A 57671-nucleotide genomic window follows, 5' to 3' on the forward strand; every position below is an offset into this window, starting at 1 on the left:
CCGTTCGAGATCTTCCAAACGCCTCGTGTAATTCTCCATCATCTCACGGCGCGCGCCCGGGCGCGCGCCCGACAAGGCGTCGGCCGCGTCGACTAGCGGCGCTAAAATTGTCTCGGCTTTTACGTCTTCATGATGCGCCGCAATCGCATTGACGATTTTCGGCGACTCGCCGTACTTGCGCGCCAGCTCGGCGCCGATGATGGCGTGCGAGCCTTCGACCTCATGATCAACAGCTTTGCCAATGTCGTGCAGCAGCGCAGCGCGGCGCGCCTGCTTCTCGTTCAACCCCAACTCCGCCGCCATCGAGCCGCAGATAAACGCCGCTTCAATCGAATGCAGTAACACGTTCTGCGCATAGCTGTAGCGATATTTGAGCCGCCCCAAAAGTTTTACAATTTCAGGATGCACTCCAGCGACGCCGACGTCGAAGATCGCCTTCTGCCCGGCCTCCTTGATCGCGTCTTCCAACTCCTGTTCCGATTTGCGCACGACTTCTTCGATACGGCCAGGGTGGATACGCCCGTCCGACACCAACTTCTCAAGAGATAAGCGCGCGACCTCACGGCGGATCGGATTATGCCCCGAAATCACCACGGTTTCCGGCGTGTCGTCGACAATCAGGTCGATGCCTGTTGCCGCTTCCAGTGCGCGAATGTTGCGTCCCTCGCGACCGATGATTTTACCTTTCAATTCATCGTTCGGCAGCGGAAACACGGTCACCGAACGCTCGGCGACAAAGTCGCCGGCGAGCCGTTCGATCGCCAACGCGACGATCTTCTGGCTTCGGCGCACCGCATCTTCTTTGGCCTCCTCTTCGATCACGCGAATGCGTTTGGCCGACTCATGCTTGGCCTCTTCAACCATCTGATCGATCAGGCTCTTTCTTGCCTCCTCACGAGTCAAACCCGCAACCTGTTCCAGCTGTTTGCGCGCTTCGTCGATCTGCCGATCGCACTCGGCTGCTTTGTCGTCGACGTTTTTCTCCCGCGCCTTGAGCGACTGCTCGCGGCGCCCGAGCTCGGCTTCGCGCTTGTCAACCGATTCAATGCGTTTGTCGATGCCCTCTTCTTTGGTAATCAGCCGCTTTTCTTGATTCTGCAGCTCGCGTTTGGTCTCGCGCACCTCGTTTTCAAAGTTTCCTTTCTCCTTGAGCACACTATCCTTGGCCTGAATCTCGGCTTCCTTCTTGATCGCGCTCGCGTCCTTCTTCGCTTCATCAATGATACGCGCCGCAGCGCCTTGAGCGGATTGTACTTGGCCGCTCTGTTGTTTGCCGCGGAACCAGTTAAGTCCCAGCGCGATGATGATGCCGCCGACTAGGCCGGCAATGGTCATGATTAGTTCTTGACCCAATGAAAACACCCCCCTTCACAATAATTATCTTACACATTCTGCACAGACTGCGTCGCTATGCTCGCGCAGTCGATGGTTCTCCTTTCGGTAACAATTAAATGAACTCTTTGATCCCAGCTCTCGCACGGGACCGTTTCAACAACCTGAAAGTCGTATGCCAGCGCAACGAAAGTCGCGCCGGGCGAAAGCTCCTTTATCAATCGATCGTAATAACCCTTGCCATGCCCCAGACGATTGCCACGCTCATCGAACGCGATCCCCGGCACGAAAACCACCAACCCCCTGGCCTGGCCCGTTTCCAGCCGCTGCTCACCCTTGGGTTCAAGAATCCCCAATGGCCCGGCTTTGAAATCCAAAACGGACGACACCCGAATCAAGCTGAGGGTTCTGCCGGGCTCAATACGCGGAAAATAGACTGACTTTCCCGCTCTCTGGGCATTGTCAAAGACCTCTCGAGTCGAGACTTCGTTGTTGATCGAGCTATAAAGCGCCACCGCACCGGCGGCTCGGTATTGCGCGAGCTCTACGGCCCGGCGTTGAATCAGCCGGCTCCAATCGCCTGCGTCGGTCGCACTGAGCCCTTGACGCTGTGACAGGATAGCGCTGCGGATCGCTTGCTTGCTCGTCGCTTGAAAGGCCCCCCGCATTGTCGTTTTGCATCGGGGGAGAGATGAAGAGAAAATCCTTGGCCGGAAAAACTCTGCTCTATAGATCGGATCTACGTATCGACGAAGTCGGTCCCCTCGACAGCCGCCCGCCGCTTAGCATCACCGCCGGCGCAAATGTCCGGACAGCAGACGGGATTGCGACCCGCATTGACCAGCCCTTGGCAAAAGGCTGCCGAGCTCCCAACGGAATAAATAACGCGATCACCCAGTAGATCAGATCCATTAGTATTGCTTTTCCCCGTTCCCTCATCTTTCCACACCGCCTCGTTTAAGGCTTCTCCAGATGTTGCTCCGCGTTTCACGCGATGCACCGGAGAAATGGATCACCTTAAAGTCGTTAACCCTCCTCAGACAAAGTCGTTGACAGTTTTTCTGACAATTGATTCAGCCGGTGCAACACCGCTTCGTGAGCATCTTTCAATCTATGATACTCGTCAGCAATGTTTAGCGCCGCGAGCATGGCCACATTGGCCTTTGCCACCGGCTTGGGCGCTTGCACTAGCTCCTGCATCTTGCCGTCGACATAGCCGGCCACCTTCAGCATGTAACCCTCTTCGGCATCACTGCTGATGGTGAATTTCTGGCCAAGTATCTCGACGTCTAGTGCGCGCTTGGTCATTGTACTGCTTTATTCGGGCAGATCTAGCGCAGCGAACTGGTTTAAAATCTTGTCCAATTTTTCCCTTAACTCGCCCCGCTCACGCTCGTATTGCCGGATTTGCCCCTTGAGATCGTGCCACTCGTTCTCTTTTCCCTGCAGTTGTCTTTCAATCGATTGCTTCTCTTTTTTAACGCGCTCGTGCTGCTCAATTAGGCGATTGATTTTGATTTCTAACTGTTCAAGGTTTTCCAGCGGCATACGATCCTGCTCATAGGATAATTCATCTTTGAGATTAGTTTCAAGTACTTGCGATGTCAAGCTTATTTACATTCTTAACTCCGGCGATCATGGTTTGGCAGCCCCTTTGAGCAGTTCGCGAACATCGGCGAGGATAGTTTTCGGCTCCGGTGCAGTGCCGTGGTAGGCAAATTTCATCACGCCAGCCCGGTCGACAACGGCGGTCAGCGCAGTGTGGTCGACCAAGCCGCGCGCCTTGCGAGTGGCTTTGACGCCAAAGCTTTGCCAAACAGGCTTGAGCAGCGCCTCATTGCCGGTGAGAAAACTCCAATGGGTCAAATCGACTGCATAGCGCTTAGCGTAGCCCGCGAGCACCTGCGGGTTATCGATCTCTGGGTCAGTCGTGATCGTAACGAAGTAAACGTCGCTTTTCTCAGAAGAGCTAAGACCATCCTGCACATGGCGCATCGCCGCGGTAATCAGTGGGCAAACATCGGGGCAGGTCGTGTAACCGAAGCCGACGACGACAATCTTTCCTTTGAGCTTTGCGGATTCGAAAGGCTGCCCACGCTGGTCGGTCAGCGTGAAGTTCTTGATCGCCTGATTGCTGACACTTCGCTGCAGCTTGGCGGGGCGCGGCGGCTCCGGATGCGCTGCCGCTTGAGGAACTAGTGCAAACACCAGCACAAGCACAAGCAAAGGGATCACGGCTTCTTCGCCTCCGGCGGATCGTCCACGCCCAGCACCGCCTCCCACGGCACACTGCAATGCGCCGCCACTAGCGTATCGTACTTCTCCCACCATTGAAGATCGCGCCCTTCACGGCTCAAAAAGCGCACCATCTGCAGCATGTCGTTGATCTCCGACGGCTTCAACGCCGGCTCAAACGCAGGCATCGTGCCGCGGCCGTGCGCGATGATTCTTCGGATCTGTGCGTTGCTTTTGGTCTCGACTGTTTGACGAAAGTCCGGCGGCTTTACCGGCAGCGACGCTGCAATCGGCCCATCGCCCTGCCCGCTTGGCCCATGGCAATTGATACAGCGCTGCGCATAAAGCGCATCCATGCGCGGGTTACGACCGCAGCCGGCGAGCAACAGGCATGAGAGTAGCATAGCTGCCAAAATCGGGGACATTTCTATTGAACATACCACTCGGAAACCCTCGGTGAAATCTACAGCAAATGAAACGACCGAGTTTTCATGATGAGAAACACCGGGCTTTGCTCGGCAAGCCCGAGGCGCGTCACCGCCGATCCGGTTAAGCGCACATAGAATTCTTCGCCGGCGAGCACCGTAATGACGACTTCGCCGTCGAGCGCTTCAACGCGCTGAATCACGCCCGCCACGATGTTACCCGCGGAGATGCCCTCGGGTTTCTGCGTGCCCAGCAAAATATCGTCGGCGCTGATGCGAACCTGCAGAGCTTGGATGGTTGGCCGTTCCATATAAGGAATGAACAGTTCCTGGCCCGAAGGAGTTCTGACGCGCGCGCGACCGCTCGCTTTGTCCGAGTCGACGAAGGCGACGGTCAAAACGTTGTCAAAATCATCATCGGCCGCCTGCGCAACTGAAAGCGACGAACGGAGAACTTCTTTGGGCGCGCCCTGAGCGAGCAATTGCCCGCGCTGAATCATCAGCACCCAGTCCGCCAGTGTGAGAACTTCCGTTAGATTGTGCGTGACGTAGATCATTGGAATCGCAAATTCGTCGCGCACCCGCGCCAGGTAAGGCAAGATGCGCTCTTTCAACCCGACATCGAGCGCCGCCAGCGGCTCGTCGAGCAGCAGCAGTCGCGGCCGCGAAAGAATCGCACGCGCCAGCGCGACCCGCTGCGCTTCACCGCCGGAGAGTTTCGCCACTGGGCGTTCGAGCAAGCTGCCAATCTCCAGTACCTCGGTCACATGTTCCAGCGTCATCCCTTTGGCATCGTTGACCGAATCCTTGCGCACCGAGCCGAAAAGGATGTTGTTCCACACCGATAGATGCGGAAACAACGCGGCTTCCTGCGGCACATAGCCGATGCCGCGCTGCTGCGGCGCGAGATTGATGCCGCGCGCCGAGGAATATAGCGTCTTGCCGCCAATCTCGATCTCCCCCGAACTAATCGCGCGCAATCCGGCGATGGCGTCGAGCAGGGTTGTCTTTCCTGATCCCGACGGACCGAAGATCGACGTCAGCCGCGCCTCGAAGCTGGCGTTGATGTTCAATTCAAATTCCGCCAGCGGTATGCGGCAAGTAATTTTCATTTCACGCTACCCGCCGTGAACGCAGCAGCCACTCGGAGGACCAAACAAAAATAAAAGCAAGGGCGACGGTGATCGCGAGCAACACGTACGCTTCGTCATCTTTGCCCGACTGCACGAACCCAAAAATCGCCAGCGACAAGGTTTGGGTCTTGCCGGGGATATTCCCCGCGAGGAGAATCGTCGCGCCAAACTCACCCAAGGCGCGTGAGAAAGCCAACAAAGCGCCGGCGACAATACCTTTGTAGGCGAGCGGAATCGTCACCGTAAAAAAAATCCGCAAACGCGAAGCGCCAAGCGTTGCGGCGATCTGCTCCAATCGGGGATTCACTTCGGCAAACGCCGTCCGCGCCGAGCGAAAGAACAGCGGAAACGACATCACCGCCATGGCGATCAGCACGCCTTTCCAATTGAAGACGATCTCAACGCCGCGATCGTAAAGCCAACTACCCACAGGACTGCGGCGGCCGAAAGTTTTGAGTAAAATCAAACCTGTGGACACCGGCGGCAGCACCAGCGGCAACAGCAGGACGGTCTCCAACGCGCTTTTGAAAGGCCACTCTTTGCGCGCAAACCACCAAGCGAGCACGATCGCAAAGGGTAGGATCGCCAACGTGCTCGCTAACCCAACGCCAAGCGAAAACAGCGTGATTTGCCAAGTCTCGGGAGAAAAAATCACAGGAGTGACGCGCGCGACTTATTCCAGAACGACAAAGCCATATTGCTTGATCAGACTTTTCGCCGCCGGCGTTGTTAGAAAGCTCAGGAAATCCCGCGCTGCCGCCTTCTTTTTGGAGTCTTTTACGACGGCGACGGGATAAACGATCTTCGGAGCTTTTTCCACCGGCACCGCGAATGCGACTTTGACTTTCGCCGAAATCGCCGAGTCGGTTTTATAAACGATTCCCGCGTCGACATTGCCAGCCTCCACCGCTGCCAAGGTAGCGCGCGCATCGAGCACCGGAACAATCTTGGCGGCAACACCGCTCCACAACTTTTCATCGGTCAGATACCGCTTCGCGTAAACGCCCACCGGCACGCCCGAAGGGTCCGCCAAAGCGATCCTTTTTATTTCCGGCTTAAGCAGATCCGCGGCTGAAGAAATTTTCAACTTGGAATCGGCCGGCACCACGATCACGAGCTGATTGGACAGAAAGCTCCGCCGTGTGCCCGGCTCAAGACGATTATTCTTTTCGAGGCTGTCCATCTGCGCCAGATCCGCGGAAAAAAACACATCCGCCGGCGCCCCCTCGTCAATTTGCCGCGCGAGAAAATTCGACGGCCCCAAAGTCAGAAACAGTTTGTTTTGGCTCTTTGCCTGATAGGCTTTGCCGACATCTTTCAGCACGTCGGTGAGGCTAGCGGCTGCCGACACCAAGATCTCTTCGGCACGGGCGTTAATCTGATTCACCGCCAAAGCCAACACGAACACGACTATCCTTGTGAACACTCGCCAAGTTTTCTTGAAGCCATGCACGGTCAAGGCATTGTTTCGATTGCGGACCGGCGAACCGAGTGTCCCATCAGTGAAAAAACGCACCCGGCGAAGACGTCCACTACTCACATGTCCACCGCTTCATTGGAATCGTCGAAACCGCCCTTCACATAGCATCTGGCAAATTCTTGCTTTACAACCGACCCAGCATCCATGTTTGCCAATTGCCGAGTTGCATGAAAAACGGCTATCGAATTCCGAATATGCCGTAAACTCATAGGTTTTAGAGAGACTCCGGCGCACTAACGATCCGACTCGTTTGTCCTTTGTGACCAAAAAACCGATCGTCCGACCAAGCGTCAACGACAAACGACAGCACAGCACCGCCCAATCCCATGCTTGCCACCGATTCCAGTCCGGGTCTCGATCAGCCTTCCTCAACACCAGCGGATCGTTGACACAAAATTAGCATACGTGTTACGAGCCAATGAGAGTAACACGCCCATGCACCACCTATCGCGATTTGGCGTTTCGCTGGAAGACGACCTGCTCGAAGCTTTCGACAAAAGCATCGGCGGGCAGGGTTATCAAAACCGTTCGGAGGCGATTCGCGATCTGATCCGGGATCATTTAATTCAGAAAAAGATCAATCACGGCAACAGCGATGTGATCGGCGTGGTGACGCTAGTCTATGACCATAGGGTGCACCGCCTGAGCGATGTTTTGGCGGACATGCAGCACAAAGCCGAGGTCAATGTGAATGCTAGCCTGCACATTCACCTCGACGAGCATAACTGCCTGGAGGTCATCGTCATTCGCGGCCGGGCCGACAAAGTTCACGAGATCTCCGGCAAGTTGATCGCAACCAAAGGAGTGCAAAACGGCAAACTAGTAACCACTACGCCGGAGCTAAAGCACTAAAAAATTTTTCTCCATGGTAACACGAATTTGTAAAGCTTGCTATTCTAGAATAGCACACGACCATGAGCCGCGCTGAACACACCCACGACATCGACACGTCAGCCGCCCACGCCCAAGGTTCGGGCTCGGCGCTCACGCTGATCAGCGTCGCCCACGGCATCAACCACGCCCAGTCGGCGCTCAAGCCCCTGGTCTTTCCTTTAGTCCTCCGTGATTTGAATTTCGGCTATAGCGAGCTCGGCATCATGCTCGGGGTTGCCAGCGCGGTGGGCGGACTCTTGCAGCTCGCCGCCGGCTCCCTTGGCCGAATCTTTCCGCGCCACATGATCCTCGGCGTCGGCAATGCGTCTGTCGGCGTTTGCTTCGTGCTGGTCGGTTTGGCGCAGAGTTATTTTCAATTTTTTCTCTGGACCGTCATGTCGCGGGTTGGCGGCGCAGCGCAGCACCCGGTCGGCAGCTCGCTCTTATCGCATCATTTCAAGAAGAAAAATCTGGGCACTGCGCTCGCCACTCATTTCACTGCCGGCAACGTCGGCACCGCGGTAATTCCGCTCTGCGCCGCGCTCTTGATCGGGTTCTGGGGCTGGCGTTGGACGACGATCCTTTTCGCCGTGCCGGCGATCCTCGTCGGCGCCGCCATGTGCATCTGGCTAAAAGAACCCGGCGGCGCACAGCGTGAAGCCGTCAGTGACCGTGCTTCGTTTTGGCAGGATAGCGCGGAGGCGATTCGAAATAAGAATCTACGCTGGATTCTGGTCGCCGCGATCGTCGCCGCCGGCGGCTCGGGCCACGGCATCATTTCCAGCTTCATGCCGCTCTACCTTAGTCATAATCTCGGCATGGAAGCGGCGGCTGTCGGTTTTATCTTCACACTGATGAACGTGGGCAGCGTCGTCGGCCCCATGCTCGGCGGCAACCTTGCCGATCGTTTTCATCCGCAGCAAATTTTACTCATCAGTTACCTGTCCTCTGCCGCGATTACGCTCGCGATCCCATGGTTGGGTGCCAGCTTCATCGCTGTATCGTTGGCGGCGTTCGCGCTCGGCGTCACTGCGTTTGGCACCCATCCGATTCTGCAAACCCTGGTCACCCACACCACTTCAGAACGAATTCGTGACACGGGATTTGCCTGGTTTTATACAGCGACTTTCATCGCTGGCGCCATCTGGTCGCCGCTGGTCGGCTACCTGAGCCAATGGCTCGGACTCAAGGCTGCCTTCGGTGCCATGGCGGCGTCGTTTGTCCTCGCCATTTCCTGCATTCTGCTCGGTAAGCTGCGCCAAATCGAGGTCACCCCGACCGCCCACGCGATTGGCGATCACCATCACTCGAATTAAGGCACGCGGCCCCATGCGGGAAAGAACTCTGCGGTATCTTTGCACTCGCGCTAGGTCGAGGATGGTGTTAATTTTATTTGCCCTATCGCTGTCGGCACGGCGCCCGTTACACGCTCACCCCTTCACTCATTTTAGATCTCGCGGCCGGCCGTAGCCTGCGCTCCTCTGGTGCCAGGTTCTAAGGTAACTTTGGCATGACCTGGACGGTCGACGTTCTGAACGCCTTTCGGCGCTGAGCGGCGGCGGATTCGACGAAGGAGCTTTGAAGGCCGTTAAACCATCGCGCCTCGGGCCGGCGCAGCGCGACGGCCAAAACATGCCGGCAGAGTTTACGGACGTTTGCAAGTTTCGCTTGCAGCGTCCGACCCGCTAGTTGCCTATTGGGTCGGCCTGTTGATATTATCTTTTGATTGGGGAGATCAAGAAATGCGCGCAAGTGACGGTCATCATCATCTATCTGCCGGCAACGTTATTTCATTCGATAAGCTTTCATTGCTCTTTGGCGGCACGGACGACGCCGGCGTCGTCCGTGGCAGCGAAGTGGTCGGGGATCGCTACCACGATCTGCTGCAGGAAATCGCCGCTATTACCGAGTACCAATGGCGCTCAAGCAGCACCCGCGGTTTGGTGAAAGGGTTTTTGCTCAGCGGCCCTCCGGGCACAGGGAAAACAACCTTGGCCAAGCGTTTGGCCTACGAGCTCGGCCGCAGATTCGATAACGACAACGATCCACCGGTCGCTCTGGCCTTTATCGACGGCGGCGAGATTTCGCGCTCGCGTTATGGCGAAAGCGAAGAGCGCATCCGCGATATTTTTCTCCATGCCAAATCGGGCTTCACCGCCCAGGGGCAGCGCTCGGTGCTCTTGTTCGACGACGTCGAGTCGATTTTCATGGCGCGTGGCAGTCAGCATGCCAAAGAGTGGCACTTTTCTCAGGACAGCGTTTTCTTTCATTCCATCGATGACATCGACACCTCGCGCTCGACGATCATCTTGACCAGCAACCGTCCGGATCTGATCGACGAGGCGATTCGCGATCGCTTTCTCAGCTATGTCGTCGACTATCCTGACCTCGAAACGCTGCTAAAAATGGTCGAGCAGATACCGGCGCTGCAGGAACTCTCCGGCACGCAGCAAGCGGAATTGAGAAAAGATCTGCTGGCGGCAGTAAACGACGGCACCGTGCGCAGCATGCGCGACGGTCAGCGTTTTGCCATGCGCCACTTTGTCGCCAAGCTGCTGAAAAAGGAATCGCTGGCAGAAAGACCCGCCGACTAATTTTTCGAACACTAAACAAGGGGACTTAAAATGGCAAAGAACTTCTATGAACAATGGCTGGAAACACCGAACCGACTCCAAGACGAGCTTGAACAGAGCCGGCTGGTCGCGGTCGACAAAGATATCCCATGGGTCTCAACCCCGCACGACGCCAAAGTGAAGCTGATGGTGGCCAGTCACCTAGGTTACGCCACCATGGGCAGCAACGTGCTCAAGTCCGAGATCCCGGTGGGTTGGCACACCGGCAAGCATCGCCATGGCGAAGAGTCGATGCATATCCTCGAAGGCGAGGGCTTCAGCATTATCAACGGCCAGCGTTTTAATTGGCACACTAGCAGCACCTTGCAGATTCCGTTTTGGGCGGAGCATCAACATTTTAACACCGGCAAAGTTCCGGTCACCATTCTGCACGGCATGTGTTTCGATCTCGAAGCCTTCCTGCGGGTTGCGCGCATCGAGCAGATCGAGACCTGCGGCCCCAACGATCCGACGATGGTCGCCGCCATGCCCGAGGAAACCTCGCAATATTATCCCGACGGCAGCCGCGCGATTATCCACCTTGAGCAGGCGCCGACCAACAAAGAAAAATTACCTCCCGGAGAGAGTTACAACCCGCAGGGCGCCATCGCCGCGACCAAAAACCAACATGATTTTTCTAACTATTTGGTCGTGCCCAAAAACGGCTTTCGTGCGGTCAGCGTTGCGATCACCAATCGCTGGATTGAGCCGGCCTTCCATGAAAGCGGCCGGCACAAACATTTAGAGGCCGTGGTTTACGCGATCGAAGGCGAAGGTTTCACCGACATGCAGGGGAAGCGCATTCCCTGGAGCGCCGGCGACGTCCTCTACGTGCCGCCGGCGATGTGGGAACACCAGCACATTAATGAAAACCCGAACTCGATTACCCAGATTCGTATTGGTTTCAATATTCGCCAGTGGATTACCTCAATCTGGCCGCAGGGTTTTACCAGCACGCGCATCTATGACGACGAAGGCAACCCGATCGAGGCTGGGCGTATCACGCGCAAACGTGAGCGTTCCTACTAGTCAAGTTGCGAATAGGCGCAGAGTCACCACAGGCGACCTCCGCTGTGTCATTCTGAGCGACAGTGAAGAATCTGCCCGTAGCGCCAAACCAACCAGCAGATGCTTTGCTTCGCTCAGCATGACACCTCACCGCTCCCCGTACCCCTTTCCGAAAACAGCTTCTGCGCAAAAAACTTGTCCGGAGTAAACGATGGCTCAATCTACCTCACCATCGAAATACCGCCCCGACCATCACGATTGGGACTCGTCCGATTACGTCGCTCATTGGGCTGCAGGCCAAGACCCCAAGGAGGCCCTACGCCAGAAGCCGTTTGCCGTGCTCGCCGACACTATTCCGCATCAGCAGAACGCCGCGATAAAAATTCTCGATATCGGCGCCGGCTACGGTGCGCTGACGCAATTTCTTTTGCAGCGCTTCCCCAACGCCGAAGCAGTCTGCCAGGATGGCTCCAGCGAAATGGCCCAGCTCGGCAGCGAGCGCATGAAACATCTCGCCGGCAGATTCAACTACGCCATTTGTGATTTCAGCCGACCAAAGTGGGTCAAAGACATTCCCGGCAACTATGCCGCCGCGGTTTCATCCATCGCCATTCACAACGTGCGCGACCCGAAAATTATGCAGCGCGTTTACGGCGAGCTTTTTCCCTTGGTCAAACCCGGCGGCTGTTTTTTGAACTTCGACCGGCCGCGGCCGCCCTGGGAAGATCAACTCAAGTGGCTCAGCGAAGCGGGATTCCACGATACGCAAATATTCTGGCGCGGCGAAAACCGCGCCGTCTATGGCGGCTTTCGGAGTACCTAACGTGGCTCGAATTTATTCTTTACGCCCGGTGCGGTTAATTTTCTGCCTACTCTTGATCGCCTGCGCCTGCAGCCGTAAAGAAGAAACCGCCAAACCCGCCGCAGCGCCGCAAAAGTTCAAAGTCGTCACGACGGTTGCGCCGATCACCAGCATCGTCGAAAACGTCGCCGGCGACAAAGTCACAATCACCGGCATCGTTCCCGAAGGCGTCAACTCGCACACCTTCGAGCCGGTACCATCGGATAGCAAGCTCCTAGCCGAGGCCGATCTGGTGATTCTCAACGGCCTCGATCTGGAAACGCCGACGTTAAAACTTGCCCAAGCCAATCTGAAAAAAGGCGCGGCGATTTTTTCCCTCGGCGACAAAACGATCGAGCAGGCCGACTATGTTTTCGATTTCAGTTTTCCCAAAGACAAAGGTCATCCCAATCCCCATCTTTGGTTGAACCCTGAATATGCCATGCGCTTTGCCACGCTAGTGCGCGACGAGTTGGCGCGCCTCGATCCGCCCAACAAAGCGGCCTACGAAGCCAACACCGCGCAGTTTCTCAAAAAGCTCGAGGCCCTCGACCAGGCGATCAAAGCAGCGGCGGCAACCGTCCCGGCGCAAAATCGCCGGCTGCTCACGTATCACGACTCCTGGCCCTACTTTGCCCGCCGTTACGGCTTCACCGTCATCGGCGCGGCGCAGCCGTCGGACTTTGCCGACCCCAGCCCCAAAGAAGTTATTCGTTTGATCGAACAGATTCGCCAAGAAAAAGTCCCCGCCGTTTTTGGCTCGGAAGTTTTTCCCAGCCGCGTCCTCGAACAGATCGCCCGCGAGAGCAAAAGCCGTTACGTCGACAAACTGCGCGACGATGAATTGCCCGGTAAGCCGAGCGATCCCAACCATTCGTACATCGGCATGATGGTTGAGAACATTACGATCATGTTCGAAGCCCTCGGCGGCTCCGCCGACGCCTTGAAAAAAGTCGATCCTGCGCCCGTGGCTGGCAGCCACGCGGACTATCGGCGCAGGAATTAATATTCCTCCCATGGCTCACTCACATGATCACGACCACCGGCCCGGCGATCCGCACACGCTCCATCCGCCGGGCATCGAAGAATCTGCCGAGCTGCAAAAGCACGTCACGCCGCTTGTCGAGTTGACCGATGTCAGCATCTCCTACGGCGCCACCAGCGCGCTGCAAAACGTCTCGCTGAAAATCTGGCCGCGCCAATTCATGGCGATTGTCGGCCCCAACGGCGGTGGCAAAACCACGCTGCTGCGCACTGTGCTCGGCATGATTCCAATGACGAGCGGGCACATTCACCTGCGCGGCAAGGCGCTGCGCCGCGGCGCCCTCGACCGCGTCGGCTACGTGCCGCAGCTGGAAGCCATCGATTGGAATTTTCCAATCACGGTCGAGGAAGTCATCGCCATGGGCTTTTTCGTCAGGAACCGCTGGTTCGGCGGCATCGGCGCAAACGAAAAAAAGAAATTACACGAGATCATGGAACGGCTAAATCTTGCCGGCCTCGGCCAACGCCATATTCGCGAGCTTTCCGGCGGTCAGCAGCAAGCGGTGTTCATCGGCCGCGCACTACTTGGCGACCCCGAATTGATCTTTCTCGACGAGCCGGCCTCGGGCCTCGACATCCGCTCGCGCGACGACGTCATTCACTTTTTGCACGAGATCAATCACCAAGGCGTCGCCATCGTCCTGACCGCGCATGATCTGAATTGGGTCGCCGCCCACCTGCCCTGGGTGGTGTGTTTGAATCGCCGCTTGATCGCCGAAGGCAAACCCTATCAGGTTTTCAACCCGGAGGTGCTCAAGGAGACCTACAGCGGTGAGCTCTTAGTAATGCGCCAGGACGGCATGGTGATGATCGGCGAACGGCCCCATGCGCCGCATTCTTAACGGCTTAAACCAAAAAGATGTTCGTTCCTTTTGAGTATGAGTTTTTCCGCCATGGCCTGATCGCCGCCGTCCTGGTTGGCGCGCTCTGCGGCTATATCGGCGTCTACGTCGTCTTGCGCCGCATGAGCTACATCGGCCACGGGCTTTCGCACGCGATCTTTGGCGGCGCGGTCTTGAGCTATGTGTGGAATCTGAACTTTTATTTGGGCGCGGGCGTTTGGGCGCTACTCGCGAGCGGCTTGATTCACGTGATCAGCCACCGCCGCTGGGTCGGCGCCGATGCGGCGATCGGCGTCGTCACCACGTCGAGCTTCGCCCTGGGTGTCGCGCTGATCTCCACCCACCGCCAATTCACCCGCAACATCGAAGCCGCGCTGTTCGGAAACATTCTCGGCATTACTCGCAGCGATCTTTGGGTGATAGTTGTCATCTCGATCCTAGTTGTCACCGCGCTGTCGATCATGCGCCGCCAACTGTTGTTTGCGACCTTCGATCCGGAAGTGGCGGCAGCCTACGGCGTCGCCACCGGAAAGACTGACTTTCTTTTCGTCGTGCTGCTCGCCGTCACGGTGCTCGGCGCCACCCAAATTCTCGGCGTGACTCTGGTCGCGGCGGCGATGGTCATCCCGCCGGTGATCGCGCGTTATTTGACGCGCAGGTTTCATACCCTACTCTTGGTCTCGCCGCTGCTCGGCGCCTTTTGCGGCGCGACCGGTATGTTCCTGAGCTTTTACCTCGACATATCTTCGGCCGCGACCATCGTGTTGACTGCGGCGGCAATCTTCATATTGGTCGAATTGCGCTTGGTCGGCCGCAGCGGCGCAACCCTCAGTCATACTCAAAACCACACGCACTGACCCGCGAGAAGGCGTTTTGACATTTCCCACGCGCCCTACTAGCTTGAGCGCAGTTTTCTACTGAGTAGCGGCGGACGCTCACGACAAGGCACCCAGTTTATAAAGGATCGATCAATGAAACTCACTTTAGAAAAAGCCAACATCATCGCCGACAAAACCCTCGCCAAAGCACGCGACGCTAAGTATCGCCCCATGTGCGTCGCGGTGTTAGACGACGGCGGCTGCTTGAAAGTACTCAAGCGCGAAGACAACGCCAGCATCCTGCGCCCCGACATCGCCATCGGCAAAGCCTGGGGCGCCGTCGGCATGGGTGAATCGAGCCGCTCGCTAAGCGAACGACTGAAAGAACGCCCGGCGTTCCTCGGCGCGCTGTCGACGATGTCGCAAGGCAAAGTCGTGCCCGTGCCGGGCGGCGTGTTGATCATGGACGGCAATGAAATCGTCGGCGCGGTCGGTGTCAGCGGCGGCACCGCCGAAGAAGATGAGGCCTGCGCCATCGAAGGCATCAAGGCGGCGGGCTTTGTCGCGAAATCGTAGAAGGGCTAACGCACCACGAAGACGCGAAGAGCAAGAAGTATCACAAGACAGAAATTCTAATTATCAGTTTCCAGTTGAAGCCGAAACTCGAAACAGCGCTTTGCGCTATTTGCAGATTCCCGGTTGATTTGACACTAATGATGAAAGCCTTATAGGAGGGACGATCATGGGAACTAAGTTTAGGGAGATCAACACGCTGTCCTTCATCGGCAACGTCGGCCCAAAGACCGAGCGCGTCTGGAAAGAGGTCGATGAGGGAGAAGACATCATCGCCGGCAAAGATAAGCCGGAACGGGCCTGTGTGCACCTATCGCCGCTCAAATTGCTCGCCATGGATATACCAGGCGACGGCGATACCAAGCAGCTGCCGATCTTTGTCAACGATGACGTGCGCCTGGAGCTCCAATACTGCCGCGGCGCCAATGGCACCAACGGCCGCCGCCCCAATGGTTTTTCGGAAGCCCAGATTCAGGTGCAAAACAAACGTGTGACAAAAACTTCCGAGGGCGATTTCGAACTGGACATTGGCGACCTGCTGGTGGTACCGCCGAGCATCCATCACGAAAGCGCCGGCAACGGTGCCTGCACGCGCCTGATCGTTTACACACGCAACCCGCTGCAGATCGGCCATACCTATCCCGTCAAACAAAGCGTTGTCCCCAACAAGCAATGCACTTTTCTCAAGCCCAGCACTGTGCTCGACAAAATCGACGAAGGCGCCGCATCGGGCGGCAAGCATTTCGAATTGGTGGAAAATGCCGACATCATGATTGAAACAACCCATCGCTCCGATGCGCAAAAGATTTATCACCGCGGCTTTGGCCAGGACGAGATTGCCTTTCAACTCTCCGGCCAGCGTGCCACACGCACCAACCAAGGCGATTACATGCTCGACACAGCCGATTTTCTGTTAATCCCGCCCGGCACCTCGCACCGCAACATCGGCGACATGGCAACTATCCGGGTGATCCTCTACACCCGCAACTCCGTGCGGCTGGCCGACGAATACGTCGCGCGGGCGAAACAAGCGGGAATAAAAATCTACTAAGGAGTAAAAAGTAAGGAGCGAGGAGTCCGTAGCGAGGAGAGTGCATTCCGAGTCTCCTTACTCCTTGCTACTCACTCCTTACTACCCGATTCATGCTGACAATTGCGCTGATCGTAGTCGCTTACGTTACACTGATTTTTGCGCCCGCCACAGCCCGCGCTGCTGCCGCTCCGGAAAACGTCAAAGTCTCCTACGCCGTGTTGAGCATGGCCTATATGGACCATGTGCTCGCCATGGACAAAGGCTATTTTCGCTTTCGACTTCCTCGTTCTCTGAAGACTGTGTCACAATGGAGAAAATCAGCGGTCTTGTCATCCTGCAGAATGACAATTGCGACACAATCTCCTCTGGGAGAGGATTGAGGTGAGGGGGCGCACGGTGGCACGATCTGCGACACTTCGAACCGGCCCTCACCCCGGTCGAAGGACTCCGAAAACGTTTGAGGAAATATTTCATGCGTCTAGAACTCGGCGAAGTCACCGTCAAAGATGTACGGTTCGGTCCACGCACGGCGCTTGAAGACGGCGTGCTGACGATCGATCGCGCCGAGCTGATCGCGCTGCTGCAACAGGAATCGCTCTTTGAGAAGGTCGCAGTCGACCTCGCCCACCCCGGTGAGTCTTGTCGCATCATTCGCGTGCTTGATGTTCTCCAGCCGCGCTATCGGCTCAACGGCCCCAACTTCCCCGGGGCTCTCGACGGCGTCGGCCTGGTCGGCGACGGTCACACGCGCGTGCTCAAGAACGTCGCCGTCGTCGAAATCAGCCAGTCGGAAACCCACGACCGCGACATCATCGACATGAGCGGCCCGGCCGCCGAGCTCACGCCCCTTGGGAAAACCCACAACGTTGCCTTCACGCCCACAGCGAAAGCCAACGCCGACAAGGATGCCTACCGCTTGGCCATCAAGAAAGCCGGTTTGAAAGCCGCCACTTATCTAGCAGAAGCGGCAAAACAAGTGGCGCCTGGCGAGACGCAGGTCTACGAATTACCGCCGGTGGCCTGCAATCAAGGTCCCAAAGAGCTACCGCGCATCGCTTATATATTTCCAATCCATTCGCACCAGCATCCAACGCAGCAGAGCGAAACGGTTTTCTACGGCAGCAACATTCAAGGCTTCATGCCGACGATTGTCCATCCCAACGAGATACTCGATGGCGCTCTGATGTTCTCCTATTCGGCTTTCACCTGGTTCGCGCAAAACCATCCGGTGATTTTGGAACTCTACCGCCGCCACGGCCAAGACCTCTGGTTCGCCGGCGTGGTCGCTACCCTCGCGCCGAAGACGATCGCGGAGAAGGAAAGATATGCCTATCTCAACGCCCGGCTGGCCAAGGAAACCCTCGGCGCCGACGGCATCTTAGCGACCAAGATCGGCGGCGGCGCCGTGGACACAGATCTAATGTTGACCTACACCCGCGCCGAAGAAATGGGCATGAAGGCGACGCTGATCATCATGGAACGCTATCCGGACACGGGCATCACTTTTGTGCCGGAGAATGTCAACGCACTGGTAACGCCCGGCTTAACCCGCGATCCGATCGATCTTCCCGCGGTCGCGCGCGTCATCGGCGGCGAGACGATCCCGCTGGACAATTCCAATCCGGACAACACCAACCCCGATGTGCCTTTGATACCGGCGACGCAAGCCATGCGCGTTTCGCATGGCGACATCGTCGGCGCGATCAGCCAGGTGGGCGGCTCGCGCTTGACCACCTACATGGGTTGAGGAAAAACTTATGAGCGAGAAAGTTCGCGTCATCCATTATTTGAATCAGTTCTTCGCCCAGATCGGCGGCGAAGACAAAGCCGATGTAGCGCCTGGAGCAAAAGACGGTCCGTTCGGCCCCGGTCTCGCGCTCCAAAAGGCCCTCGGCGAGAATGCTGAAGTCGTCGCGACAATTCTCTGCGGCGACAATTACTTTGCCGAGCATGAAGCTCAGGCCATCGAAACACTGTGCGGCCACATCGCCCAGCGCAACGCCGACCTGCTGGTCGCCGGCCCGGCCTTCGAAAGCGGCCGCTACGGCGTTGCCTGCGGCGCCATTTGCCAAGCGGCGCAGGAGCGCCTCGGCATTCAAGTGGTTGCCGGCATGGACCGGGAAAATGCCGGCGCCGATCTTTATCGCAAGAGCATCTACATCGTCGACTCCGGTGCATCCATCGCCAAGACCGCCGCGGTGCTGCAACAGATGGCGGCACTCGGGCTCAAGCTCGTGCGCCACGAAACCATCGGCAGGCCGAATCTCGAAGGCTATCTCTCGCGCGGCGTCAAGCGCAACGAAATCGCCGCCAAGCCGCCGGCCGAGCGCGCCGTCGACATGCTGCTCGCCAAGCTCCGCGGCGCGCCGTTCCAGTCGGAGATCGCCGCGCCGAAGTTCGCCGCCAACAAACCGGCGGCGCCGTTGCGCGATCTCAAGGCCGCGACAATTGCCCTGGTAACGGACGGCGGATTGGTGATTGAAGGCAACCCAGAAAAAATCGAACCGGGCCGGCCAACGCGCTACACCAGCATTCCCATCCAAGGCGTCGAGTCGCTCGCCGCCGACCGTTACGATGCGGTGCATTCTGGCTACGACACGGCGCTGGCCAATCAAGATCCGAATCGCCTGGTGCCCCTCGATACCCTGCGCGAGCTGGAACGTGAGCATGCGATTGCCAAAGTGCATGAATTCATCCACAGCACCGGCGGCGCCCATGCCGCCGTCGAGAACGCGACGATCATCGGCCAAAGCATCGCCGAAAAATTGCAGGCCGCCGGCGTCACCGGCGTGATCCTCACCTCGACGTGAGGATCGAGCACTCGCTGCGGCGCAGCGATCAGCAAAGAAATCGAAAAGCTCGGCATCCCAGTGACGCAAATCTGCACCATGATTCCAGTCGCCAAAGAAGTCGGCTCGCTCCGCGCCATCGCCGCGGGCGGCATCGTCAGCCCGACGGGCAATGCGGATCTGGCGCCGGAAAAAGAAAAAGAGTATCGCCGCGAGCTAGTCATGCGCGCGCTAAAAACTTTGCAAGAAGAGGTCTAACTTACCGCGATCAAAATCCGAGTTCCCTTGCCCTTTGGGAAAGGGTTAGGGTGAGGGCGCATTAGACTAACGCGACGGCATCGCGGCGCCGTTGACTGGCCGCGAGAATATTTAAGCTGTCTCGATATTTGCTCACCGTGCGCCGCGCCAGCTCGATACCATGATCGTCGCCTAGGCGCTTGACGATTTCATCATCAGTAAGCGCATTGCACGGGTCCTCCGCCGCGATCAGCGCTTCGATTTTCGCCTTCACGCTTTCAACCGTGAGCGCTGGCCCGCGGGTGCGCGCCACCCCGTCCTGAAAGAAAAATCGCAGGGGTAAAATGCCGTGTGGCGTGCGCGCGAACTTGTCCGCCACGGCGCGGCTGACAGTGGACTCGGTGCGACCTATCTCTTCACCGATTTCTTTCATCATCATGGGCCGGACCCAACAACGCCCACGATTAAGAAAATCTTCCTGGCGCTTGAACATGGCAGTTGCCACTTTGAGCAGCGTCTGGTGCCGGTCTTGAACCGCACGAAAAAGCTGCTTCGCGTAGTCCAAATGCTCTTTCAAACTTTCTTTCAGCTCCTTTTGCTCGCCGCTCAGCTGCGTAAGCTGCCATTGGAAACGACGTTTGTTGACGCGAAAACGTGGCAAATTACTGTCCGCAAGCTGAACCCGCCACTCACCTTGGACGCCCTCGACAGTCACTTCCGGAATGGCGACACGGATCTGCTCACAGTCGAACTCACGCGCCGGTTTCGGCTCCAAAAACAAGATCCGCTTACGGGCGAGCTCGACTTCGCTAACTTCGACTCTAAGCTCCTCGGCGATCTTGCGGTAGCGGCGCGCCCCCAGATCCTCCAGATGAGTAGCGACAATGCGCGCCGCCAAACCATCGCCTTCACCTACATGTTCTAGCTGCACCAACAAGCATTCGCTCAGGCTGCGCGCCGCCACGCCCACCGGATCGAAGTTTTGAATGCGCTGGAGCACAGCCTCCACCAGCGACGCTGGCGCCCCGCTCTCTGCAGCGAGCTCGTCGAGGGTAACCTCGAGGTAGCCGCGGTCATCAAGATTGCCGATAATATGCTCACCGATCACCCTCTTCTCTCGGGTCAAGCGCGACTCACAGAGTTGCCGCGTCAGGTGTTCGATAAGGGAAGGTTTGTTTGCCAACGTTTGCTGCGCCTCATCTATAAAGTAGTCCTCTCGCATGCCGCGCAGCGCGAAGTCCCGGGCGGGACGTTGGTTCAAATATTCATCCCACGCCTCGATCTTGATGAAGGGGTTCTCCATCGACTCTTCGTGAATCATTTCCTCCAGCTTCGCCTGTGGCACAGTCAGCACGTAGAGCGAGTGCTGCTGCTTGAAGGTCAATATCGGCTTAAGAATTGGCCGCAGCTCTCGACTGATTGTCATCGACATCGGCATTGTTGTTACTCCTGTTCCGTGGAGAGTTTTCACTGTACAGCAGAGCAAGTGCGATGCCACAAGACCAATTAGGGAATTTGCTAGTATTTTCGCGCCTCTGTAGCTCGCTGGGCCATTTCGACTGTGACTTAAAGTACACGCCCGCTGTAAACGAAGTATTACGCTTAGCAACGAAGTGGCAGCACGATTTTAATGCGCAAAAAAAAGGCGGGCCATTGCCCGCCTTTTTCCCCAGCTATTTTCGACGCCGATCAGCGCGCCGGCAAATCCTCGTCTTTCAAATTAAAAAACTTCATCGCATTCTCGCCCAGCACATGGCGCAGCTTGTCGTCGGTCATACCTTTGATCTTCTTCACTTCCTTCACGGAGTCGGGAAATTCCGAATCCCAGTTCCGCTGACGAGCCCGAGCTGTTTCGCCAGGCCGCGACCTATGTCGACAAGATATTGAAAGGCGCCAAACCGGCCGACCTGCCGGTTGGCGAGCCGGATAATTTTGAGTTCGCGATAAACCGCGAGACCGCCGCGGCACTCCGCCTTGCCATTCCGCACTCGCTACTGCAGCGGGCTAATAAAATTATCCGCTAAGCACGGTGCGCAGCTATTTCTGGTGGCGCTCGGTCAGTTCCAAAACGTAGCCGTCGGGATCTTTGATGAAGGCATAAATGTCTTTGCTGCCCGGACGATTGGGGCCGGGGCCGCTAACGAACTCCACGCCATTGACTTTCAACTGTTCGCTGAGCTTGTAGCAATCCGACACATAGAGCGCGACGTGACCGGTCCAGCGCGGCAGCGAAGTTTTGCCGCGGCTGTCGGCGGACTCGATCAGCTCCAGCGCCGGCCCGGCGTCTTCGTCGTCGCCATAGCCAAGATAGCGCACCCGCTCGCCCTTTTCCGGAACGTCGCGCACGCGCTGCACGTCCATACCCAAAAGGCGCGTATAAAAATCGAGCGTCCGCTCCATGTTGCTAACCGGCAGCATAACGTGGCGAATTTTGAAGGTGATCCCATTGGCAGTTTTTTGCGGCAGCATGTACGGGGTCTCGCTTTCTTTAAGTCAGTGTGAAAATGAGCTGTATCGCAGGAGACCGCGACGGGTCAAGCCAGCATCGCTCCCCACTGCGACTACTGGCTTATTCACCGCTCGTCGACTAAAAATAGAGGCGCAATGACCGGCACGCTTTATATCGTCGCCACGCCCATCGGCAATCTCGAAGACGTCACGCTGCGCGCGCTGCGCATCTTAAAGGAAGTCAATCTGATCGCCGCCGAGGACACCCGCCACACCCAGACTCTCTTGCGCCACTACGATATCCGCACACCGCTGGTCAGTTACCACGAGCACAACGAAAGAGCCAAAGCGCAAGAGCTCGTCGCCGACCTGCTCGCTGGCAAGAATGTCGCATTGGTTTCTGATGCCGGGACGCCGGCAGTTTCCGATCCCGGTTATCGCTTGGTCGTCGCTGCCGTCGCAGCCAAAGTCAACGTCGTGCCGATACCCGGCGCGTCGGCATCCGTGCTGGCGTTGAGCGCCAGTGGCCTGCCAACCGATCGCTTTGCTTTCGAAGGTTTTCTTCCCGCCAAAACGCGCGAACGCCGCTCGCTGTTACAGGCCCTGCGCGTTGAGAGCCGCACGCTGCTGTTCTACGAAGCACCGCACCGGCTCGCCGACTCACTGCGCGACCTGCAGGAAATTCTCGGCGACCGCGAAATCGTAATCGCGCGTGAGTTGACCAAACTCCACGAAGAGTTCCTGCGCGGGCGCGTCAGCGAAGTCCTGGCGGCCTTGGGCGATCAGGCGATCCGCGGTGAAATTACCCTGGTCGTGAGGGGCGCCTCCGAGCCGGGCGATATCTCCAAAGAAATAATCCAAGCAGAAATCGCCAAGCTCAAAGCTGACGGCGTGCGCGTCAAAGAGATCGCCGAGATCATCGGCGAAAAATACGGGCTCGCCAAACGAGAAGTCTATCGCTTGGCGCTCGATATCGGGTCTCGTTAGATCGCGCGCCTTGACAGGTTTCGCGCCGTGCCATAAACCAAAATCTACAACGGCATGCCGCCGTGCTGCCACCGACAAAAACGCCGCGCCAGTAGCGCACAGCCCAGGAGGTTTTATGCGTATCGATGTCGATGCCCACGTAGACGAAACGGATGCAACTTGGGAATATCTCAGCGAGAGCGACAAACGCTTTAAACCGGTGACCCTCGATCCCGGTGCGGCGACGGCCCATGGCGATAACCGGCCGCATCGTTTGTGGATGATCGACGGCACGATTTTGCTGCGCCGCTGGCGCGACGACAAGCGCACTGGCACGGTGAAAGAAACCCGTGAGCTGCTCGACGTCGGCAAGCGCATCCGTCACATGGACGAACTCCACGTCGACGTCCAGGTGCTCTACCCGACCATGTTTTTGCACTCGTACACGGCCAAGCCGGAGATCGAGCTGGCGCTGTGCAAGGCTTATAATCGCTGGATCGCCGCGTCGACAGAAAAAAGCAAAGGGCGGCTCCGTTGGGTGGCGATGATGCCCTACTTGTCGATGGACGAGGCGGTCAAAGAGGTCCAGTGGGCCAAAGATCACGGCGCCTGCGGGGTCTTCAAAAAAGGCATTGAGTGCGACGACCGGGCGGCGAGCGATCCCTATTATTTTCCGATTTATGAAGAAGCCGGCCGCTTGGACCTGCCGATCTGCATTCACAACGCCACCAGCCACATTCAATCGCTGACCGTGCCCGGCAACGGCATCGGCGGCGGCATGATCGCCATCACAGCGTTTAGCGCGCTGGCCGAGGCCGGCGTGCCGGATAAATTTCCCAAACTGCGCATCGGCTTCATCGAAACCGGCGCGTCGTGGATTCCCTTTCTCCACGCCGACCTGATGGCAAAAATGCTGCGCCGCACGTTTTTACCGATCGAAGTAAAAGAAGATCTGTTCCGCAAGTACCGCATTTACGTCGCCTGCCACACCAACGACGATCTGCCGTATATTTTGAAATACGGCACCGAGGACAGCCTAATGATCGGCACCGACTACAGCCACGCCGATCAATCGGCGGAGATCGAAGCCCTCGATGTCATCGAGCAGCGCGGCAAGACCGGAGATATTTCCGCGGAGGTGGCGCGCAAAATTATTTCGGACAATCCGCGGCGGTTCTACGCGCTGTAGCTCTGCGTTGGCGGCTCTCGTTTAGTCTGCTAAAAAAATGCGCTTCATTATGTCTTCTTCCTTCCCCCTTTGAAAAAAGGGGGATCGAGGGGGCTTTTCTTCTCACGCAAGTTCCAAATCCCCCCTACCCCCCTTTTTCAAAGGGGGGATGCATCGAAGTCACTCGGGAATTGTTCAGAAAATCGTTTAATGCAGGACGGTAGTGCAAGCACTGCCTTGAGTCTCCCCACCCCCCTTTTGGCTTGCATGCTTCACGGGTAAGATTATCCGGGTCATGAAATGACGCGGCGGGTCAATCGTCTAAAACGATGGTCCGCCACGCAGTGACGTGACCCCCGGCACATGACTTATCTGAATCGTTTGTTGAGCTGGCTCAAACGCTTGCACGAACGCCTCGCGGTTTATTTCCGCGGCGTGCTCGATCCGGCGCGCAGTTGGCGTGAGAAAGCATTCTCCGCGGCCAAAGGCTTTGGCCTCATCGCCGCGGGGATCACCACGCTGTTTTTTATTTACGCTCTGATTCTGCTGCCGTTCACACCGAGCATCGCCGACCTGCGCAAAGCCAAGGTCGACCAACCGAGCATTCTTGTTTCGGCGGACGGCAAGCGGTTGGCCGCGTTCAAGCCGATGAATCGCGAGTGGGTCGGCTTAAATCGCATTGCAGCGCCGGTGATTAATGCATTGATCGCCACCGAAGACCATCGTTTTTACCAACACCGCGGCATCGACTGGCGCCGCACCATCGGCGGCGCGCTGCGGATTTTCATCGGCGACCCGCAGGGCGGCTCGACACTGACGCAACAGTTGGCGCGCAATCTCTACCCCGACTCCATCGGCCGTGCGCGCTCCATCACGCGCAAGATCCGAGAGACCATCACCGCGCTAAAAATTGAGTACGCTTACACCAAGAAAGAAATCCTCGAGACCTATTTGAACAGCATGCCGTTTCTCTACAACGCCTTTGGCATCGAGATGGCGGCGCGCACCTATTTCGACAAATCGGCGCAGAAGCTGACGGTGCTGGAGAGCGCGACCTTGATCGCCATGTTGAAGGGCACGAGCTACTACAACCCGGTGCTCAACCCCGAGCGCGCGCTGCGCCGCCGCAACGTTGTCCTATCGCAGATGGTCAAGCGCGCGGTGTTGAATCAAGCGGATTTCGATCGCTTGAAGGCGCAGCCGATCCGCCTCAATTTCGCGCGCCAGCCTGAGCCGCTCGGACCCGCGCCGCACCTGGCGGTGCAGGTTCGCAGGTGGCTCGTCGACTGGGCCGACCGCAATGACCGCGACATTTACGCCGACGATTTGCGCATCCACACGACGATCGATTCGCGCGTCCAGGCGTTGGCCAATCGCGCGGTGGCGCGGCAGATGGAGCTCTTGCAAGCGGTGGCCGATGTCGAGTGGGGCCGTAGCTCCGGCGCGCTGCTTTCGGGCGATGCGCGCGAATACGTCCAAGCGCGCCGGCAGGTGGCGCCCTTCGCGCATTTTTGGAAAACCAAGTCTGACATCGTCGATCAGTTCGTGCGCGAAACCGCCGCGTATCAAAATGCGGTAAAAGCCGGTACCACTCCCGAAGACGCTCTGGCCGAATTCAAAAACAAGCAGGAATTCATGGCCAAGCTGCGCGCCGAGAAGACGCGGCTGCAAGCAGGCTTTGTCGCCATCGACCCGTTTACCGGACACGTCAAAGCCTGGGTCGGCAGCCGCGATTTCAAAACCGATGAGTTCGATCATGTCGCGCAGGCGCGGCGCCAACCAGGATCGACTTTCAAACCCTTCGTCTACGGCGCGGCCCTCGAACAAGGCATGTCGCCCGACAAACGCTTTACCGATCGCGCGGTGGAAATTCCCATGCCCGACGGCACGGTATGGCGGCCGACGGATCAGTCGCAACCGAGCGGCGAGCGCATGTCGGCGCGCGACGGCTTGATCCATTCGAAAAACACCATCACGGCGCAGGTGATGCAGGAGGTCGGCGCGCGCAAGACCGCCGAGTTCGCGCGCCGCTTGGGTGTCAATCAGAGCAAGCTGGAACAAGTGCCGTCCTTGGCGTTAGGGACCAGCCCAGTAACGCTCTTGGAAATGGTCGGTGCTTACAGCTCCATCGCGGCCATCGGTGATTATCACCGGCCGGTTTACGTGACCCACATCACCGACAAGTACGGCAACGTGCTGGCCCGTTTTTCCACCGGCGGTGAGCGTGTGCTGTCGGAGAGGACCGTTGGTCACCTGATCAACATGCTGCGCGGCGTGGTCGACAAGGGCACGGGACAAACGATCCGCAGTGCCTTCGGCCTGCGCGCCGACTTAGCGGGCAAAACCGGCACCACGCAAAAAAACACCGACGGCTGGTTTATCATGATGCATCCGCGCTTGGTCGCCGGCGCGTGGGTCGGCTTCAATGACGCGCGCGTAACCATGCGCAGCAACTATTGGGGTGAAGGCGCCCACAACGCGCTGCCGATCGTCGGTGATTTTTTTCAGCAGACCCTTGCGTCGCGGTTAGTCGACAGCCATGCCGAGTTCCCATTCGCGCGGCCCACCGAATCGATTTTCGACCCGCTGGTCGACGCGGTCAAGGATTGGTTTGGCGGCCTGTTGGAGGGCGTTTTGGGTGGCCCCGCCAGTCGACGGGCGCCGCGCTGATGCGGGCTTAGGCTGCCATCGAGTTGACAGTGAAAATCGGAAGTTATAACCGTAAAAATGAGTCGAAAGATTTAGTTTGAATCGGGAGGAGCCATCATGCCAATAGTCGATGCCGACACTCATGTCGACGAAAGTGAAGATACCTGGAAGAAGCTCGAAGGGACCAAGTACGCGCAGTATATTCCTGTGACCGTGGAGATTTCCGCGGACGAAGCCAAGCGGGCCGGTTACAACGCGACGACGCGGCGCTGCTGGGTCGTCGAGAGCCGGCTGCAAAACCGCGCCATTCGCGACGAGATCAATCATCCGTTGCGCGTCTATCGCGAGCTGGAAGATGTGCCGGGCCGGTTGGCGCACATGGACAAAATGGGTGTCGATGTCCAGGTGATTTTTCCGACTTTTTTTATTCGCTACAACACCAGGAACGCTGAGGCCGAGTGGGCTTTGACGACTACTTACAATCGCTGGCTGGAAGAAAAATGCCGCAACACCAACGGCCGTCTGCGTTGGGCCGCCATACTGCCGTTCCTGTCGCCTGACAAAGCAGTCGAAGAGCTGCGCTGGGCCAAGGACCACGGCGCGGTGGGCATTTTTAAGCGCGGCTTTGACCTCGACCGCTACGTTAACGACCCGCACTTTTTCCCGGTCTATCAAGTGGCCAACGATCTCGATATGCCGCTCTGTATTCACACCGGTCATCCCCTGCCGGGACACGAGTGGGATCGCGGCTTTCCGATCATGTATTCGTTCTACAACGTCATCAGCTCAGACCTCGCCAAGAAATTTCCTAAGCTGCGCTTCGGCTTCATCGAATCGGGCGCGTCGTGGATTCCTTACATGATCTCGCAAATCGGCGCGCTAAAACGCGTCGGCCTGCGCGGCAAGAGCAATCGCTCGCCCAATCTCTACGAGCTCGACCCTGAGATTTTTCGCAGCAATCGCTGCTTTGTCACCATCGATCCCATCGACGACATCGAAGCGCTGCTGAAATTTGGCACGGAAGATCACTTCATGATCGGCACCGATTATAGCCACACCGATATTTCGGCCAACTTGAGCGGCCTCGACGAAGTGCGCTGCTGGGCCGACGAAGGCAAAATCACCAAGTCTCAATCGAAGAAGATTCTCGAAACCAACTCGGTGGCATTCTACGGTCTGTAATTTTTTCACTCGCTGGCGCCTGAGCCCTGGGTAGGGTTCAGGCGCCTTTGCGCGAGCTCGGTCATTTCCTGCTTAAGATCAGGGTGGGCGTTCAGCATGCGCCGAAAATCGGCAGCATCGAGCGTCAGCAGCAGGCAGTCGGAGACCGCCGTCACCGTGGCGTTGCGCACCGTGTCGTTCAAGAGCGCGAGTTCGCCGAAATACTGCCCGCGGCGCAGGCGCAGCGGCACAGGTTGAATGTCGACCTCGACTTCGCCTTCCAAGATGAAATACATCGAGTCGGCCGTCTCACCGCGGCGCACCACCACGTATTGAGCCGGTACGACTTGTCTTTTTAACAAGCCGGCGATTTCGGCAATCCGGCCGGCGTCCAGGTGAGCGAACAGCGGCAGCTTGGCGACCATCTGCCAAGTAACGACGAAATCGCGCTTGCGAATTTCCGCGGCAAACCCGGTGGCGAGAATACCTGCCGGCACGGCGAACATGGCGATGCCAAACAGCATGACGAAGCCGCCGAAGACTCTGCCAGCGGCAGTGACCGGAATTATGTCGCCATATCCGACCGTCGCCATAGTCACCATGCACCACCACATGGCGTGCGGGATGCTCGAAAAGCTCGTCGGTTGCGCGTCGTGCTCCAGTGCATACATCGCGGCCGAGTTGATCAGCAACAGCACCAGCATCACCATCAACGCCGCAAGCAACGGACGCCTTTCGGCACGCAGCACGGCGGCAAACAAGCCGATCGCGGGCACGTAGCGCGCCAACTTGAGCACGCGCAACAGGCGCAGGACGCGCAGCCAATCGGCGTCCATAGGCAGAACCAGACCGAGCAGAAACGGCACGATCGCGACGAGATCGATAACGCCGTAAACCGAGCAAAGATAGGCCCAGCGGGCTTTGCTAGGCTGGAGCAGTCCGTCCGGCATCAACTCCGGGGCCACCCAGAGACGCAGCAGCAGTTCCAAGACGAACAGAACCCCCGCCAGGTATTCGACGGCTTGCAGCTGTGTCCCATGTGTCCGCCCGGAAACCGTGGTTTCGCAAACGATGGCGGTGATGCTGATCAGGATGAACGCGACTAGCGCGAGCTTCGTCAATCGATGAGCGGTTGAGAAGGACTCTCCCTCTTCCAGCAGGGAGGCGGCGATGATGCGCGGCAATGGCATAAAACTGGGCCATTCTAACGGCGCCGCGATTCACTTGTCGAGCCCGGTCATGCTGAGACCGTGGCTTTTTGGCAAGAGGAGGCGAAAATGGCACGGAATTGCGAGTATCTTCCCGAGTTATCATCGCGTTTCTGCCAGCGCTCGCAATTGCACTAAGCTTTCCGTTGCCGCTGCCGATCTAAGGGATAGTAGCGCGAGGGGACGGATGTTGAGAGGGGTGGTCTCGTGCCCAAGGAGGCTGATCATGGGTCCCTACGAATTTGCCATGTTTGCTGAGTCCACCGCACCGATGCAAAAAAGCCAAGAGGCATTGCCGATGACCGTCGGCGAAATCATGACTCGCGAGGTGGTCACGGTGTCGCCCCATCAAAGTCTCGCGGATGCCATGGCGCTCATGTCCATCCACCGCTTTCATCATTTGTTGGTCACCAACGCCGATGGCAAGCTGCTCGGCGTGCTTTCCGATCGCGACTTGCTCGGTGCGCTGCCCGGTAAGCCCGATTGGGAAACTTATGAAGTCAGCCAACTGATGACCAAGAATCCAGTCACGGCCAACCCTGAAGATCCGCTGGCGACCGCCGCAGCAAAAATGCTCAGCCTGCGCATTCACAGCCTGCCCGTCGCCACCGCCGACGGCGCGGTGCTCGGCATCATCACGTCCACCGACATGATGCGTCACTATCAACGCCTGGTGGAGACGATGCAGAGCAAGCTCAAACAAGTGGGCTTCATCGAGTTCTCTTTGTAATCCAGAAAAGACCGAAGAGCTCGATTCCTCACCCTGGCGACTTCCGGTTTATTGACCGGCGGGCCCGAGCCACGAACCCGAGTCACGATTCATATTCCCGCTTTATTCGGTTTGTGTTAGCGTGACCTATGGACGCACGCCGCGCTAATCGTTTGATCCACGAAACCAGTCCCTATCTTTTGCAGCATGCCCATAACCCGGTGGATTGGTACCCCTGGGGCGAAGCAGCTTTTCAAAAAGCCGTCAGCGAGAACAAACCGATCCTGCTGAGTATCGGCTACTCTGCCTGTCACTGGTGCCATGTGATGGAGCGCGAGTCGTTCGAGAACGAAAAAATCGCCGTGCTGATGAACGAGCTGTTCGTCAACATCAAGGTCGATCGCGAGGAGCGGCCCGATCTCGATGAAATCTACATGAGCGCGGTGCAGATGCTCACCGGCCGCGGCGGCTGGCCGATGACGATGTTTTTGACGCCGGATCGCAAGCCGTTTTATGGCGGCACTTACTTTCCGCCCGAAGACCGCGGCAGCATGTCGGGATTCCCGCGGGTGCTGATGGGCGTGGCGCAAGCCTATCGCGACAAACCGCAGGACGTCGCCAAGAGCGTCGAGCAGATTCTTGATAATTTACAGCGGATGTCGCAGTCGCCCGGCGGCGACCGACCGTTTTCGCCGGACATTATCTCCGACAGCGTCAGCGCCATCGCCCGCGCCTACGATTCTGAGCACGGCGGCTTGGGCCAAGCGCCGAAATTCCCCAATCCCGGGGCGTACGAGTTGTTTCTGCGTGACTATCATCACACGAAGAATCAGCGTTCGCTCGAGATGGCGACCTACACGCTCACCAAGATGGCCCAGGGCGGCATCTACGACCACCTCGGCGGCGGCTTTCATCGCTATTCGACCGACGCCAAGTGGCTGGTGCCGCATTTCGAAAAAATGCTCTACGACAATGCCCAGCTCGTGCGCTGCTACGCGCAAGCCTATCAAGCGACCAGCGATCCACTGTTCAAGAAAGTCGTCGAAGCAAGCGTCGAATATTTGCTGCGCGAAATGCTCCACAGCGAAGGCGGTTTCTATTCGACCCAGGACGCCGACAGCGAAGGCGTCGAAGGCAAGTTCTTCGTCTGGACACCGGCCGAGGTTAACGCGCTGGTCGGCGAGGACGACGGCGAAGTTTTCAACCGCATGTACGACGTCACCGAAGAAGGTAACTTCGAAGAGCAAAACATTCTGCACCCGATCTTGACCGTCGAGCAGGCGAGCAAATTCTTCCGCAAAAGCCAAAGTGAAATTGACGAGCTGGTGGCGCGTGTAAAGCAAAAGCTTTTCGCTGAGCGCGAAAGGAGAATCAAACCCTTTCGCGACGAAAAAATCATCACGGCCTGGAACGGCTTGATGCTGTCAGGCCTCGCCGAGGCAATCAAAATCGCGCCGAGGCAGGAGTATATCGACGCCGCCAATCGCACCGTCGAGTTCTTTTTCAGCAAACTATTCCGCGACGGATTTCTACTGCACACCTACAAAGACAACCAGGCAAAGCTGCTCGGCTATCTCGACGACTACGCGTTTTTCGCCATGGGTCTAGCCGATCTCTACGAAGCCACACTCGAACGTAATCGACTTGAACGCGCCGTCCAGCTTGCCGACATCATGCTGGACGAGTTCTGGGACGATGCCGACGCGGGATTTTTCTACACCGGTGAATCCCATGAACAATTGATCAGCCGCGCCAAGCCGGTCTTCGATGCCTCGATGCCATCGGGCAATGCCACGGCGACTCATCTATTACTCCGCCTCCATTATCTCACCGGCAACGAGACTTACCTGCAGCGCGCCGAGCAGGTTTTACGCGCGTACTCCGAAGCCATGGAAAGTCAGCCGTTCGGCTTTGCGCACCTACTGTGCGCGCTCGATTTTCATCTGCAGAAGCCGCAGGAGATCGTGATTGTCGGTGCCAATGATGCGGCCGATACGCGCGCCTTGCTCGATGCCGTCCATTGGTTCTATCTGCCCAACAGCACATTGCAGCTCGCCGCACCCGGCGATGCTTTAGAAAAAACCTCGCCATTACTGGCCGGCAAAACCCAGCTCAACGGCAAAGCGACCGCTTATGTCTGCCGGAATTTCACTTGCTCTGCCCCGGTCACGGATGCTGCAGAGCTAAAAAAACTGCTGCTCGGCTAAAGCTCGTTTGCAATCCGAACTGGACGCGGGTTACAAGAGACCGCGCATTTTCGCGCGAGGGGTGTCCTATGATCCACGCGGCTCTCCAGCTGGGCTTTTCACTGTTTTGGCTGTTCTTTCTGTCTTTGCATGTGCAGGTCCACGCGGCCTCGGCGCCGCATAAAGCCGTCTACACCTTTGGTGGTTTGAATGAGCGCAGCGGCATCCTCTGGGTGGCGCGCGACGCGGGAATCTTTCAAAAACACGGCATCGAACCGACTATTGTTAACGTGCGCAACGCGCAGGTCGGCATTTCGGCGTTGGCCGGCGGCGAGACGCACTTTCATGTTGGCTCGGCGACCGGAACTTCCATCGGCGCCATGGCGGGTGGGCTCGATCTCGCTTACATCGCTGGCTTGATCAACAAGCTCGACGGCGCGTTCATCGTCAATCCGAACATCAAGACGCCAGCCGATCTCAAAGGTAAGAAACTCGGTGTGCAAAGCATCGGCGGCGGCGTCTGGATGTTCTCCATGCTTGCCCTCGAACATTGGGGCTTAAACCCCGAGCGCGACAACATCCAATTCCGCATCATCGGCGACCAATCGGTGCTAGCCCAGGCGATTACCCAGAACACCATCGACGGGGGCTACCTCGGTTACTCCTTCGGCGCGCAGATGGAACGGCAGGGTTACCGCATGCTCGGCGACTTAATGAAAATGGGCATCCCTTACCAGGGCCTCGGCATGATCGCCAAGCGCAGTTTAATCGACCGGACACCGGAAGTCCCCGAGCGCACACTGCGGGCGATGGTGGAAACAATCACCTACATCAACAATCCGGCCAACAAAGCCGCCGTGGTCAAAACACTCTTCAAAGAATTGCGCTTGACCAAAGTGGAAGACGCGCAAGCGGGTTATGAAGTCATGCGCACGCTTTACGACAAAAGAATTTATCCCAACGTCGAGGGGTTGCGTAATGTAGTTCGCCTACTCGGCAGAACCAGCGAACCGATCCGCAAGACCAAAGTCGAAGAAATCATTGACGACCGGTTGGTGCGGAAGTTGGAGAAGGAAGGGCTGTTCTAAGAAATTCTCTAGCGTCTAGAGCCCGGAGTCTCGCGCCGCCGCGCGGATTCTTGACGCTCCAAGCCCGATGGTGGTAGACCAGCGTTGTAGAGTTGGTCAAAGCATCGCCTTAGCCGAAGGAGGCAATATGGCAGGAAATGACGCTGGGTTTGAAGTAATTATCTCGTCGGATTCCCATGTGATGGAACCGTCGGAAATCATTGTCGAGCGAGCCCCCAATTCGTTGAAAGACAAAGTGCCGCGTTTTCCCAAATTGGAAGTCGGCAGCAGCTTTCAAACTCATCCAGGCGGCTCGGACCCGACGCAGCGGATCAAAGAGATGGAGACCGACGGCCTTTCCGCTGAAGTGCTCTATCCAACCTATCTTCTGCCGCAGTATGCGATGGACGATGCCAAGCTGCAGGAAGTCACCTTTCAGGCTTACAACGATTGGCTGATCGATTACTGCAACAGCTCCCCGAAGCGGCTGCTCGGCATCGCCGCAATCGCGGTCTATGACATCGACGTAGCGGTGAAGGAATTGGAGCGTTGCGCCAAAGCCGGCATGCGCGGCTCGCTCATCTGGCAGGCACCCCATCCCGACCTGCCGCTCCATTCGGACCACTACAATAAGTTCTGGGCGGCATCGCAGGACTTGAACCTTCCCGTGCATCTGCACATCCTGACCGGCCACGGCTACCACAAGCAGACCGTGTTCGGGAACAAACGGACCGGCATCGAAGCCTATCGCGGCAGCGTCAATTTGAAGCTCAAGGAAATCATTGACGATTTCTTCGAACTGATTTTTTACGGCGTGCTCGAGCGCTATCCCAAACTGAAATTCGTCAGCGTCGAAAACGAAATCGGCTGGATGCCGTTCATGATGCAGCAGTGGGATTATTACTATAACCGCTTCAAAAAAGTGAACCCGCCGCCGTTTACCAAGAATCCCAGCGAATATTTCAACACCCAGATCTACGGGACGTTTTTCCGCGACACCGTGGCCGGTCATAACTTCCAATGGTGGGGTCAGGACAACTGCATGTGGTCCAACGACTATCCGCACGGCAACTCGACCTGGCCGGAGTCGAAGAAATATATCGACCGCGATCTCGGCCATCTGCCGGCGGACATCCGCCGCAAGCTGGTCTATACCAATGTGCAGAAGCTCTATAACATCGATATTCCGCATCCGGTGCTGCATTAGTCGCTAGCATCGGCAGGTAAGCCAGTGGCGCGCTTTCGGACGAAAACAAGTCTGCTAGCGCGCCATTTTTTTGTTAGGAGCAACCCGAAGATCTCGCGCTAAGGCGCAAAGGGCGCAAAGTTCGGAAGACGGAGGCTCTATGCCGCCACGCTACGGCTCCGATTTGGTCGTCGAATTGTTGAAGCTCCTGAACATCGAAGCGGTCGCGCTTAATCCCGGCTCGAGCTTTCGCGGCATCCACGATTCTCTGGTCAACTACGAGAGCGGCACCAAGCCCAATCCCGAGATGATTCTCTGCTGCCACGAAGAGATCGCCGTCGCCGTGGCCCATGGCTACTTCAAAGCTACCGGCAAGATCATGCCGGCCATCGTCCACAACGTCGTCGGCCTGCAGCATGCCTCGATGGCGATCTACAACGCCTGGTGCGACCGCACGCCGGTGATGGTCATGGGCGGCACCGGGCCGATAAATTCGAGCAAGCGGCGGCCGTGGATCGACTGGATCCACACGGCGCAGGTGCAGGGCAATCTGGTGCGCGATTTTGTCAAATGGGACGACCAGCCGGTGGGCGTCGAAGCTATCCCGTCGTCGATTCTGCGTGGCTACCGGCTCGCTCTCAGCGACCCGCAGGGGCCGGTCTATCTCTGCTTCGATGTCAGCGACCAGGAGGCGGCCATTGAAAAAGAGATTTCGCTGCCCGATGTCAGCCGCTTCCGCCCACCAGCGCCCCTGCAAGCCGAGGCGGAGTCGATCAAAGAGGCGGCACGGCTGCTTGCAAACGCAGAGAACCCAGTGATTTTGGCCGACTATGTCGGGCGCAACAATGATGCGGTTTGGAGTTTGGTGCAGCTCGCTGATTTGCTGTCGATTCCGGTCGTCGATCTCGGCGCCCGGCTCAATTTTCCCAATACCCATGCGTTAAATCTCACTGGCAAGAACGCCGATCTGGTTGCCAACGCCGATGTGATTCTCGCTCTCGATCTGACCGACCTCTACGGCGCGCCGGTCAAACAAGATGCGGCCACTCATGCCGCCGTGCCAGCAACCAAGCCAGGCTGCAAGATTATCAATGTTACGCTCAACGATCTCGCTACCCGCAGTTGGACCAGCGACTTTCAAGAGCTTGCGCCGGTCGACCTGCCGATCATCGCCAACACCAAAGTGTTTTTACCGGCCCTGATCGAAGAGATTCAAAAGCAAGGCAAATTTTCCAAGAACGCGGTCGGAGACCGGCGCAAGGCGCTGGCCGCGCAGCACGACGAAGTGCACGCGCGCTGGGAAAATATCCTCAAGCGGCGCTGGGACGAAAAGCCGATTGCGCCGCCGCGCTTGGCCTATGAAGTTTGGCAAGCGTTAAAGAATGAAGATTGGCTCTTGGTCGCCGGCGCGTTCCGCGGTTGGCCGAGCCGCTTGTGGACTTGGGACAAACCAGGATTGTTCTTGGGCGGCTACGGTGGCGGTGGCTTGGGCTATGGGCCGGCAGCGTCGGTCGGCGCGGCGCTGCCCTACCGTGGAACTAACAAGATTTGCGTCAACCTGCAGCGCGACGGCGAAATGCTCTATACCTCGAGCGCGTTGTGGACCGCGGCAAATACCGGCGTGCCGTTGCTGACGGTAATGACCAACGATCGCGTCTATTACAATGATGTCGAGCACCAGGAAAAAGTCGCGATCCACCGCGGCCGGCCCGTTGAAAACAAACTGATCGGCATGGAAATGGCCAAGCCTGCCGTCGATTTCGCGAACTTGGCGCGCTCGTTTAGCATCCATGGGGAAGGACCCATCACCGAGCCGGAGCAAATCCGCCCGGCGGTGGAGCGGGCGATCAAAGTGATCAAAGAAGAAAAGCGGCCGGCGTTAGTCGATGTTTACATGAATATGATCTAGAGATCTTGTTCCAATGGTTCCAGGGGTTTTTTCGAGGTGATCTATGATGCGTCGTAAGCTCAGGGTTGCTGCTACGTTGGTGATTTCGATTCTCGCGTTTGCCGGAGCGGCTCTCGCACAAAGTAAACCGGTGAAGAAGATTCGTGTCGGCGTGCCCTCCGTCGGCATGGGCAATATCATCATTTTCATCACCAAAGAGGGAAAGTTGTTCGAGAAGCACGGCCTCGAAGCCGAAGTCATTACGGTCATGGGTTCTGGTATCGGCTCCAAAGCGCTGATCAGCGGCAACATCGATATCATTCCGATCGCCACGCCGACTGTTATCGCCGCCAACTTGGCTGGCGCCGACATGCAAATCTTGGCGCACACCATGCCCGCCGTGGTGCACGCGCTCATGGTCCGGCCCGACATCAAACGGCCGGAAGATTTGAAGGGCAAAAAGATCGGCGTTTCGAGTCTGGGGTCGCTAACCGATTTCCTGGTGCGGTCGATCGCCAAAAAGAAAGGACTGAATCCCGAACGCGATATCACGCTGCTGACCACTGGTGGCAGCGATACCGAGCGGGTGATGGCGCTCAAAGCTGGTTCGGTGGAAGCCTCGGCGCTGTCCCATCCCGGTTACGGCCTGGCGCGCAAGATGGGCTTCCATATGCTGTGGGATTCGGCCAAAGAGTTGGACTACCCGTGGATGGAAATCACCACGCGACGCACCGCGATCAAAAACGACCGCGACTTGATCATGCGTTACATGAGGGCGCATCTGGAAGGCATCGCACTGTTCAAATCCAACCGCGAGTTCAGCATTCGAGTGATCAAAAAAATGCTCAAGACGCCCGATGACGAGCTGGTCAATGAATCCTACGATATCTTCTCCAAGATGTTTCTGCCCACGCCCTATCCCAACCATCCCGGCATGAAAGCGAGCTTCGAATACGTCGCCGAGACCCGCCCCGACGTGTGGAAGCACAAGCCGGAGGAGTTCACCGATCCGAGCTTTGTGGCGGAGTTGGACAAGAGCGGGTTTATCAAGGCGCTGTACGCAAAATAAGCCTGACCGACGATTTTAGTACATTTTGTTCTCGAACACCCAACGATCCAGATTGTCGAAATAAGCCCGGCGTAAGACCAAGCTCATCGCCACGGCGCGGGTCGCTTTGTCTTGCAGCTCCGGCGTGGTGGCGTACTTGACGAGAATCTCGAACGGGTAGTTGCCGTGCTCTTCTTCGTCCTCGTGGATTCTTCGGTAAGGCGCCGTGACCCAGTCGGGGACTGTTCCTGCCTTCAAACTCTTAGCGATCAGATAGTCGGCCACGCCTTCGCCCGCCATTGGAAAGGCGGCGATGCGCTCCACGGTCGTGGTTAATCCTTCGAAAGCATTGAACATTGCCATCTGCGCCGGCAGTGCCTGGTACTCGTACGGCGTCGCACCTTTGCTGCGCAGCGCTTCTTCAAGAAAGACGGCATGCTCGTACTCTTCGTGAGTCGCTTCGGCCAAAGTTTTCTTCACGTCCAACTCCGGCGTGGTTTTTAGCCAGCCGCCGAAGATTTCACCGGCGCGGATTTCGTTGAACAGCCGGCTCTGCATGACCTTGATTCTCGCTTCATCGTTGGTCAACGGGATGAAGCTGTAGGTCGGCAGCTTGGCGTCGAGTGATTTGCAAAAATCGGCGACTTGTTTTTCCAGCGACTGGGCAAATTCGCGGCTGTCCATAAGCGTTCCTCCGTGGTGATTTCGCTATCAAAGAAGCCGGCACCGGGTCAAGCATGGCCGCGGCTCGTGATCAATATCACGCCGGCGACCATCAGAACGGCGCCGCTGATGATGCGCGCGTTGACGGTTTCCAGGTTGCGCAGAAAAATCGCACTGAGCAGCACAGTGAAAAGCGGCGTTGTGTTGAGCAGTGGGATGATTGCCGACATCTGTCCCTGTCCCAAGGCGACAAAGTTGGCGATTTGAGCGAGGGTCGCGAGCACCGCGGCGCAAAAGAAAAAGAAGAAACTATGCCGATCCATTCGGAGTTGCGCCGATCGGCCGGTCGTCAGAACGAAACCAATCATGAGCGCCAGAGAAACCGTGGTAACGATCGCTACAGCGACGAACGGGTCGGGAATGATTGCCAAAGCCTGCTTGCGCAGGGTCTGAGAAATAGCGGAGATCAATGCTGCGAGAATCGGCAACGATGCGTCGATCAGGCGCCATTTCTTGGCGCCTTCTTGCTTACCGGTGATCAACCAGACGCTGGCGACAATTAAGATAGTTCCAAAGAACACGACGATGCCCGGCTGTTCGCCGAGGAACATGACCGCAGCGGCGGCGCCAAAGAGCGGTTCGGTTCCCCGCAGCGGGCCGGCGCGGGCAACCCCGATACGGTTGATGCCTTCGTAAAACAGCGCCCTGGCGAAGATCGGCTGCAAGCAGCCGCTGATGATGTAGTAGATCATCGCCGGCGAGCGCAAAAATTCCAGCGACGTAGTTGCGATCAGATAGCTCCACACGCACGTGATCGAAACCACGTAACTCATCAACATCGCGGCGAAGATATTCGAACGGCGCAGGCCGAAGCGGACGAAGATCGAGTCTCCGGCCCAACCCATGGCGGAGAATATGGCGATGATCTCGGCAGACAAGGACGTTGAAGTGCTTTCGTTGTGTGTAAAATATCAGCTAATCCGAGCGAAGGCGGTTTTGCAAACGGGGTCGGACGGGCCTACTAAGGGATTCTGGAATGCCCGTGTCCGATGTAGGGGGGCGCCTTTTATTGCGATTGCCTGGGACTAACAGAAAAAAGATTGACAATTGACAGAAGAGAAAGGAGGCAGGCCCGTGCCTCGTGGGGTCGGGCAGGGGCCTGTGGCGGAGTCGGTCCGCCTGAGGAAAGCCGGGTTTAGTTGAAGTCGCGCATGCGCAAAAACGTGTCTTGAAGCTTCTTTAGCTCAGTCGTGAACCAAAGATGCCGCCGGCGGTGACGGCTCAGATGCGGCTGCAAAAGCCCTGGCGGATACATCTTGGCGCCACATTGGTCGCAAAGCGCGGCGCGGAACTTTTTGTTGTCAATGACGATCGCGTTCTTACCTTGGTTCAATGCCGGTTCCATGGTCCACCTCCAGACGATTCTGGTAGGGACCATCAGCAAGCGTAGTGCCAAGGCTGACAGCGAAGTGAAACCGCTGCTCAGGAGGGGATTTTACTTAATCTAGTCCCGACTGCAGCGCTGTGCGTCAACTCCGTTGTGACAACACAGTAGCCGATGACGTTTTGTGGCAATGCCCTGGACGAGACGGAAGCTATTGTTTAATGCCAAAAAACTCCGCCGCCGGGCCGCCTCGCGGGCGTCGTAGGCCATTTCCAGCCGGTCGGTTTACCCCCAACAAGGGACCGCTGTCGACGCCGTGCACCGAGATCGGCGCGCCGAGCCTTTCGGCGGCTTCGTAGAACGGCCAGAGAAATTCGCTATCCAGATCTTTGCCGTTGACGTTCTGGTACACGATGATCGAGTCGAGGCCCAACTCCTTGACCGCAAACTCCGCCTCTTGAATGGCTAGTTTGATATTCGACGGACTGCGCTGCGCCATTGAACGGCGTCACAGCGAAGATCGCGATATCTAGGAGAAAGAGAACTTTGCCGAGCTTCATGTGCTTATGCGAGCGACTGCTTCACCGCGGCGACGATTCGTTCTTTCCCGGGCAGAAAGCCCTCCTCTAAAGTTGGCCCCGCGGGCACCGGCGCGAAGGGCGCCGCAACGCGCAGAATCGGGCTGTCGAGGTGATAAAACGCTTGTTGCTGAATTCTCGCCGCGATCTCTGCGCCGATACCGCCCTGCTCCACCGCTTCGTGGGCAATGACCAAGCGGCTGGTTTTTTTTACAGAGTTGGCGATCGTTTCCACATCGAGCGGTGACAGGCTACGCGGATCGATGACTTCGACCCTGATGCCATCTTTGTTCAGCTCTTCCGCGGCGGCCAGCGCTGGGCCGACCATGTTGGCGATCGCGACGATCGACGCCTGTTCACCCTCGCGCAAAACCGCGGCTTTGCCAATTGGCACGATGCCATCACTGTCACTCACTTGGCCCTTCGACCAGTACAAACCGCGATGCTCGATAAACACCACCGGATTGTCGTCGCGAATGGCAGATTTCAAAAGACCTTTCGCATCGGCTGCGTTCGACGGCATGACGACTTTCAACCCAGGCACGTGACATAACCACGACTCCAAGCTTTGCGAGTGATGCGCCCCCATGGCGCCGCTGATGCCGCACTGCACACGCACAGTCAGGGGAATTTTTAACTGCCCGCCAGACATATAGTGCAGCTTGGCGGCGTGATTGATCAGCTGGTCCATCGCCAAGGTAATGAAGTCGATGAACATGACTTCCACCACCGGCCGCAATCCCGCCGTGGCGGCGCCGATGGCGATGCCCATCACCGTCGCTTCGCTGATCGGCGTGTTGACGGTGCGATTAGCGCCGAATGCTTCGGCCAAACCTTTGGTGACACCGAAGGGCCCACCGAGGGCGACATCCTCACCGAAAAGGTAAACCGAGGAATCGCGGCGCATCTCTTCTTCAAGACCGGTGCGGATTGCATCTAGGAAAGTAAGTTCGGGCATGGTTCTTTCGAATTCTATTTTTCCTATACGAAGGCGAGATCCTTCGCTGCGCTCAGGATGACGGCTACGCTGTCACCTGGCTGTCGACCTCACTGTCGGCGGGCCACGGCGACGCGAGTGAGAACTGCGCCGCTTTCTCGATGATCGCGCGGGCTTCGCTTTCGATTTCTGCGAGCACGCTCTCCGTCACGAGTTTCTTTTGTTTCAAATTCGCAGCGACCCGCGCGATCGGGTCTTTCTTCTTCCACTCGGCTAACTGCGATAGTTCTCGGTACTTCGCCGGATCGCCCTCGTAGTGGCCGCGCATGCGGTGGGTTAAGCATTCGATAAACACCGGCCCCTTGCCGGCGCGGCATTTTTCCACCGCTTTGATCATTTCCCCACGCACGGCGAAGAGATCGTTGCCGTCCACCGTCTTTTCAGGAATTCCATAGGTCTTGGCGTGCTGCGCCAAGCGTTCGATTTTGGTGTGCGCCGACAGCGGCGTGAATTCGGCGTAGCCGTTATTTTCACAGATGAAAATAACCGGCAGTTGCCACAAGCTGGCGATATTCAGCGACTCGTGAAACGGCCCGGCTTGTCCGGCACCATCGCCGAAAAACACCACGGCGAGTTGGCCCTTCTTGTTCTCTTTCGCCGTGAAGGCGGCGCCAAGCGCCAGTGGAATCGTGCCGCCGACCACACCGGTGGCGGTCATGAAGCCGCACTCTTTCGCGACGATGTGCATGGAACCGCCCTTGCCGCCACAGTAGCCGCCGGAGCGGCCGGCGATCTCCGCCAAGAGCCTATTGACGTCGGCACCCTTGGCGATGGCGTGACCGTGCGAGCGATGAGTGCCGTAGACGTAGTCGGCCTGGCGCAACAAAGCCAGCGCGCCGACCGCAACGGCTTCCTGGCCGATGCCGAGATGCAACAAACCTTGGATTTGCCGCTCGGCATAGAGCGCCGAAACTTTTTCTTCAAACGCGCGGATGAGCCACATCCGGCGCAAAAGATCGACGATCTCTTTGGGGTTTTCTTTTCTATTTGCCATGAGCACCAATTAACCGGAAATCAAATGGGCCAGAACGCTAGACTCAAGACGCTAGACTCCAAACGTATTCATGCCACCGCGGCGCGAACGGCCGCGCCGATGCGCTTCTCATTGGGCCCAATATGTTCTTCCAGCGGCGGGCTGTAGGGCACCGGAACATCCAGCGTCGACACACGCCGAATCGGCGCTTTTAACTTGTCGAAGCCGCTCTCGGCGATGCGTGCGGCGATCTCGGCGGCGACGCCGCAGCTCTGATGGGTTTCGTCGGCGATGACGACGCGATGGGTTTTGTCGATGGACGCTAGGATGGTTGCCAGATCGAACGGCACCAGCGTGCGTGGGTCGACGACTTCGATGTCAATTTTCTCTTTAGCGAGATCCGCAGCAACCTTGAGGCAAACCTGAACCGTGTACGACGTCGCAATCAACGTGACGTCACTGCCCTTGCGCTTGATATCGGCAACGCCAAACGGAATCGGCTTGTCGTTCTCCGGAACTTCACCGCGAACATCGAGCAAGCGCGTGTGATCGACGAAGATCGTCGGGTTGTCGCTCGCCGCTGCGGTTTTCAGTAAGCCTTTGACGTCACGTGGTGACGATGGAATGACGATTTCCAAGCCAGGCACGTTCCACAACATCGACTGTGGACTGCCCGAGTGCTGCGCCGCGCCGCCGCCGCGCAGGCCGTGAAATAAATGAAACACCACCGGCACTTTCGTCTGACCGCCGGACATGGAATAAGCATTGGCCGCTTCGTTGGCGACTTGCGGCCAGGCTTCGTAGATAAAGCTGCCGGTGCTCAAGTCGACGATCGGTCGCAGACCCGCCATCGCTGCGCCGATGGCGAGGCCGCAAAAGCCCAGCTCTGAAATTGGCGGAGCGACCATGCGCTCGGCAAATTTCTTTTGCAGATTTTGGTAGACGTGGCGGTGCGGGCTTAGGCTGAGAAACGTCCCGTTGATCAAATGCACGCGCTCGTCGGCGCTCATGATTTCGTCGAGCGCCTCGAATTTGGCTTCGTAGTAAGCGAGTTCTCTCATGGTTGGTTCTCGGAGTCCTTCGACAGGTCTCAGACGAACGGATCAAGCGCCGAAAAAACTGAAGATCCGTTCGTGCTGCGGAGCATGTTTTTCATTTAGGCGAAGTAGCCGGTCTCGGCTTCTTCAGGTTTCGGATAGGGGCTCGCGACCGCGAATTCCGCCGCCGCAGCGATTTCCGCTTTTACCTGCCGTTCGATGGCGCTGATTTCTTCTTTCGTCGCTTGCTTGCCATCGACCAGTTCACGGACATAGATCAACACCGGATCGCAGCTGCGATACCATTCGCGGGCCTTTTCCGGCACGCCGCTGACGTCCCAAGCCAACGATGTATCCGTCGGCTTCGGCACCGTCGGCCAGTTGGTCTCGCTGCCGGGATAGCGCACGGTCTGGGTTTCGACAAATTGCGGCCCCTCGCCGCGGCGGATTTTTTCCACTGCTTCTGAAATCGTCGCGTGCACCAGCCCGGCGTCCATGCCGTCGATCTGCTGCGCGGGAACTTTGTATGCCTTCGGCAACTCCGTCAGCGGGTAGGCAGCCATCGTCGTTGATTGTGCCGCACCCGTGGCGCGGCCGGCGCCGTATTTACCGTTGTTCTCGCAGAGAAACAGCACCGGCAGTTTGAGCAACGAAGCGTGATTAAACGCTTCCGGCGCGGCGCCTTCTTCCAACGAACCGTCGCCGAATAGGCAGACCGTCAGGCGGCCGTTTTTTAATGCCTTGGACGCGTAGGCCGTGCCCGTCGAGAGCGGAATGATGCCTGCGACCACACCGGAGCTGTGCAGAAACCCCAGCGATGGCGCGACGGAATGAAACGAGCCGCCCTTGCCTTTGTTCAAACCGTCGACGCGGCCGAGGATTTCGGCGAATAATCGTTTCGGGTCCACGCCGCGCGCCAGCAAGTGGCCGTGATTTCGGTGCGTCGTAAAAAGATAATCGTCGGCGCGCAGGCAAGAAAGCGCCGCGACACCTGTGGCCTCCTGGCCGCAATACAAATGATAATGGCCGCCGAACACGCCCTTGTCGTACAGCCCGACCAAGGTCTCTTCAAAATGGCGGATGACGAACATGCGGCGACACAAGTCCAACAATTTTTCCCGTGGCAGTTTGGGCAGCATGAGTTGTGACTTAGTCCAAAAACATGGAGCTTGTCAACGCGACCCTCGATTGACATTGGTTTCGCGCCGCGCCTTAATATCGGCAAAGACGAGCATGATTTTAGGAGGAATAAACATGAATCGCCGTTTGGTATTTTTCTTCCTGGTGCTGGTTTCGCTTACGCTGACCGTGCCGTTGGCGGCGCAAAGCCAAAAACTCAGAAAAGTGCAAGTCGGCGTGCCCGCGGTTAGCATGGGCAATATCGTTATCTACTTCAGCAAGGACGCAAAAATTTTTGAGAAATACGGCCTCGATGTCGAGCCGATCGTTGTTGCAGGCTCAGGTATCGCGTCAAAGGCATTGATCTCAGGCAGCGTGCAGATCTCGCCGATTGCCACACCGACTGTCATCAACTCGGTGCTATCGGGCTCGGACATGGTGATCTTGGCGCATACGATGCCGGGCGTGATTCAATACTTGATGGCGCGGCCGGACATCAAACGCACGGAAGACATCAAAGGCAAATCCATCGGTGTCACGCCCTACGGCGGACTCAGCGATTTTCTAGTTCGACACCTGGCCCGCCAAAAAGGGCTAGTGCCGGACAAGGACTTTGCTTTGCTGCAGCTCGGCAGCGATACTGACCGCTTCATCGCCCTACAACAGGGGCGGATTCCGTTGTCGACTTTGTCTCATCCGAATTACATCTACGCACAACGCCAGGGCTTTCATATCCTCTGGGATTTTTTCAAAGAAGTGGACTATCCCTGGAGCGAGATCGCCACGACGCGCGCACAGATCAAGCAAGACCGCGATTTAGTCATGCGCTACATGCGCGGCCATATCGAGGGCATCGCTCGCTTCAGACAGGAGCCGGAGTTGGCCAAACGGGTCATAAAGAAAATGCTGCGCCTAAACGACGACGTCATGGCGCAGGAGTCGTGGGAACTTTTCGCCAAGCATCGCCTGGCGGCCCCCTATCCCAATCTGAAAGGCATGAAAACCAGCTTCGACTACGTCGCCGCCACGCGCCCGGAAGTGTACAAGCACAAACCAGAAGACTTTGTCGATTCGAGTTTCGTCGAGGAGCTGGACAAGAGCGGGTTTATTAAAAAGCTGTACGAGAAGTAATTATCTACATCACCAACACCGCAGCGCCTTGGATCTTCCCGGTACGCAAGCGGTGCAAAGCCTCGTTTGCCTCTTCCAACGCAAACGTTTGCACTTCTGTGTGAACGGGCACTTTCGGTGCTAACTCCATAAATTCCTCGCCATCAAGACGCGTGAGATTTGCCACCGAGCAGAGTGAGCGTTCCTCCCATAGGATGGAATATGGGAACGATGGAATGTCGCTCATATGAATGCCGCCGCAGACGACCATGCCGCCTTTGCGCACCGCGCGCAGCGCCTGCGGGACCAATTCACCTGCCGGCGCGAAGATGATCGCCGCGTCGAGTTTCTCCGGCGGCAGTTCATCTGATCCACCTGCCCAAACCGCGCCGAGATCTCTCGCAAACTGTTTTGCCGCTTCATCGCCCGGGCGCGCGAACGCGTAGATTTCTCGCGCCTGATACCGTGCCACCTGTGCGACGATGTGGGCAGCGGCACCGAAACCATAGATGCCCAGCCGCTTGCCTTCACCCGCTTTCACTAAGCTTCGATAACCGATCAAGCCGGCACACAAGAGCGGTGCGGCTTCGGCATCGCTGTAGGATTTGGGAATCGGCAAACAAAAACGTTCGTCGGCAACCGTATATTCCGCATAGCCACCGTCGAGCGTGTAGCCGGTGAACTTTGCTGCGTCGCATAGATTCTCTTGGCCGGTTTGACAGTAGAGACAACTGCCGCACGTCCAGCCTAACCACGGCACGCCAACGCGATCGCCGTTGCGGTAACGCGCCGTGCCCGTGCCGGTGGCAACTACCATGCCGATAATTTCGTGACCGGGAATGAGCGGTAATTTGGGCTGCGTTAACTCGCCGTCAACGACGTGCAAGTCGGTGCGGCAGACCGCGCAAGCTTTGACTTGGATCAAAATCTGCCCGCGCGCCGGCTTGGGGATATCGATTTCCGATTCGACCAGCACTTGCCCGGGAGCGCCGAACATCATCGCGCGCATGGCTGGCATACTTGCGAACAAAGTTTAAAGCGACTGTTTCGGCACAATGGCTTGATTGCTGGCGCGAATCAGAATCTCGCGGCTAGCAGTTTCCGCGAGTATCTCGCCCATGTCACTCAAACCACGACGGATGACGCTGGAAAACCAGCGGCCGTCCGGCGTCTCTAAAAATTTTATGTAGTCGAGAACCTCGCCGCCTGGAATATCTCGGTAGATATACAAGAAGCGGCCCGCGGTCAAAGTTTCGATGGCGCCTTTGGCAGCCAGACGCTCGCGCGCCATGTCCTCTTTACTGAGCCGTTGATCGCTGGCGATGAGCGGGTTGAGCACGCGGCCGATGCCGCGCTTGAAAGCGAAGATGATATCGAGCTGTGCTTCGGTGGACTCCTGCGCAGCGTCAAGGCGCGCCATCAGGCGGACCCGTTCGGCTTCTTCCGCGCTGCCCTTGAGCTTGCTGGTGTATTCCTGAATCACTTCGTGCGGCGCGTCAGCGTGAGCTTCTTCAATTTTGGTTACCTTGGCGCCGAGCGGCGTGCGCAGCCAAGACAACACGCGCGACAAACGATCGAAGTCGAAGTCGAAGTCGAAGTCGGTGTCCAAGGCCGCGGTCAACAGGCGCAACAGGTTGGCACTACGGAACACTTGCTCCAGCACGGGATTTACGATCGGCGCATCTTTTTCAGTGGCGCCGAAAATAAGCCGGAAGCCGTCGCGCAGGCCACCGGCCATTTTGCCGGCGCTGCGCTGGATTCCCGATGCATCGAGCACGTTGTCAATCGTCTCGCCGCGGTTGGCGAGCCCATTCAAGAATTCGCGCTCCCTTTCGAGTTTAGGATTCAACGCTAATGCGTGTTGCAACGCTTTGATACCTTCGTCCCTCTGGCCGAAAGCGACCGCGATGCGGCCAATCTCCGCCACCGAGCCGGCGTCACCGGGGTTGAGCTGCACCGCGCGGGTGTAAGCCACCAGGGCTTCGTCATAACGGCGCGCCCGCCGCGCCGCGCCGCCAAGGTTCCGGAAAGCCAACCAGTGGTTAGGGTTGACCGCTACCGCTTCACGTAGCCAGCGCAGCGCTTCGTCAAAGTTGTTGCGCTGCAGGTAAACCAGCGCCAGATTCATATAGGGCCAGCTAAATTTGGAATCGAGCTTTATTGCGCGCTCGTAAACTTCGATAGCAAGGTCCGGCTGCTTGTGCAGAGTAGCCAAGCGATAAGCCAGAACATTGAGAGCCTCCGCTTGCGCACCCACCTCATGACTCGGTAGCCGCACTCGCATGATTGCGCTGACTTGTTCGCGGTTTTTTTCATCGCCACGCTCGGCCACGCCTTTCAGTATCAAACGCGCCATGCTCAGTTGCCCATTGTCGGCGAGACTAACTCCCAAGGACAGCACGCATTCGGCCTTTTCTGGATGCAGCGCCAGCGCGAGCAAAGAAAGCGTGAAACGCGAAACGCCGCTCAACGGTAAGCCGCAATAGTCGGCTCCCTCGCGCACCCAATTGCGTTCGCGGGCAAGCGCCAGCGCCTCCTCCTGCTGACCACTTTCCAAGAGCACGGCGAAGAGCGCTTCGGCAGTCCCACTCGTCGCGTCCCGCGTGAGATGACCGCGCAGTTCTTTGATGCCCTCGTCGCGCCGTCCCATGCGCACTAGCAACGAGGTGAGCTTTTGATAGTTCTGATCATTGCGCACCAAACTCGCCGCACGCCGGTAAGCGTCGAGCGCCTCGTCCAGCTCACCCAGCATCTCGGCGACCTCGCCGCGATAGTAGTGCGCCACAGAAGAATCCGGCGCGCGTTTGACCACCGCGCGAAAATGCTCGGCCGCTTCTTTGATGGCGTTGCGCTCCAAGGCCTGGCGCCCCCGCTTGAGCAGGTTCTCGGCCTCTTCGTTGAGAACTTGGCAGTAGGTTATTTGCGGCAGGAGCAGGCAGACAAAGTAGGAACAGACAAACGCGGCGCGATATATCAGCTGCATGGGTCTCCCGGAACCTGTTATTTGACAGCCTCCGGCTAGTCGAGATCGATGTCTTTCAATGGTTTTTCAATCGGCTCCTCTTTGGCTTTCTTGAAAAGTTCCTGAAACTTCGCCTCGAGTACTTTGGATTTGTTTCGCTCAGCCTCCACTGCCTGCTTGTACTTTTCTTCGCGCTTGTTGGCTTCCTCTTTGACAAAGGACACTGCGTCCTTGATCTGCGCCACCGGCGACGGCTTGACCGCGGCCTTGTGATCGAGCACAACCGCCAAAGTTGAATCAATGGTCAGCATGGCATCGCAGCACGGGCAAGCGATTTGAATGGTTTTGGTTTCGTTGGACATGTTGGCTCCCTGAGACGTGAGTCGCGAGGCACGAGTAGGAGGCTGAACTGGCGACTCGTGGCTCACGGCTCGTGCCTACTTCATCCTCTTAGTTCTATTTGTTCCCCATCCGGGCCGCCGAAAACGACGCGGCGCCAACCTTGTTCGCGCGCCTCGCGCGCGGCGGTGTCGTGCGGCGCGCGCATCAATTTGACGCCGTCCTTTTGTAATTGCGCAACCGTTTCATCGAAGCTGTCGGTTTCGAGGCAAAAATGGAACCCTTTCATCTCACCGTCGGTGTGATGCGTCAATTCGAGGACCGTGTCGCCCAATTTGAGATAGGCAATCTGCAAGCCGCCGCTGGCGGTCTGTTGAAAGTAATGTTTGAAACCAAAATGCTTTTCGTAGAATTGGACCGAGCGATGGAGATCGGCAACATGCAGGGCGACGTGATCGATGCGCTTGAACATGACGTTTTCCTCAACTCAAAGGATAAGCCGCCGGGGACTGTCTTTGCAAGCGAGCTTCGGATATAAGAACACACCGCTTGGCGGGTAATCTTCTACAATGCCCATCTATCGACTCAGTCGAGAACCGATCTTTCCACCGGCGGATGCCGCTGATCCGACCGGTTTGCTCGCCGTCGGTGGCGACCTGTCGAGCGAGCGCTTACTCGAAGCTTATCGCGCGGGAATTTTTCCCTGGTATTCGGACGATCAACCAATCCTTTGGTGGTCGCCCGATCCGCGCACGGTGCTCAACCTCGACGAGTTTCGCCTGTCACGCAGCCTGCGCAAAACCATCAACAAAAATCTTTTTACCGTCACCTTCGACCGCGCCTTCGCCGAGGTCATCCATGCCTGCGCCCAGGTGGCGCGCACGACTCAAAGCGGCACCTGGATCACCGATGAAATGCAAGAAGCCTATGTGCATCTGCACGGTTTGGGCTATGCCCATTCAGTAGAAACCTGGGTCGGCGATGAATTGGCCGGCGGCCTCTACGGTGTCTCGCTGGGCAAAGCGTTCTTCGGCGAGTCGATGTTCCATTTCAAGACCGATGCATCCAAAGTCGCCCTGGCCGCCCTAGTGCAGCAATTGAAGGAATGGGAGTTTCATCTCATCGACGCGCAGATGACGACCGAGCATTTGCTGAGCTTAGGCGCGAAAGAGATTTCCCGACGGGTGTTTTTGAAGCGACTCACAGAGGCCCTAAAACATCCGACGCGGCGCGGCCGCTGGCGCAGCGCGTAGCGAGTTGCGAGCGCGGGGTTTAAGATTTTGTGCTGGTTTCAATCTTTTGCAGTAGATCCGCGAAGGATTTCTGCAACGGAAATTCGCACGCGAATAGCGCCAGCGCCAGCCCCGAAAGAATATACTGATCAAACTTGTAGGCGCCGACAATGGCGAGAACCAAACCATAAACCGCCAGCGCCTCGATGATCGCGAACGCGACAACTTTGCGCGTGACAAACGTCGAGATCACGCTGGCCGCGCGTTGCTCCACCGGGCCTTTATGTGCTTCAAGGGCGCGCAATAGCTTCGATTGTTTTTCCCGTGTGAGCAGCGCCTCATTGCTGAGAAACTGGCGCTTCCACCAGAAAAGGTAGCCAAAATCGACCGCGGCCAGTGCCCAGAGCACAACCCGCAAGCTCTCGCCAAAGGCAAACCCGGCAGCATATTTCGGGTTGGCGAGTATGCTGCGCGCGATGAACAGGTATATTCCCACCGCCGCCGTAAATATGCTCCAGAGAATGACCGCGGCACCGCGCTGGTCGAGTAGAATGGTTCTAAACTCGGGACGGATCATGGTGAGGTTATCTAACACAATCCTATTTTGCTGTCTTGCTTGTCGGCACCGACCGGAGGATGCTATAGCGGCGTCAAGGAGCAAAAGCCATGCAAGAATTCGATCTTGTCATTCACGGCGGGCGCGTCATCGACGGCACCGGCAACCCTTGGTTCTACAACGATATTGGCATCAAAGACGGCAAGATCGCGGCCATCGGCAAGATCGCGCCGGAGGCTGGCAAACGAGCGATTTCCGCCAAGGGCTACGTCGTCACGCCCGGCTACATCGACATGCACACACACAGCGACCAGCCGATCATTCACGACGGCAACGCCGAGAGCAAAGTGCGCCAGGGTGTCACGCTCGATATTATCGGCGAAAGCCAAACCGTCGCGCCGTTGGCGGGCGAGGTGCTGGAGGAGTATCGTCTCGAACATCGCAAGCGCAATTTCATCGAAACCGACTGGACCGACTTTACCGGCTACTTCGATCGGGTGATGCGCGGCGGCGTGTCAATCAATTTTGCCTCCGGCGTTTCGCCGCAACAGGTTAAGCGCGTGGTCTGCGGCTTCAAAGAACGGCCGGCGACTGCCGCAGAGCAAGAGCAGATGAATCGCTTGGTCGCGCATGCGATGGAACAGGGCGCGCTCGGATTGACCGCCGCATGGCACGCCAAAGGACCCGAGTATCCCGGCGAAGTCGTCGAGATGGCCAAGGTTGCCAAGCGCTACGGCGGCTACTACGGCGTGCATGTCGGCAGCGAAGGCTTTGACATGATGGAGGAGCTGGCCAAGATGCTGCGGGTGGCGCGCGAGTCGCGCATTCCCGTGCATGTCTATCACTTGAAAATGCGCGCCAAGGCCAACTGGGGTCGGATTCGCCAGGTGATTCAACAATTGGAAGAAGCGCGGGGCGAAGGCTTGGAGATCACCGCCAATCAGTATCCCTATACCGCGATGCAGCACCCGTGGCGCCGGCTATTTCCGCGCTGGGTGCAGGACGCACCGGTGCAGGAGACCATCAGTCAATTCAAAAATCCCGACTACCGTGCCCGAGTCGTCAGTGATCCCGAGTTCAACCAGTACGTCGATGAGCATGGCGGCTGGGAAGGCATCGTCGCGGCGCGCATGGACGGCGAAAAGATCAAAAAGTTCGAAGGGATGACCATCGCCGAGATCGCCAAGATCCGTGAGAGCGATCCGGTGTCGACCTGCTTCGATCTCATCCACGAAGAGGGCAGCTTCATTCACGGCGTGCACCACACCATGAACGAAGACGACGTGAAGACCGTTATGCGCATGCCGTGGATATCGATTGGTTCCGATGGCAGCGCCTTGAATCAGAAATTTCCCGGAAAGCCCCACCCGCGCAGCTTTGGCACCAATCCCCGAGTGCTTGGCAAATACACCCGCGATGAAAAAGTTTTGACCGTAGAAGACGCGGTGCGTAAGATGACTTCGCTGCCGGCGCAGGTGTTGGGGCTCAAGGATCGCGGTTTGTTGAGAGAAGGGTACTGGGCGGACGTTGTGTTGTTCGATCCCGATACTGTCGCCGATCGCGCCACCTATGACGAACCGAAGCAGTATCCGAAGGGAATTGATTATGTGCTGGTCAATGGCACAGTCGTCATAGAAAATGGCCATCACACCGGGGCGCGGCCGGGGCGGGCGATCTACGGACCGGGGCGTGTCGCGTAGCGCGATGCGATTTCAGATTCCAAATTGCAGATTCGAGATTTTTTCAGACCGGAGATTCGCTGCTTGGAGGGACGATGGATTACGATTTACTGATTAAGAATGGGCGTGTGGTCGATGGTTCGGGGCTGCCGTCGTTTGTTGCCGACGTTGGCATTCGAGACGGCAAGATTGTCGATGTGGGGCGATTGAACGGCACGGCCAAGCGGACCATCGATGCGAGTGGTTTCGTCGTTTCTCCTGGTTTTATCGATCATCACACCCACATGGACGGGCAGATTCTCTGGGACCCGTTTGGCACCTGCGAGCCGCAGCATGGCGTGACTTCGATCATTATGGGCAACTGCGGTTTGGCGCTAGCGCCTGTAAAAAACGGCGATGAAGATGCCATCGTGAAAAGTTTCGTGCGCGTCGAAGCGATCCCGCGTGTCGCTCTAGAAAAAGGCGTGCCCTGGGGCTGGAAGAGCTATGGTGAATATTTAAACAAGCTCGAAGGCAACATCGGCATCAATGTCGGTGGCATCGTCGGCCACATCGCGGTGCGCCAGTTCGTCATGGGCGAGGAGTCCACGCAGCGCAAGGCAACGGATAGCGAAGTGCAGAAAATGCGCGGAGCGGTCGGCGAGGCGATGCGCGCCGGCTCGTTTGGCCTCTCGACCAATCGCAACGAGCGCCACATGCGCGAAGATGGCCTGCCGGTGCCGAGTCGGCTAGCCGATGATCACGAGCTGTTCGCGCTGTGCGAAGTCGTCAGCCAATCCAACGCCGGGGTGATTCAAATGAACATGGGTCGCCACTGCGTCGAGCAGATTCCACAATACGACGAGCTGGCCCGGCGCGTGCGCCGGCCGATCGTTTGGCAGAGCGTGCAGTACAAAGAGAGCGAGCCGGAGCTGTGGCAAAACATGCTGAGCGGCATCGCCAAGACTTTTGCCGAGGGTTACCAAGCCTATGGTTTGACCCACACCGTGCCGCTGATGCGCCACTTCAGCATGAAGGACGCGCAGATTTTTGACGAGTTCCCAGTCTGGAAAAATCTGATGTTCCGGCCCGAGCCGGCGCGCAAACAGGCGTTCGCCGACCCAGCCACGCGGCAGAAGATGCGCGACGACATGGCTGAGCCGCGCTCGGTATCATATCACCGCAACTGGGGCCGCGTGTTTGTCGAGAAAGCCGCCAAGACGGAAAATCAGAAATACGTCGGCAAGAGCGTTGCCGAAGTCGCCGCGGCGAGAAATCAAGATTCGCTCGACGCGTTCCTGGATTTGTCCTTGGAAGAAAATCTCGAAACCATGTTCGAGACGACCAACCGCGGCTTCAACCCCGAAGCGATGAGCACGATCATGAAGAGCCCCTACGTAGTCATCGGCACCTCCGACGCCGGGGCGCATGTGCAGTTTGGCGCCGATTTCGGCTACTGCACGACGCTGCTTGGCATGTGGGTGCGCGACCGCCAGATGATTGCGCTGGAACACGCCATTCACAAGCTGACGTTTCACGTCGCGTCGATCTGGGGCATCGAAGGGCGCGGCCTGCTGCGCCCGGGCTACCACGCCGATGTGACGATCTTCGATCCCAAGACGATCAAGGCCTGCGCGCCGGAGTGGGCGGAAGATTATCCCGCGGCAACCAAGCGCTTCATCCAGCGCTCCGAGGGCGTGCACTACACGATCGTCAATGGAAAAGTCGTTTTCGAAGACGGCAAAATGCGCGGTGAAATGGCTGGCGACGTGCTGCGCAGCGGCGCGTACCAAGCGTAAGGGAACGATCTCGGAAAAATCTCGCGCAGAGACGCAGTGCAGAGTTCGGAAACTTGGTAGGGGCGGGTGTTAAACCCGCCCTCTTTTTTGCCTAGGAGCAATTCGTGGCAGGAAGCAGCCTCTTAGCATTGATCGATGATATCGCATCGATCCTCGACGACGTAGCGGTGATGAGCAAGACCGCCGCCAAGAAAACTGCCGGCGTCATCGATGACGTCGCGGCCATGAGCAAGGTCGCCGCGAAAAAGACCGCGGGCGTCTTGGGTGATGACTTGGCGTTAAACGCCAACCAGGTCGCCGGCGTCCACACCGACCGAGAATTGCCGGTGGTCTGGGCCGTCGCCAAGGGTTCGCTGATCAACAAGGTGATCCTGGTGCCGGCAGCACTGGCGATCAGCGTGTTTGTCCCATGGGCGATCACGCCGTTGTTGATGCTCGGCGGGGCCTATCTTTGCTACGAGGGCTTTGAAAAAATCGCCCACAAATTTTTGCACGACGCCGACGATGAGGCGCATCACAAGGAACATTTGGATGCGCTCGTCGACCCGGCACGCGATATGGTGGCCGTCGAGAAGCAAAAAATCAAAGGCGCCATTCGCACCGATTTCATTCTTTCCGCCGAGATCATCGTCATCGCGCTGGGCACGGTGGCGCACGCTGATTTTGGCAAACAGGTGGCGGTTTTGGTGGCCATCGCACTGCTCATGACCGTTGGCGTTTACGGCCTCGTCGCCGCTATCGTCAAGCTCGACGACGCCGGACTGCACCTGAGCCAAAAACCCGGCAGCGGCGTTTGGTCCCAATGGCAACGGGCGATCGCTCGGCACTCTTAAGTTTGGCGCCTTGGCTGATGAAAACCCTTTCGGTGGTTGGCACCGCGGCGATGTTCATGGTCGGCGGCGGCATCCTAACCCACGGCATCCCGGGCGCCCATGAATGGATCGAGCGCATCGCCCACGGCGCCGGCAGTTTCTTGGGCGCGGTGCTGCCAACATTGTTGGACGCGTTGGTGGGCGTGATCGCCGGCGCGATCCTGGTTGCGGTGGTAGTCGCGGTCACAAAACTGTTGCGCCCGGCCAAGCCGCACGCTTAGACGGATCATGTTTCGGTTGCTGCTGCCGGCGCTGCTGCCGTCCTGGCGCTTTTTCGACACCATCGCGCCGTCACCGCGCATCCAGTTCGCCTTGCTTGATCACCACGATGAGCCTGAGCCCAGTTGGCACAGCTTTCGCCCCCATCCCGATCGTCTTTCCCTGGGCGCCATGATCCGCCGGCTTTTTCATAACCCGCGCTGGAACGAGTCGTTGTACATGGTCACCTGCGCCGAGCGGTTGCTCGAACAACCCTCGCGATTTCGCGAAGAAGAGATTCTGCGCCGCATTACCACCGCGATCGAGAGCGGCGAGATAGGGTGGGCCCCGGCCCAAGCGCGCTTTGTGCGCTTTCGAATCCTTATCCTCAAACGCCAGACAGGACGCGTCACCGAGCGCGTCATGTTCACCTCGACGGCAGCGCGATTGGCGCCGTCGCCATGAGCCTGGAAATCGCCGTGCGCTGGAGCGAGATGCTCTTGGCGCTCGCTTTCATACAGCAGAGTATCGAGCATCTATCCGCACCTGGAACCGAGCGCTGGTTGTTTGCCACGCGGTTAGCGCTGGCACTTTTGTTATTGATTGGTTTGCAACCAAGCTGGGCGCTAGGCGCGATGCTGCTTTTGAGTCTAGCGATTCTCCATCGCTTCGACGGCCCCTACAACGGCGGCAGCGATCGCATGAGTTTGTTGCTGTTGATCTGTTTACTGCTATCGCATCTGGCGCCGACGCCACATTGGCAAGAAATCGCCCTTGGCTATTTGTCAGTGCAGTTGCTGCCGTCGTACACAATCGCCGGGTGGGTGAAACTTGCCAATCCCGACTGGCGCAGCGGCCAGGCCCTGAAAGACGTCTTTGAATTTTCTGTTTATCCAGTCAGCGAAAGCATCCGCGCCTGGGCAGGCTCCCCAAGGCTGTTGTTCGGGTTGTCCTGGACGATGATGCTATTTGAAATTCTTTTTCCGCTGGGGTTGCTCAACGCCACGGGGTTAATGGCCGTGTTGTCACTGGCAGCGCTGTTTCATCTGATCAACGGCGGTATCTTCGGCCTCAATCGCTTTCTCTGGAGCTGGATTGCGGCCTATCCTTGTCTGATCTGGTTTCAACAACGGGTGTTCGGCGGATGAGGGCGACCAACCGGTCGCCCCTGCACCGGCCCAACTAACTCTAAAACTGGTTAACGCCATTCGTGTTTGGGATAGCGGCGCTGCAGTTGATTTTTTAATTGCGGGTAGGTGTTGCGCCAGAAGTCGGCAAGATTCTCGGTCACTTGCACCGGGCGATTGCTCGGCGCCAGCACTTGGATGCGCAGCGGCACGCGGCGCTGGGCGATCCAGATTCCGTCTTTGATGCCGTAGAGATCTTGAATGCGCGCAGCGATGGTTGGCGGTGCATCCGGCGAATAGTCGACTTTGACTTTGCGGCCGCGCGGCAGCTCGATGCGCTCGGGCGCGTATTCGTCGACCCAACGCTGCTGTTGGTGCGATAGCCAGGATTTCACGACCGACAGCACGGGGCGATTGCGGACTTCGCCGTAACTGAACGCGCCGTGGCAGACGTGCTCGATCATGATGCAGCGATCTTCCGCGCCGATGGCGGGGAGCTCCAATTCCGCCATCCACTCGCGCAAACGATTGACGCGCAAGATCCAGTCTTCAACCGCGTCGTCCCAATGTTCCAATTGACAGCGACCCGCGGCAATTTCACCGGCAAGCAACGCCGCTGCGTCATCCACTGAGGGATCGGCGCCAGGCTTCTGCTCCAGCACCAAATCGCGAAAACGAGTCTCTTGCCGGCCAACCACGCGGCGCGTGACAGGGTCGAGCGCCACCGCGCGCGTTTGTTCGATATGGCTGGGAAACAGCTCCTGCAGCCATTCTTGCTTGACCGCCGTGGCGAGATTGAGCATGACGTTCAAATTGCGCTCGCCGCTGGCGCCACTTTGCACCTCGCGTACTTCCGAGACGACAAAGAGCGGAGCCTTAACCACGCTTTCGCGCGCCAGCGTGCCACCTCGGTTGTGCACGAGAGCGCAGCGCGGGCCGTGGTCGATTCGCTTGGCCAACTGATCGGGAAAGCCAAGCAAGATGCAGCGCTGCACGGCGTCATTGGCGGCGGATTTTTCTTTGGTGTCCAGGCCCTCCTCGTCGGCGACGCGGAGAAATTGCTCGAATAGCGGGCCGACCTGTCGCGCTGCTTGAGCATTGATGCCGACGCGTCGGCAGCGCTCGGCATTGAAGTCATGCCGCTGGGCGTAGCGCCAGGCGCGCATCAGGACAAAAAAATCGGATTCTACTTCGTGCGCGAAAATTTCATCCCGGGCTTCGCTGGTCTCATCGTTCGGTCGGCGCGCCAGCAAGTCGCGGCCTTGCGTCAATGCGGCAATCAACGCCACCTGACGAACGCAGCCGTATTCTCGCGCCGCCAGCAGCATGCGCGCGTAGCGTGGATGGGCCGGAAAAGCGAGCATGCGGCGACCGAGAGCGGTGATCTCGCCGCTGCTTTCATCTACTGCGTCCAGATCGTTCAGCAGCGTCTCGGCGCGCTCCAGCGCCCGTGGCTCGGGCGCTTCCAGCCAACGAAACGATCTAACGTCGGTGACGCCGCTCGCCTTGAGCGTCAAAACAACCTCGGCAAGATCCAACCGTTTGACTTCGGATATCTCCTGCGCCGCGCGGCCGCTCTGCTCATGGGCCGTCCATAAACGCAGGCAACGACCGGGCGCGGTGCGGCCGGCGCGGCCGGCGCGCTGATCGGCAGCGGCGCGGCTGATTTTTTCGATGAGCAATGTGTTGATGCCGCGGTGCGGATCGAAGCGCGGTATGCGCGCCAAACCGCTGTCGATCACCAAGCGCACGCCGTCGATGGTGAGCGAAGTTTCGGCGACGTTGGTGGCAACGACGACTTTGCGCTTATCGTAGCGCGCCACCGCCGCATCCTGTTCTCGTGGCGGCAACTCGCCGTGCAACGGAAAGACAACGAACTGGGGACCTAATGCACTCTGCGCCGCTTGCACAGTGCGGGCGATTTCGTAAGCCCCGGGCATGAAAATCAGCGCATCGCCCTCGGGATGTTCGCGCACCAGGCGCTGCAATTCTCTAACGGCATTTTCCCAAACCGGCCGATCGCCGGCGGGGTTGGCAAGATAGTCCACCTCGACCGGGAAAGCGCGCCCCGCCGATGACAGCACCGCGCAAGGCTGCAAATATTTCTC

General features: G+C 57.8%; 56 protein-coding genes and 1 pseudogene (2 of these 57 running past the window's edge). 31 read left to right on the top strand and 26 right to left on the bottom strand.

The window, feature by feature from the left end:
* The 9 genes from rny to modA all read right to left on the bottom strand — a co-directional run.
* On the bottom strand, positions 1-1335 hold the 5' portion of the coding sequence (rny, locus tag FJ145_01445) for a ribonuclease Y (GenBank protein ID MBM4260082.1). It extends 213 nt beyond the left edge of the window; 1335 of the gene's 1548 nt are visible here — the first part of the coding sequence; its start codon is at positions 1333-1335; its stop codon lies off the left edge, out of view.
* A gap of 47 nt (positions 1336-1382) precedes the next feature.
* Positions 1383-2000, bottom strand: a complete 618-nt coding sequence (locus FJ145_01450; protein MBM4260083.1) for a 5-formyltetrahydrofolate cyclo-ligase — start codon at positions 1998-2000, stop codon at positions 1383-1385.
* A gap of 358 nt (positions 2001-2358) precedes the next feature.
* The gene (locus FJ145_01455) at positions 2359-2640 is read right to left on the bottom strand and encodes a cell division protein ZapA (protein ID MBM4260084.1); all 282 of its coding nucleotides are present in this window, start codon (positions 2638-2640) and stop codon (positions 2359-2361) included.
* Between the two features lie 9 nt (positions 2641-2649).
* Entirely contained in the window at positions 2650-2940 is a 291-nt protein-coding gene (locus FJ145_01460) for a hypothetical protein (protein MBM4260085.1), read from the bottom strand.
* Positions 2941-2967: 27 nt separating this feature from the next.
* Positions 2968-3663 (bottom strand): SCO family protein, encoded by a 696-nt coding sequence (locus tag FJ145_01465; protein MBM4260086.1) that lies wholly within the window; start codon positions 3661-3663, stop codon positions 2968-2970.
* Positions 3564-3992, bottom strand: a complete 429-nt coding sequence (locus FJ145_01470) for a cytochrome c (GenBank protein MBM4260087.1) — start codon at positions 3990-3992, stop codon at positions 3564-3566. The genes FJ145_01465 and FJ145_01470 overlap by 100 nt, the downstream gene beginning before the upstream one ends.
* Positions 3993-4030: 38 nt before the next feature.
* On the bottom strand, positions 4031-5104 hold the full coding sequence (gene modC, locus FJ145_01475) for a molybdenum ABC transporter ATP-binding protein (GenBank protein MBM4260088.1): 1074 nt from the start codon (positions 5102-5104) through the stop codon (positions 4031-4033).
* A 1-nt stretch (position 5105) separates the two neighbouring features.
* Positions 5106-5777, bottom strand: a complete 672-nt coding sequence (gene modB / locus FJ145_01480; protein ID MBM4260089.1) for a molybdate ABC transporter permease subunit — start codon at positions 5775-5777, stop codon at positions 5106-5108.
* A 21-nt stretch (positions 5778-5798) separates the two neighbouring features.
* Positions 5799-6551, bottom strand: coding sequence for a molybdate ABC transporter substrate-binding protein (gene modA, locus FJ145_01485; GenBank protein ID MBM4260090.1), 753 nt, complete (start codon positions 6549-6551; stop codon positions 5799-5801).
* Between the two features lie 489 nt (positions 6552-7040).
* Here modA and nikR point away from each other — a divergent pair, with 489 nt between their 5' ends.
* The 13 genes from nikR to FJ145_01550 all read left to right on the top strand — a co-directional run bounded on the left by nikR (position 7041) and on the right by FJ145_01550 (position 19296).
* Entirely contained in the window at positions 7041-7457 is a 417-nt protein-coding gene (nikR, locus tag FJ145_01490; GenBank protein MBM4260091.1) for a nickel-responsive transcriptional regulator NikR, read from the top strand.
* A 62-nt stretch (positions 7458-7519) separates the two neighbouring features.
* Positions 7520-8794 (top strand): MFS transporter, encoded by a 1275-nt coding sequence (locus tag FJ145_01495; protein MBM4260092.1) that lies wholly within the window; start codon positions 7520-7522, stop codon positions 8792-8794.
* A 426-nt stretch (positions 8795-9220) separates the two neighbouring features.
* Positions 9221-10072 carry an AAA family ATPase gene (locus FJ145_01500; GenBank protein ID MBM4260093.1) on the top strand — a complete coding sequence of 284 codons (852 nt, stop codon included), beginning with the start codon at positions 9221-9223 and terminating at the stop codon, positions 10070-10072.
* A gap of 30 nt (positions 10073-10102) precedes the next feature.
* Entirely contained in the window at positions 10103-11119 is a 1017-nt protein-coding gene (locus FJ145_01505) for a cupin domain-containing protein (protein MBM4260094.1), read from the top strand.
* Between the two features lie 190 nt (positions 11120-11309).
* Entirely contained in the window at positions 11310-11921 is a 612-nt protein-coding gene (locus FJ145_01510; GenBank protein MBM4260095.1) for a methyltransferase domain-containing protein, read from the top strand.
* On the top strand, positions 11899-12945 hold the full coding sequence (locus FJ145_01515) for a zinc ABC transporter substrate-binding protein (GenBank protein MBM4260096.1): 1047 nt from the start codon (positions 11899-11901) through the stop codon (positions 12943-12945). Before FJ145_01510 ends, FJ145_01515 begins: the two co-directional genes overlap by 23 nt.
* A gap of 10 nt (positions 12946-12955) precedes the next feature.
* On the top strand, positions 12956-13825 hold the full coding sequence (locus FJ145_01520; protein MBM4260097.1) for a metal ABC transporter ATP-binding protein: 870 nt from the start codon (positions 12956-12958) through the stop codon (positions 13823-13825).
* A 17-nt stretch (positions 13826-13842) separates the two neighbouring features.
* Complete coding sequence (locus FJ145_01525) at positions 13843-14682, top strand: metal ABC transporter permease (protein ID MBM4260098.1); 840 nt, start codon at positions 13843-13845, stop codon at positions 14680-14682.
* Between the two features lie 114 nt (positions 14683-14796).
* Complete coding sequence (locus tag FJ145_01530) at positions 14797-15219, top strand: heme-binding protein (GenBank protein MBM4260099.1); 423 nt, start codon at positions 14797-14799, stop codon at positions 15217-15219.
* Between the two features lie 166 nt (positions 15220-15385).
* Positions 15386-16267, top strand: a complete 882-nt coding sequence (locus FJ145_01535; protein ID MBM4260100.1) for a hypothetical protein — start codon at positions 15386-15388, stop codon at positions 16265-16267.
* Positions 16268-16721: 454 nt separating this feature from the next.
* Positions 16722-17996 (top strand): hypothetical protein, encoded by a 1275-nt coding sequence (locus tag FJ145_01540; GenBank protein MBM4260101.1) that lies wholly within the window; start codon positions 16722-16724, stop codon positions 17994-17996.
* A gap of 10 nt (positions 17997-18006) precedes the next feature.
* On the top strand, positions 18007-19059 hold the full coding sequence (locus FJ145_01545; protein MBM4260102.1) for a glycine/betaine/sarcosine/D-proline family reductase selenoprotein B: 1053 nt from the start codon (positions 18007-18009) through the stop codon (positions 19057-19059).
* Positions 19060-19086: 27 nt separating this feature from the next.
* A complete protein-coding gene (locus tag FJ145_01550) occupies positions 19087-19296 on the top strand; it encodes a hypothetical protein (protein MBM4260103.1) in 210 nt (69 codons plus the stop codon).
* A 61-nt stretch (positions 19297-19357) separates the two neighbouring features.
* Here FJ145_01550 and rpoN read toward each other — a convergent pair whose 3' ends face one another.
* Positions 19358-20713: an RNA polymerase factor sigma-54 gene (gene rpoN, locus FJ145_01555; protein ID MBM4260104.1), complete on the bottom strand. Its 1356-nt coding sequence runs from the start codon at positions 20711-20713 to the stop codon at positions 19358-19360.
* A 376-nt stretch (positions 20714-21089) separates the two neighbouring features.
* Here rpoN and FJ145_01560 point away from each other — a divergent pair, with 376 nt between their 5' ends.
* Positions 21090-21299: a hypothetical protein gene (locus tag FJ145_01560; protein ID MBM4260105.1), complete on the top strand. Its 210-nt coding sequence runs from the start codon at positions 21090-21092 to the stop codon at positions 21297-21299.
* Between the two features lie 13 nt (positions 21300-21312).
* On the opposite strand, the gene FJ145_01565 is transcribed toward FJ145_01560, so the two are convergent.
* The gene (locus tag FJ145_01565; GenBank protein MBM4260106.1) at positions 21313-21744 is read right to left on the bottom strand and encodes a lactoylglutathione lyase; all 432 of its coding nucleotides are present in this window, start codon (positions 21742-21744) and stop codon (positions 21313-21315) included.
* A gap of 135 nt (positions 21745-21879) precedes the next feature.
* On the opposite strand from FJ145_01565, the gene rsmI reads away from it, so the two are divergent.
* The 4 genes from rsmI to FJ145_01585 all read left to right on the top strand — a co-directional run bounded on the left by rsmI (position 21880) and on the right by FJ145_01585 (position 27688).
* A complete protein-coding gene (gene rsmI / locus FJ145_01570; GenBank protein MBM4260107.1) occupies positions 21880-22710 on the top strand; it encodes a 16S rRNA (cytidine(1402)-2'-O)-methyltransferase in 831 nt (276 codons plus the stop codon).
* Positions 22711-22825: 115 nt separating this feature from the next.
* Positions 22826-23878, top strand: a complete 1053-nt coding sequence (locus tag FJ145_01575) for an amidohydrolase (GenBank protein MBM4260108.1) — start codon at positions 22826-22828, stop codon at positions 23876-23878.
* Positions 23879-24220: 342 nt separating this feature from the next.
* Positions 24221-26527, top strand: a complete 2307-nt coding sequence (locus FJ145_01580; GenBank protein ID MBM4260109.1) for a penicillin-binding protein — start codon at positions 24221-24223, stop codon at positions 26525-26527.
* A gap of 96 nt (positions 26528-26623) precedes the next feature.
* A complete protein-coding gene (locus FJ145_01585) occupies positions 26624-27688 on the top strand; it encodes a hypothetical protein (protein MBM4260110.1) in 1065 nt (354 codons plus the stop codon).
* Positions 27689-27693: 5 nt separating this feature from the next.
* Here FJ145_01585 and FJ145_01590 read toward each other — a convergent pair whose 3' ends face one another.
* Positions 27694-28857: a cyclic nucleotide-binding domain-containing protein gene (locus tag FJ145_01590; protein ID MBM4260111.1), complete on the bottom strand. Its 1164-nt coding sequence runs from the start codon at positions 28855-28857 to the stop codon at positions 27694-27696.
* On the opposite strand from FJ145_01590, the gene FJ145_01595 reads away from it, so the two are divergent.
* The 6 genes from FJ145_01595 (at position 28838) to FJ145_01620 (ending at position 36980) form a co-directional block, all read left to right on the top strand.
* Complete coding sequence (locus FJ145_01595) at positions 28838-29605, top strand: CBS domain-containing protein (GenBank protein MBM4260112.1); 768 nt, start codon at positions 28838-28840, stop codon at positions 29603-29605. The genes FJ145_01590 and FJ145_01595 overlap by 20 nt on opposite strands.
* 128 nt (positions 29606-29733) lie before the next feature.
* Entirely contained in the window at positions 29734-31791 is a 2058-nt protein-coding gene (locus FJ145_01600; GenBank protein MBM4260113.1) for a thioredoxin domain-containing protein, read from the top strand.
* Positions 31792-31859: 68 nt separating this feature from the next.
* Entirely contained in the window at positions 31860-32858 is a 999-nt protein-coding gene (locus tag FJ145_01605) for an ABC transporter substrate-binding protein (protein ID MBM4260114.1), read from the top strand.
* A 67-nt stretch (positions 32859-32925) separates the two neighbouring features.
* Positions 32926-34044, top strand: a complete 1119-nt coding sequence (locus tag FJ145_01610; protein MBM4260115.1) for an amidohydrolase — start codon at positions 32926-32928, stop codon at positions 34042-34044.
* A gap of 139 nt (positions 34045-34183) precedes the next feature.
* The gene (locus FJ145_01615) at positions 34184-35932 is read left to right on the top strand and encodes a thiamine pyrophosphate-binding protein (GenBank protein ID MBM4260116.1); all 1749 of its coding nucleotides are present in this window, start codon (positions 34184-34186) and stop codon (positions 35930-35932) included.
* Between the two features lie 43 nt (positions 35933-35975).
* Positions 35976-36980, top strand: a complete 1005-nt coding sequence (locus FJ145_01620; protein MBM4260117.1) for an ABC transporter substrate-binding protein — start codon at positions 35976-35978, stop codon at positions 36978-36980.
* A gap of 15 nt (positions 36981-36995) precedes the next feature.
* On the opposite strand, the gene FJ145_01625 is transcribed toward FJ145_01620, so the two are convergent.
* The 8 genes from FJ145_01625 to FJ145_01660 form a co-directional block, all read right to left on the bottom strand.
* Positions 36996-37643 carry a hypothetical protein gene (locus FJ145_01625; GenBank protein ID MBM4260118.1) on the bottom strand — a complete coding sequence of 216 codons (648 nt, stop codon included), beginning with the start codon at positions 37641-37643 and terminating at the stop codon, positions 36996-36998.
* A 47-nt stretch (positions 37644-37690) separates the two neighbouring features.
* Positions 37691-38560, bottom strand: a complete 870-nt coding sequence (locus FJ145_01630; GenBank protein MBM4260119.1) for a DMT family transporter — start codon at positions 38558-38560, stop codon at positions 37691-37693.
* A 257-nt stretch (positions 38561-38817) separates the two neighbouring features.
* Positions 38818-39027: a hypothetical protein gene (locus FJ145_01635; GenBank protein MBM4260120.1), complete on the bottom strand. Its 210-nt coding sequence runs from the start codon at positions 39025-39027 to the stop codon at positions 38818-38820.
* 190 nt (positions 39028-39217) lie between these two features.
* Positions 39218-39505, bottom strand: coding sequence for a hypothetical protein (locus FJ145_01640; GenBank protein MBM4260121.1), 288 nt, complete (start codon positions 39503-39505; stop codon positions 39218-39220).
* A 65-nt stretch (positions 39506-39570) separates the two neighbouring features.
* The gene (locus FJ145_01645) at positions 39571-40542 is read right to left on the bottom strand and encodes an alpha-ketoacid dehydrogenase subunit beta (GenBank protein MBM4260122.1); all 972 of its coding nucleotides are present in this window, start codon (positions 40540-40542) and stop codon (positions 39571-39573) included.
* 64 nt (positions 40543-40606) lie between these two features.
* A complete protein-coding gene (locus tag FJ145_01650; GenBank protein MBM4260123.1) occupies positions 40607-41575 on the bottom strand; it encodes a thiamine pyrophosphate-dependent dehydrogenase E1 component subunit alpha in 969 nt (322 codons plus the stop codon).
* A gap of 68 nt (positions 41576-41643) precedes the next feature.
* Entirely contained in the window at positions 41644-42615 is a 972-nt protein-coding gene (locus FJ145_01655) for an alpha-ketoacid dehydrogenase subunit beta (protein ID MBM4260124.1), read from the bottom strand.
* 95 nt (positions 42616-42710) lie between these two features.
* On the bottom strand, positions 42711-43730 hold the full coding sequence (locus tag FJ145_01660; protein ID MBM4260125.1) for a thiamine pyrophosphate-dependent dehydrogenase E1 component subunit alpha: 1020 nt from the start codon (positions 43728-43730) through the stop codon (positions 42711-42713).
* On the opposite strand from FJ145_01660, the gene FJ145_01665 reads away from it, so the two are divergent.
* Positions 43672-44841, top strand: a complete 1170-nt coding sequence (locus FJ145_01665) for an ABC transporter substrate-binding protein (protein MBM4260126.1) — start codon at positions 43672-43674, stop codon at positions 44839-44841. The genes FJ145_01660 and FJ145_01665 overlap by 59 nt on opposite strands.
* A gap of 4 nt (positions 44842-44845) precedes the next feature.
* On the opposite strand, the gene FJ145_01670 is transcribed toward FJ145_01665, so the two are convergent.
* From FJ145_01670 to FJ145_01685, 4 genes are all read right to left on the bottom strand, one after another.
* Positions 44846-45829, bottom strand: coding sequence for a zinc-dependent alcohol dehydrogenase family protein (locus FJ145_01670; protein ID MBM4260127.1), 984 nt, complete (start codon positions 45827-45829; stop codon positions 44846-44848).
* Positions 45830-45853: 24 nt separating this feature from the next.
* Positions 45854-47803 carry a tetratricopeptide repeat protein gene (locus FJ145_01675; protein ID MBM4260128.1) on the bottom strand — a complete coding sequence of 650 codons (1950 nt, stop codon included), beginning with the start codon at positions 47801-47803 and terminating at the stop codon, positions 45854-45856.
* A 35-nt stretch (positions 47804-47838) separates the two neighbouring features.
* Complete coding sequence (locus FJ145_01680) at positions 47839-48144, bottom strand: hypothetical protein (GenBank protein MBM4260129.1); 306 nt, start codon at positions 48142-48144, stop codon at positions 47839-47841.
* An 80-nt stretch (positions 48145-48224) separates the two neighbouring features.
* Entirely contained in the window at positions 48225-48593 is a 369-nt protein-coding gene (locus tag FJ145_01685) for a VOC family protein (GenBank protein MBM4260130.1), read from the bottom strand.
* Positions 48594-48690: 97 nt separating this feature from the next.
* Here FJ145_01685 and FJ145_01690 point away from each other — a divergent pair, with 97 nt between their 5' ends.
* Complete coding sequence (locus FJ145_01690) at positions 48691-49374, top strand: leucyl/phenylalanyl-tRNA--protein transferase (protein ID MBM4260131.1); 684 nt, start codon at positions 48691-48693, stop codon at positions 49372-49374.
* Positions 49375-49393: 19 nt separating this feature from the next.
* On the opposite strand, the gene FJ145_01695 is transcribed toward FJ145_01690, so the two are convergent.
* A complete protein-coding gene (locus tag FJ145_01695; GenBank protein ID MBM4260132.1) occupies positions 49394-49948 on the bottom strand; it encodes a hypothetical protein in 555 nt (184 codons plus the stop codon).
* A gap of 71 nt (positions 49949-50019) precedes the next feature.
* On the opposite strand from FJ145_01695, the gene FJ145_01700 reads away from it, so the two are divergent.
* From FJ145_01700 to FJ145_01720, 5 genes and pseudogenes are all read left to right on the top strand, one after another.
* Positions 50020-51609 carry a D-aminoacylase gene (locus tag FJ145_01700; GenBank protein MBM4260133.1) on the top strand — a complete coding sequence of 530 codons (1590 nt, stop codon included), beginning with the start codon at positions 50020-50022 and terminating at the stop codon, positions 51607-51609.
* A gap of 74 nt (positions 51610-51683) precedes the next feature.
* The gene (locus FJ145_01705) at positions 51684-53366 is read left to right on the top strand and encodes an amidohydrolase family protein (protein MBM4260134.1); all 1683 of its coding nucleotides are present in this window, start codon (positions 51684-51686) and stop codon (positions 53364-53366) included.
* 104 nt (positions 53367-53470) lie between these two features.
* A pseudogene (locus FJ145_01710) lies at positions 53471-54459 on the top strand (DUF808 domain-containing protein).
* A gap of 7 nt (positions 54460-54466) precedes the next feature.
* Entirely contained in the window at positions 54467-54901 is a 435-nt protein-coding gene (locus FJ145_01715; GenBank protein ID MBM4260135.1) for a hypothetical protein, read from the top strand.
* On the top strand, positions 54898-55584 hold the full coding sequence (locus FJ145_01720; GenBank protein ID MBM4260136.1) for an HTTM domain-containing protein: 687 nt from the start codon (positions 54898-54900) through the stop codon (positions 55582-55584). The genes FJ145_01715 and FJ145_01720 overlap by 4 nt, the downstream gene beginning before the upstream one ends.
* 50 nt (positions 55585-55634) lie before the next feature.
* On the opposite strand, the gene hrpB is transcribed toward FJ145_01720, so the two are convergent.
* Positions 55635-57671, bottom strand: the 3' portion of a protein-coding gene (gene hrpB / locus FJ145_01725; protein MBM4260137.1) for an ATP-dependent helicase HrpB. Its footprint extends 501 nt past the window's final position; only the last 2037 of its 2538 coding nucleotides appear in the window; its start codon lies beyond the right edge, outside the window — the gene reads right to left on this strand; its stop codon occupies positions 55635-55637.

It is taken from the genome of Deltaproteobacteria bacterium, assembly GCA_016874755.1.
In the GTDB taxonomy this organism is placed as follows: Bacteria; Desulfobacterota; Binatia; order UBA9968; family UBA9968; genus DP-20.

Bases quoted from the DNA above. Each gene is read 5' to 3' on its own strand.
- FJ145_01665 (MBM4260126.1), top strand. From the start codon at position 43,672: ATGACGAACATGCGGCGACACAAGTCCAACAATTTTTCCCGTGGCAGT.
- FJ145_01455 (MBM4260084.1), bottom strand. From the start codon at position 2,640: ATGACCAAGCGCGCACTAGACGTCGAGATACTTGGCCAGAAATTCACC.
- FJ145_01620 (MBM4260117.1), top strand. From the start codon at position 35,976: ATGATGCGTCGTAAGCTCAGGGTTGCTGCTACGTTGGTGATTTCGATT.
- FJ145_01495 (MBM4260092.1), top strand. From the start codon at position 7,520: ATGAGCCGCGCTGAACACACCCACGACATCGACACGTCAGCCGCCCAC.
- FJ145_01535 (MBM4260100.1), top strand. From the start codon at position 15,386: ATGGGAACTAAGTTTAGGGAGATCAACACGCTGTCCTTCATCGGCAAC.
- FJ145_01595 (MBM4260112.1), top strand. From the start codon at position 28,838: ATGATGCGCGGCAATGGCATAAAACTGGGCCATTCTAACGGCGCCGCG.
- rpoN (MBM4260104.1), bottom strand. From the start codon at position 20,713: ATGCCGATGTCGATGACAATCAGTCGAGAGCTGCGGCCAATTCTTAAG.
- FJ145_01510 (MBM4260095.1), top strand. From the start codon at position 11,310: ATGGCTCAATCTACCTCACCATCGAAATACCGCCCCGACCATCACGAT.
- FJ145_01470 (MBM4260087.1), bottom strand. From the start codon at position 3,992: ATGTCCCCGATTTTGGCAGCTATGCTACTCTCATGCCTGTTGCTCGCC.
- FJ145_01505 (MBM4260094.1), top strand. From the start codon at position 10,103: ATGGCAAAGAACTTCTATGAACAATGGCTGGAAACACCGAACCGACTC.
- FJ145_01700 (MBM4260133.1), top strand. From the start codon at position 50,020: ATGCAAGAATTCGATCTTGTCATTCACGGCGGGCGCGTCATCGACGGC.
- FJ145_01500 (MBM4260093.1), top strand. From the start codon at position 9,221: ATGCGCGCAAGTGACGGTCATCATCATCTATCTGCCGGCAACGTTATT.
- FJ145_01450 (MBM4260083.1), bottom strand. From the start codon at position 2,000: ATGCGGGGGGCCTTTCAAGCGACGAGCAAGCAAGCGATCCGCAGCGCT.
- FJ145_01565 (MBM4260106.1), bottom strand. From the start codon at position 21,744: ATGCTGCCGCAAAAAACTGCCAATGGGATCACCTTCAAAATTCGCCAC.
- FJ145_01660 (MBM4260125.1), bottom strand. From the start codon at position 43,730: ATGCTGCCCAAACTGCCACGGGAAAAATTGTTGGACTTGTGTCGCCGC.
- nikR (MBM4260091.1), top strand. From the start codon at position 7,041: ATGCACCACCTATCGCGATTTGGCGTTTCGCTGGAAGACGACCTGCTC.
- FJ145_01715 (MBM4260135.1), top strand. From the start codon at position 54,467: ATGTTTCGGTTGCTGCTGCCGGCGCTGCTGCCGTCCTGGCGCTTTTTC.
- FJ145_01580 (MBM4260109.1), top strand. From the start codon at position 24,221: ATGACTTATCTGAATCGTTTGTTGAGCTGGCTCAAACGCTTGCACGAA.
- FJ145_01520 (MBM4260097.1), top strand. From the start codon at position 12,956: ATGGCTCACTCACATGATCACGACCACCGGCCCGGCGATCCGCACACG.
- FJ145_01540 (MBM4260101.1), top strand. From the start codon at position 16,722: ATGCGTCTAGAACTCGGCGAAGTCACCGTCAAAGATGTACGGTTCGGT.
- FJ145_01655 (MBM4260124.1), bottom strand. From the start codon at position 42,615: ATGAGAGAACTCGCTTACTACGAAGCCAAATTCGAGGCGCTCGACGAA.
- FJ145_01610 (MBM4260115.1), top strand. From the start codon at position 32,926: ATGGTGGTAGACCAGCGTTGTAGAGTTGGTCAAAGCATCGCCTTAGCC.
- FJ145_01465 (MBM4260086.1), bottom strand. From the start codon at position 3,663: ATGGTGGGAGAAGTACGATACGCTAGTGGCGGCGCATTGCAGTGTGCC.
- FJ145_01625 (MBM4260118.1), bottom strand. From the start codon at position 37,643: ATGGACAGCCGCGAATTTGCCCAGTCGCTGGAAAAACAAGTCGCCGAT.
- FJ145_01635 (MBM4260120.1), bottom strand. From the start codon at position 39,027: ATGGAACCGGCATTGAACCAAGGTAAGAACGCGATCGTCATTGACAAC.
- FJ145_01705 (MBM4260134.1), top strand. From the start codon at position 51,684: ATGGATTACGATTTACTGATTAAGAATGGGCGTGTGGTCGATGGTTCG.
- FJ145_01680 (MBM4260129.1), bottom strand. From the start codon at position 48,144: ATGTCCAACGAAACCAAAACCATTCAAATCGCTTGCCCGTGCTGCGAT.
- FJ145_01675 (MBM4260128.1), bottom strand. From the start codon at position 47,803: ATGCAGCTGATATATCGCGCCGCGTTTGTCTGTTCCTACTTTGTCTGC.
- modC (MBM4260088.1), bottom strand. From the start codon at position 5,104: ATGAAAATTACTTGCCGCATACCGCTGGCGGAATTTGAATTGAACATC.
- FJ145_01515 (MBM4260096.1), top strand. From the start codon at position 11,899: ATGGCGGCTTTCGGAGTACCTAACGTGGCTCGAATTTATTCTTTACGC.
- FJ145_01615 (MBM4260116.1), top strand. From the start codon at position 34,184: ATGCCGCCACGCTACGGCTCCGATTTGGTCGTCGAATTGTTGAAGCTC.
- FJ145_01690 (MBM4260131.1), top strand. From the start codon at position 48,691: ATGCCCATCTATCGACTCAGTCGAGAACCGATCTTTCCACCGGCGGAT.
- FJ145_01645 (MBM4260122.1), bottom strand. From the start codon at position 40,542: ATGCCCGAACTTACTTTCCTAGATGCAATCCGCACCGGTCTTGAAGAA.
- FJ145_01640 (MBM4260121.1), bottom strand. From the start codon at position 39,505: ATGGCGCAGCGCAGTCCGTCGAATATCAAACTAGCCATTCAAGAGGCG.
- FJ145_01685 (MBM4260130.1), bottom strand. From the start codon at position 48,593: ATGTTCAAGCGCATCGATCACGTCGCCCTGCATGTTGCCGATCTCCAT.
- FJ145_01585 (MBM4260110.1), top strand. From the start codon at position 26,624: ATGCCAATAGTCGATGCCGACACTCATGTCGACGAAAGTGAAGATACC.
- FJ145_01525 (MBM4260098.1), top strand. From the start codon at position 13,843: ATGTTCGTTCCTTTTGAGTATGAGTTTTTCCGCCATGGCCTGATCGCC.
- FJ145_01545 (MBM4260102.1), top strand. From the start codon at position 18,007: ATGAGCGAGAAAGTTCGCGTCATCCATTATTTGAATCAGTTCTTCGCC.
- FJ145_01530 (MBM4260099.1), top strand. From the start codon at position 14,797: ATGAAACTCACTTTAGAAAAAGCCAACATCATCGCCGACAAAACCCTC.
- FJ145_01650 (MBM4260123.1), bottom strand. From the start codon at position 41,575: ATGGCAAATAGAAAAGAAAACCCCAAAGAGATCGTCGATCTTTTGCGC.
- rsmI (MBM4260107.1), top strand. From the start codon at position 21,880: ATGACCGGCACGCTTTATATCGTCGCCACGCCCATCGGCAATCTCGAA.
- FJ145_01605 (MBM4260114.1), top strand. From the start codon at position 31,860: ATGATCCACGCGGCTCTCCAGCTGGGCTTTTCACTGTTTTGGCTGTTC.
- FJ145_01600 (MBM4260113.1), top strand. From the start codon at position 29,734: ATGGACGCACGCCGCGCTAATCGTTTGATCCACGAAACCAGTCCCTAT.
- FJ145_01575 (MBM4260108.1), top strand. From the start codon at position 22,826: ATGCGTATCGATGTCGATGCCCACGTAGACGAAACGGATGCAACTTGG.
- FJ145_01590 (MBM4260111.1), bottom strand. From the start codon at position 28,857: ATGCCATTGCCGCGCATCATCGCCGCCTCCCTGCTGGAAGAGGGAGAG.
- FJ145_01720 (MBM4260136.1), top strand. From the start codon at position 54,898: ATGAGCCTGGAAATCGCCGTGCGCTGGAGCGAGATGCTCTTGGCGCTC.
- FJ145_01670 (MBM4260127.1), bottom strand. From the start codon at position 45,829: ATGCGCGCGATGATGTTCGGCGCTCCCGGGCAAGTGCTGGTCGAATCG.